50 protein-coding genes (1 of these 50 running past the window's edge) are annotated in these 57671 nt (G+C 57.5%); 40 read left to right on the forward strand and 10 right to left on the reverse strand.

Annotated elements, in window-relative coordinates; all coding sequences use genetic code 11:
- The first annotated feature begins 68 nt into the window (after positions 1-68).
- Genes gcvA through rlmM form a run of 3 tightly spaced genes read left to right on the forward strand, consistent with a single transcriptional unit; the run spans position 69 to position 2520 of the window.
- Positions 69-986 (forward strand): glycine cleavage system transcriptional regulator GcvA, encoded by a 918-nt coding sequence (gene gcvA / locus ET34_RS0113275; protein ID WP_031522823.1) that lies wholly within the window; start codon positions 69-71, stop codon positions 984-986.
- 45 nt (positions 987-1031) lie between these two features.
- Complete coding sequence (locus ET34_RS0113280) at positions 1032-1427, forward strand: DUF423 domain-containing protein (RefSeq protein WP_024550687.1); 396 nt, start codon at positions 1032-1034, stop codon at positions 1425-1427.
- Complete coding sequence (gene rlmM, locus ET34_RS0113285) at positions 1420-2520, forward strand: 23S rRNA (cytidine(2498)-2'-O)-methyltransferase RlmM (protein WP_031522825.1); 1101 nt, start codon at positions 1420-1422, stop codon at positions 2518-2520. The genes ET34_RS0113280 and rlmM overlap by 8 nt, the downstream gene beginning before the upstream one ends.
- A gap of 92 nt (positions 2521-2612) precedes the next feature.
- Here rlmM and xni read toward each other — a convergent pair whose 3' ends face one another.
- The 5 genes from xni to queF form a co-directional block, all read right to left on the reverse strand.
- Entirely contained in the window at positions 2613-3374 is a 762-nt protein-coding gene (gene xni / locus ET34_RS0113290; RefSeq protein ID WP_031522827.1) for a flap endonuclease Xni, read from the reverse strand.
- A gap of 132 nt (positions 3375-3506) precedes the next feature.
- Positions 3507-4874: an L-serine ammonia-lyase gene (locus ET34_RS0113295; RefSeq protein ID WP_031522829.1), complete on the reverse strand. Its 1368-nt coding sequence runs from the start codon at positions 4872-4874 to the stop codon at positions 3507-3509.
- 62 nt (positions 4875-4936) lie between these two features.
- Positions 4937-6226 carry an HAAAP family serine/threonine permease gene (locus ET34_RS0113300; RefSeq protein ID WP_031522831.1) on the reverse strand — a complete coding sequence of 430 codons (1290 nt, stop codon included), beginning with the start codon at positions 6224-6226 and terminating at the stop codon, positions 4937-4939.
- 462 nt (positions 6227-6688) lie between these two features.
- On the reverse strand, positions 6689-8053 hold the full coding sequence (ppnN, locus tag ET34_RS0113305; protein WP_031522833.1) for a nucleotide 5'-monophosphate nucleosidase PpnN: 1365 nt from the start codon (positions 8051-8053) through the stop codon (positions 6689-6691).
- 97 nt (positions 8054-8150) lie between these two features.
- Entirely contained in the window at positions 8151-8996 is an 846-nt protein-coding gene (queF, locus tag ET34_RS0113310; protein ID WP_031522835.1) for an NADPH-dependent 7-cyano-7-deazaguanine reductase QueF, read from the reverse strand.
- 27 nt (positions 8997-9023) lie between these two features.
- Between queF and syd the strand changes: the two genes are divergently transcribed.
- From syd to gudD, 7 genes are all read left to right on the forward strand, one after another.
- Positions 9024-9611, forward strand: coding sequence for a SecY-interacting protein (gene syd, locus ET34_RS0113315; RefSeq protein WP_169738122.1), 588 nt, complete (start codon positions 9024-9026; stop codon positions 9609-9611).
- Positions 9612-10258: 647 nt separating this feature from the next.
- Entirely contained in the window at positions 10259-10588 is a 330-nt protein-coding gene (locus ET34_RS0113325; RefSeq protein ID WP_031522841.1) for a YqcC family protein, read from the forward strand.
- Positions 10585-11373: a tRNA pseudouridine(65) synthase TruC gene (gene truC, locus ET34_RS0113330; protein ID WP_031522843.1), complete on the forward strand. Its 789-nt coding sequence runs from the start codon at positions 10585-10587 to the stop codon at positions 11371-11373. Before ET34_RS0113325 ends, truC begins: the two co-directional genes overlap by 4 nt.
- Before the next feature lie 13 nt (positions 11374-11386).
- Positions 11387-11836 carry a flavodoxin gene (locus ET34_RS0113335; protein WP_031522845.1) on the forward strand — a complete coding sequence of 150 codons (450 nt, stop codon included), beginning with the start codon at positions 11387-11389 and terminating at the stop codon, positions 11834-11836.
- Positions 11837-12210: 374 nt separating this feature from the next.
- Positions 12211-13575 (forward strand): MFS transporter, encoded by a 1365-nt coding sequence (locus tag ET34_RS0113340; RefSeq protein ID WP_031522847.1) that lies wholly within the window; start codon positions 12211-12213, stop codon positions 13573-13575.
- A complete protein-coding gene (locus tag ET34_RS0113345; RefSeq protein WP_031522849.1) occupies positions 13572-14909 on the forward strand; it encodes an enolase C-terminal domain-like protein in 1338 nt (445 codons plus the stop codon). Before ET34_RS0113340 ends, ET34_RS0113345 begins: the two co-directional genes overlap by 4 nt.
- A 25-nt stretch (positions 14910-14934) precedes the next feature.
- The gene (gudD, locus tag ET34_RS0113350) at positions 14935-16275 is read left to right on the forward strand and encodes a glucarate dehydratase (protein WP_031522851.1); all 1341 of its coding nucleotides are present in this window, start codon (positions 14935-14937) and stop codon (positions 16273-16275) included.
- 123 nt (positions 16276-16398) lie between these two features.
- Here gudD and barA read toward each other — a convergent pair whose 3' ends face one another.
- Positions 16399-19164, reverse strand: coding sequence for a two-component sensor histidine kinase BarA (gene barA / locus ET34_RS0113355; protein WP_031522853.1), 2766 nt, complete (start codon positions 19162-19164; stop codon positions 16399-16401).
- Positions 19165-19219: 55 nt separating this feature from the next.
- Here barA and rlmD point away from each other — a divergent pair, with 55 nt between their 5' ends.
- The 7 genes from rlmD (at position 19220) to queE (ending at position 29155) form a co-directional block, all read left to right on the forward strand.
- Positions 19220-20518 (forward strand): 23S rRNA (uracil(1939)-C(5))-methyltransferase RlmD, encoded by a 1299-nt coding sequence (rlmD, locus tag ET34_RS0113360; RefSeq protein ID WP_031522855.1) that lies wholly within the window; start codon positions 19220-19222, stop codon positions 20516-20518.
- 112 nt (positions 20519-20630) lie between these two features.
- A complete protein-coding gene (gene relA / locus ET34_RS0113365) occupies positions 20631-22862 on the forward strand; it encodes a GTP diphosphokinase (protein WP_031522857.1) in 2232 nt (743 codons plus the stop codon).
- 89 nt (positions 22863-22951) lie between these two features.
- Positions 22952-23743 carry a nucleoside triphosphate pyrophosphohydrolase gene (gene mazG / locus ET34_RS0113370; RefSeq protein WP_031522858.1) on the forward strand — a complete coding sequence of 264 codons (792 nt, stop codon included), beginning with the start codon at positions 22952-22954 and terminating at the stop codon, positions 23741-23743.
- Between the two features lie 340 nt (positions 23744-24083).
- Positions 24084-25721 (forward strand): glutamine hydrolyzing CTP synthase, encoded by a 1638-nt coding sequence (pyrG, locus tag ET34_RS0113375; protein ID WP_031522860.1) that lies wholly within the window; start codon positions 24084-24086, stop codon positions 25719-25721.
- Between the two features lie 170 nt (positions 25722-25891).
- Positions 25892-27187, forward strand: a complete 1296-nt coding sequence (gene eno, locus ET34_RS0113380; protein ID WP_031522861.1) for a phosphopyruvate hydratase — start codon at positions 25892-25894, stop codon at positions 27185-27187.
- A 162-nt stretch (positions 27188-27349) separates the two neighbouring features.
- Complete coding sequence (adhP, locus tag ET34_RS0113385; RefSeq protein WP_031522863.1) at positions 27350-28372, forward strand: alcohol dehydrogenase AdhP; 1023 nt, start codon at positions 27350-27352, stop codon at positions 28370-28372.
- A 111-nt stretch (positions 28373-28483) separates the two neighbouring features.
- A complete protein-coding gene (queE, locus tag ET34_RS0113390) occupies positions 28484-29155 on the forward strand; it encodes a 7-carboxy-7-deazaguanine synthase QueE (protein WP_031522865.1) in 672 nt (223 codons plus the stop codon).
- Positions 29156-29209: 54 nt separating this feature from the next.
- Here queE and queD read toward each other — a convergent pair whose 3' ends face one another.
- Positions 29210-29572, reverse strand: a complete 363-nt coding sequence (gene queD / locus ET34_RS0113395) for a 6-carboxytetrahydropterin synthase QueD (protein WP_031522866.1) — start codon at positions 29570-29572, stop codon at positions 29210-29212.
- Positions 29573-29899: 327 nt separating this feature from the next.
- Here queD and cysJ point away from each other — a divergent pair, with 327 nt between their 5' ends.
- The 3 genes from cysJ (at position 29900) to cysH (ending at position 34212) form a co-directional block, all read left to right on the forward strand.
- Positions 29900-31705 (forward strand): NADPH-dependent assimilatory sulfite reductase flavoprotein subunit, encoded by a 1806-nt coding sequence (gene cysJ, locus ET34_RS0113400; RefSeq protein ID WP_031522868.1) that lies wholly within the window; start codon positions 29900-29902, stop codon positions 31703-31705.
- Positions 31705-33417: an assimilatory sulfite reductase (NADPH) hemoprotein subunit gene (cysI, locus tag ET34_RS0113405; RefSeq protein ID WP_031522870.1), complete on the forward strand. Its 1713-nt coding sequence runs from the start codon at positions 31705-31707 to the stop codon at positions 33415-33417. The genes cysJ and cysI overlap by 1 nt, the downstream gene beginning before the upstream one ends.
- Positions 33418-33480: 63 nt before the next feature.
- Positions 33481-34212, forward strand: coding sequence for a phosphoadenosine phosphosulfate reductase (cysH, locus tag ET34_RS0113410; protein ID WP_031522872.1), 732 nt, complete (start codon positions 33481-33483; stop codon positions 34210-34212).
- 314 nt (positions 34213-34526) lie between these two features.
- Here cysH and ET34_RS0113415 read toward each other — a convergent pair whose 3' ends face one another.
- Positions 34527-35576, reverse strand: a complete 1050-nt coding sequence (locus tag ET34_RS0113415; RefSeq protein WP_031522874.1) for an aminopeptidase — start codon at positions 35574-35576, stop codon at positions 34527-34529.
- 245 nt (positions 35577-35821) lie between these two features.
- Here ET34_RS0113415 and cysG point away from each other — a divergent pair, with 245 nt between their 5' ends.
- The 13 genes from cysG (at position 35822) to rpoS (ending at position 47108) form a co-directional block, all read left to right on the forward strand.
- Positions 35822-37237: a siroheme synthase CysG gene (gene cysG, locus ET34_RS0113420; RefSeq protein WP_031522876.1), complete on the forward strand. Its 1416-nt coding sequence runs from the start codon at positions 35822-35824 to the stop codon at positions 37235-37237.
- Positions 37238-37298: 61 nt separating this feature from the next.
- Positions 37299-38207, forward strand: coding sequence for a sulfate adenylyltransferase subunit CysD (gene cysD, locus ET34_RS0113425; protein WP_031522878.1), 909 nt, complete (start codon positions 37299-37301; stop codon positions 38205-38207).
- Positions 38208-38216: 9 nt separating this feature from the next.
- Positions 38217-39653 (forward strand): sulfate adenylyltransferase subunit CysN, encoded by a 1437-nt coding sequence (cysN, locus tag ET34_RS0113430; protein WP_031522880.1) that lies wholly within the window; start codon positions 38217-38219, stop codon positions 39651-39653.
- Positions 39653-40258: an adenylyl-sulfate kinase gene (cysC, locus tag ET34_RS0113435; RefSeq protein WP_031522882.1), complete on the forward strand. Its 606-nt coding sequence runs from the start codon at positions 39653-39655 to the stop codon at positions 40256-40258. The genes cysN and cysC overlap by 1 nt, the downstream gene beginning before the upstream one ends.
- Positions 40259-40308: 50 nt before the next feature.
- Positions 40309-40638: a DUF3561 family protein gene (locus ET34_RS0113440; protein WP_031522884.1), complete on the forward strand. Its 330-nt coding sequence runs from the start codon at positions 40309-40311 to the stop codon at positions 40636-40638.
- A 190-nt stretch (positions 40639-40828) separates the two neighbouring features.
- Positions 40829-41140 (forward strand): cell division protein FtsB, encoded by a 312-nt coding sequence (gene ftsB / locus ET34_RS0113445; protein ID WP_024547983.1) that lies wholly within the window; start codon positions 40829-40831, stop codon positions 41138-41140.
- An 18-nt stretch (positions 41141-41158) separates the two neighbouring features.
- Entirely contained in the window at positions 41159-41866 is a 708-nt protein-coding gene (gene ispD / locus ET34_RS0113450; RefSeq protein ID WP_031522887.1) for a 2-C-methyl-D-erythritol 4-phosphate cytidylyltransferase, read from the forward strand.
- The gene (ispF, locus tag ET34_RS0113455; protein WP_031522889.1) at positions 41866-42345 is read left to right on the forward strand and encodes a 2-C-methyl-D-erythritol 2,4-cyclodiphosphate synthase; all 480 of its coding nucleotides are present in this window, start codon (positions 41866-41868) and stop codon (positions 42343-42345) included. Before ispD ends, ispF begins: the two co-directional genes overlap by 1 nt.
- Positions 42342-43391 (forward strand): tRNA pseudouridine(13) synthase TruD, encoded by a 1050-nt coding sequence (gene truD / locus ET34_RS0113460; protein WP_031522890.1) that lies wholly within the window; start codon positions 42342-42344, stop codon positions 43389-43391. Before ispF ends, truD begins: the two co-directional genes overlap by 4 nt.
- Entirely contained in the window at positions 43372-44133 is a 762-nt protein-coding gene (surE, locus tag ET34_RS0113465) for a 5'/3'-nucleotidase SurE (RefSeq protein ID WP_031522892.1), read from the forward strand. Before truD ends, surE begins: the two co-directional genes overlap by 20 nt.
- The gene (locus ET34_RS0113470; RefSeq protein ID WP_031522894.1) at positions 44127-44753 is read left to right on the forward strand and encodes a protein-L-isoaspartate(D-aspartate) O-methyltransferase; all 627 of its coding nucleotides are present in this window, start codon (positions 44127-44129) and stop codon (positions 44751-44753) included. The genes surE and ET34_RS0113470 overlap by 7 nt, the downstream gene beginning before the upstream one ends.
- A 122-nt stretch (positions 44754-44875) precedes the next feature.
- On the forward strand, positions 44876-46012 hold the full coding sequence (nlpD, locus tag ET34_RS0113475) for a murein hydrolase activator NlpD (protein WP_031522896.1): 1137 nt from the start codon (positions 44876-44878) through the stop codon (positions 46010-46012).
- 103 nt (positions 46013-46115) lie between these two features.
- Positions 46116-47108 (forward strand): RNA polymerase sigma factor RpoS, encoded by a 993-nt coding sequence (gene rpoS, locus ET34_RS0113480; protein ID WP_031522898.1) that lies wholly within the window; start codon positions 46116-46118, stop codon positions 47106-47108.
- Positions 47109-47199: 91 nt separating this feature from the next.
- On the opposite strand, the gene ET34_RS0113485 is transcribed toward rpoS, so the two are convergent.
- Together ET34_RS0113485 and mutS are read right to left on the reverse strand one after the other, a co-directional pair.
- The gene (locus ET34_RS0113485) at positions 47200-47628 is read right to left on the reverse strand and encodes an OsmC family protein (protein ID WP_031522900.1); all 429 of its coding nucleotides are present in this window, start codon (positions 47626-47628) and stop codon (positions 47200-47202) included.
- Positions 47629-47756: 128 nt separating this feature from the next.
- Positions 47757-50309 (reverse strand): DNA mismatch repair protein MutS, encoded by a 2553-nt coding sequence (gene mutS, locus ET34_RS0113490; RefSeq protein ID WP_031522901.1) that lies wholly within the window; start codon positions 50307-50309, stop codon positions 47757-47759.
- 465 nt (positions 50310-50774) lie between these two features.
- On the opposite strand from mutS, the gene ET34_RS21285 reads away from it, so the two are divergent.
- The 7 genes from ET34_RS21285 to ET34_RS0113535 form a co-directional block, all read left to right on the forward strand.
- A complete protein-coding gene (locus ET34_RS21285; protein ID WP_031522905.1) occupies positions 50775-52943 on the forward strand; it encodes a hypothetical protein in 2169 nt (722 codons plus the stop codon).
- Positions 52944-53096: 153 nt separating this feature from the next.
- Positions 53097-55490, forward strand: coding sequence for a hemagglutinin repeat-containing protein (locus ET34_RS0113510; RefSeq protein ID WP_236633868.1), 2394 nt, complete (start codon positions 53097-53099; stop codon positions 55488-55490).
- A gap of 12 nt (positions 55491-55502) precedes the next feature.
- Positions 55503-55814: a hypothetical protein gene (locus tag ET34_RS0113515; protein ID WP_031522910.1), complete on the forward strand. Its 312-nt coding sequence runs from the start codon at positions 55503-55505 to the stop codon at positions 55812-55814.
- A gap of 337 nt (positions 55815-56151) precedes the next feature.
- Entirely contained in the window at positions 56152-56304 is a 153-nt protein-coding gene (locus tag ET34_RS22985; RefSeq protein ID WP_236633862.1) for a hypothetical protein, read from the forward strand.
- The gene (locus ET34_RS0113525) at positions 56301-56798 is read left to right on the forward strand and encodes a hypothetical protein (protein WP_031522912.1); all 498 of its coding nucleotides are present in this window, start codon (positions 56301-56303) and stop codon (positions 56796-56798) included. The genes ET34_RS22985 and ET34_RS0113525 overlap by 4 nt, the downstream gene beginning before the upstream one ends.
- 32 nt (positions 56799-56830) lie before the next feature.
- The gene (locus tag ET34_RS0113530; protein ID WP_031522913.1) at positions 56831-57340 is read left to right on the forward strand and encodes a hypothetical protein; all 510 of its coding nucleotides are present in this window, start codon (positions 56831-56833) and stop codon (positions 57338-57340) included.
- Positions 57341-57350: 10 nt separating this feature from the next.
- Positions 57351-57671, forward strand: partial view of a hypothetical protein gene (locus tag ET34_RS0113535; protein WP_031522915.1) — the 5' portion only. 141 nt of this gene lie beyond the right edge of the window; only the first 321 of its 462 coding nucleotides appear in the window; its start codon is at positions 57351-57353; its stop codon lies off the right edge, out of view.

Raw genomic sequence — 57671 nt, forward strand, 5'->3', positions numbered from 1 at the left:
AAAAAAACTAATAGGTAACCTATTGTTTCCTGTTTGTTAATTGCTGTTAACAATTGAACTCTGACGCCATGTCCAAGCGATTACCACCACTGAATGCATTACGTGTTTTTGATGCCGCCGCCCGCCACCTCAGTTTCACCAAAGCGGCCGAAGAACTTTTCGTCACGCAGGCCGCAGTAAGCCACCAGATTAAGTCATTAGAGGACTTTTTAGGGATAAAGCTGTTCCGGCGCCGCAACCGTTCACTGCTGCTCACCGAAGAGGGGCAAAGCTATTTCCAGGACATCAAAGAGATTTTTTCCCAGCTAAATGAGGCAACGCGCAAGCTGCAGGCAAGGAGCGCGCGCGGTGCCTTGACGGTCAGTTTGTTACCAAGTTTTGCCATTCACTGGCTGGTGCCACGTCTCTCAAGCTTTAACTCAGCTTATCCGGGAATCGACGTTCGTATCCAGGCGGTAGACCGGGAAGAGGACAAGCTGGCCGACGATGTCGACGTGGCGATTTTTTACGGTCGCGGCAACTGGCCGGGGCTGCGCGTGGAGAAACTTTACGCAGAATATCTGCTGCCGGTGTGCTCGCCGCTGCTGCTTACCGGCGACAAACCGCTGAAAACGCCGCAGGACCTCGAAAAGCACACGTTATTGCATGACGCTTCGCGCCGCGACTGGCAAACTTATACCCGCCAGTTGGGTCTTACTCATATCAACGTCCAGCAGGGGCCGATCTTCAGCCATAGCGCGATGGTACTGCAGGCTGCCATCCACGGTCAGGGGATTGCGCTGGCGAATAACGTGATGGCGCAGACGGAAATAGAGGCCGGGCGTCTGGTCTGCCCGTTTAACGATGTGCTGGTGAGTAAAAATGCCTTTTATCTGGTTTGTCATGACAGCCAGGCAGAACTGGGTAAAATAGCGGCCTTCCGCCAATGGATCCTGGCGAAAGCGGCCAGTGAACAAGAAAAATTTCGCTTTCGCTACGAGCAATAACAGATTCGCGTGCGCTGCACGCCTTACTTTAGGGTTATAACCACCATGACCAGCCGTTTCATGCTGATTTTCGCCGCGGTGAGTGGCTTTATTTTTGTTGCCCTGGGCGCGTTTGGCGCGCACGTGCTGAGCAAGACGCTCGGCGTTGTCGAGATGGGATGGATTCAGACCGGGCTTGAGTACCAGGCATTCCACACGCTGGCAATTTTTGGTCTGGCGGTGGCTATGCAGCGCCGGATCAGTATCTGGTTTTACTGGAGCAGCGTATTTATGGCGCTGGGTACCGTGCTGTTCAGCGGCAGCCTTTACTGCCTCGCGCTGTCGCATCTGCGTCTGTGGGCCTTCGTGACGCCGGTTGGCGGCGTCAGCTTCCTTGCCGGTTGGGTGTTGATGTTAATCGGCGCGCTGCGTCTTAAGCGTAAAGGCTCTGTGAATGAATAAAGTTATTTTGTACTGCCGCCAGGGATTTGAAAAAGAGTGTGCGGCAGAGATCACTGATAAAGCCGCCCGGCTTGAGGTGTATGGTTTTGCCCGCGTGAAGGATAACTCCGGCTACGTGGTGTTTGAATGCTACCAGCCTGACGATGCGGAAAAACTGGGGCGCGATCTGCCGTTCAGCTCGCTGATCTTTGCTCGCCAGATGTTTATTGCCGGTGAACTGCTTACCGATCTGCCGCCGGAAGACCGTATTTCTCCCATCGTCGGCATGCTGCAGGGCGTGGTGGAGAAGGGCGGCGATCTGCGGGTTGAGGTTGCGGACACCAACGAAAGCAAAGAGCTGATGAAGTTCTGCCGCAAGTTCACCGTCCCGCTGCGTGCCGCACTGCGCGAGGCGAAGGTGCTGACTAACTATGAAACCCCGAAGCGTCCGGTGGTGCACGTGTTCTTTATCGCGCCGGGCTGCTGCTATACCGGCTACTCGCTGAGCACCAACAATTCGCCGTTTTATATGGGTATTCCGCGTCTGCGCTTCCCGTCCGATGCGCCAAGCCGTTCTACGCTTAAGCTGGAAGAGGCGTTTCACGTGTTTATTCCGGCCGACGAGTGGGATGAGCGTCTGGCCAACGGCATGCACGCCGTGGACCTGGGTGCCTGTCCGGGCGGCTGGACCTATCAGCTGGTGAAACGCAACATGTGGGTCGCATCAGTAGACAACGGCCCGATGGCCCAGAGCCTGATGGATACCGGGCAGGTGACCTGGCTGCGTGAAGATGGTTTCCGCTATCGTCCGACGCGCAGCAACATCTCCTGGATGGTGTGCGATATGGTGGAGAAGCCGGCCAAGGTTACGGCGCTGATGGCGCAGTGGCTGGTGAACGGCTGGTGCCGCGAAACCATTTTTAACCTCAAGCTGCCCATGAAAAAGCGCTACGAAGAGGTGTCGCAAAACCTTGCCTCGCTGCGGGAACAGCTTGAATCCCAGGGCATTGCAGCCCAGATTCAGGCGCGCCAGCTCTATCACGATCGCGAAGAAGTGACGGTGCACGTGCGCCGCATGTGGGCCGCCGTCGGCGGTCGTCGCGACGAGCGATAAGCTTTCTCCTCTCACGCGCACCCACTTTTACGGTCGGGTGCGCGTCGCACATCCTCTACCGCTAAACTCTGCCCGCGGGTATGGCTTTCCCTTCAGGCGTGCCGGGCTAACCGCAGCTGCTGCAGATTCCCGTCGAGCTGTAAATCCGTTCTCAGACGCGCCACTTCGCGGCAGGTGAAAGCGCTGTCGCGGTGCGCTTCCAGCTTTTTACGCCACTTCTCCGGAACGTCATCCAGCCGGGCATACAGGTTTTCCAGCGTGCCGAATTCCGTAATCAACTGCGTGGCGCTTTTCGGGCCGATACCCGCTACGCCGCCAATTTTGCTACTGCTGATCCCCGCCAGCCCCCAGAAATCAGGTAGCTGTTGAGGAGCGACGCCGAATTCTGCGGCGATAAAGGGCACATCGAGCCAGCGTTTCTGGAAATAGTCGCGGATGCGAATGGTCGGAGACAGCAGCTGACAGTAGCCTTTATCAGTGGAAACGATCGTCGCTTCGTGACCGGCCCCGGCGATTTTTACCGCCAGCGTCGCTGCCAGGTCGTCGGCTTCATTCCCCTCCGAATGCCAGCAGGCGACGCCGCGGGCGATGAACGCCTCGCGCAGGCGCGGCATCTCAGCCACCAGATCGTCCGGCATCGGCGTGCGACCGGCCTTGTAATCGGCAAGCAGCTGATGCCGCCAGCCGCTGCTGCGGGCGTCGTCGTCAAATACCGCCACCGCGTGGGTCGGATTACTTTGTACCAGCAGCTGTTCCAGCGCGCTCAGACAGCCGTCGCGGCACGGGGAACCCTGCACGGCATGGATACGGCGGATCAGGTTTAAGGCATCAACAATTAATAAATGTACGGACACAGCGGGCGCTTCCTGCATAACAGAGTGGCGTAAGTGTGGCATTTTACGGCCCGGTCAGGCCAGGGGGGAAGTGTAAAACGGGAAAGCGGCGCGCAAATTCCTCTGCCCGTGGCGGGCAGAGGAAGCCGGACATCAGTCGCAGGCGACGATTTTCAGCGCCAGGCCGCCGCGGGAGGTTTCGCGGTACTTGGCGTTCATGTCTTTGCCGGTTTCGTACATGGTTTCAATGACTTTATCGAGGCAGACGCGCGGATCGCTGGTGCGGCGCATCGCCATGCGGGCGGCGTTTACCGCTTTCACGGCGGCAATCGCGTTACGCTCGATGCACGGTACCTGAACCTGGCCGGCGACCGGGTCGCAGGTCAGCCCAAGGTTGTGCTCCATACCGATTTCCGCGGCGATAAACACCTGCGCCGGGCTGGCACCGAGCAGCTCGGCAAGCCCTGCGGCTGCCATAGAGCAGGCCACCCCCACTTCGCCCTGACAGCCTACTTCAGCGCCAGAGATCGAAGCGTTCATCTTATAGAGCGACCCAATGGCGCTGGCAACCAGCATGTAGCGTGCCAGAGAGTTAGCGTTCACTTCGCGGATAAACTTGTTGTAGTACGCCAGCACCGCCGGAACAATGCCGCAGGCACCGTTGGTTGGCGCGGTTACCACGCGTCCGCCCGCTGCGTTCTCTTCGTTAACCGCCAGCGCAAAGACGTTGATCCAGTCCACTACGCTCATCGGATCGACGTTGGTTTTATCCTGGCTCACCAGCATGCGGCGCAGCGCGGCCGCACGGCGCGGAACGCGCAGCTTGCCGGGCAACACGCCCTCAGTGGTGGTGCCGCGTTCAATCCCGCCGTGCATGACCGCCCAGACGCTGGCGAAGTGTGCATCCAGCTCCTGCTGGGTATGCAGTGCCAGCTCGTTTTTCATCATCAGGCCGGAGAGCGACAGGCCGGTATCGTTGCAGTGTTTCTGCAGGTCTGCCGCGTTTTTGTAGGGATAAGGCACCGCTACGTCGCTGTCGCTGCTCTGCCCGAAATGCGCTTCATCAACGATAAATCCGCCGCCGATGGAGTAATACGTCTGGCTGTAGATGACCTGCTCGCCAGCCAGGGCAGTAATGCGCATGCCGTTCTCGTGCAGCGAGAGGTTATCGGCATGGAACACCATGCACTGGTCTACCGGGAACTCCACTTCATGCTGCCCCTGGGCCAGCATCAGACGTGAGTGGGTGTTCACATCCTGGATAAAGCCCGGGATGGCGTCGATATCGACCGTATCCGGCAGGTTGCCGGCGAGGCCCATAATAATGGCGATATCGGTGTGGTGGCCCTTGCCGGTCAGCGACAGCGAGCCGTACACATCGACCACGACGCGGGTCGTGTTGAGCAGCAAACCCTGAGCAACCAGATCGTCCACGAACTGTTTACCCGCCTTCATCGGCCCGACGGTATGCGAGCTGGAAGGGCCAATGCCGATTTTGAAAATATCAAATACGCTAATCATGATGCGTCCATGACGAGAAAAGAAGGATGGAAGAAGCGCCGCCGGGCGGCGGCGCTAAAGACTTAGCTGAAGAGGGAGTAGAAGATCGCAGAGATTGCGATAAGGCCCATGATGACTACGAACAGGTTGCTGATGTGGCCGCTGTACTTGCGCATCGCCGGAACTTTAGCAATAGCATACATCGGCATCAGGAACAGGATCATCGCAATGATCGGGCCGCCCAGGGTTTCAATCATCCCCAGAATGCTCGGGTTCAGCGTCGCCACAATCCAGGTGGTGACCAGCATGAACGCAGCAGTAATGCGGTTCAGCTTGTTAACTTCAATGGTTTTACCTTTACCGCGCAGAGACTTAATCACCATGCCGTTGAAGCCTTCACGCGCACCCAGATAATGGCCGAGGAAGGATTTGGTAATGGCGATAATCGCGATAATCGGTGCCATCCAGGCAATGATCGGCGCGTTAAAGTGGTTTGCCAGGTAGGAGAGAATCGAGATGTTCTGCTCTTTGGCGGCAGCCAGATCGGCAGGCGTCAGGCTCAGCACGCAGCTGAACACGAAGAACATCACGGTCAGCACCATCATAATGTGGGCAAACGCCAGAATTTTAGAGCACTTCTTCTCAGCATCCACGCCGTACTCTTCACGCTTCGCGACGGCGAAAGAGGAGATGATCGGGGAGTGGTTGAAGGAGAACACCATCACCGGGATTGCCAGCCACAGGGTCATCCACAGGCCGTTACCGGTGGTGCTTGCGCTGCTGAATGAGAGGGTATCCAGCGCGGCACCGCTCCATTGCGGGATCAGGTAGCAGGCCAGTAGCATCAGGGCGGCAACAAACGGGAACACCAGCACGCTCATCGCTTTTACGATCATCTGCTCACCGAAACGCACGATGGTCATCATACCGATAATCAGGATCAGCGAGAGCAGGGCACGCGGCGGGGACACCAGGCCCAGCTGGTGGGTAATGAAGCTGTCCACGGTATTGGTGATCGCCACGCTGTAGACCAGCAGGATCGGGTAAATCGCAAAGAAATAGAGCAGGGTGATGATTTTACCTGCGCCAACACCGAAATGTTCTTCTACTACTTCGGTGATGTCTTCGCCCGGGTTTTTACCGGACAGCACAAAGCGGGTCAGGCCGCGGTGGGCGAAATAGGTCATCGGGAAGGCAAGAATTGCCATGATGATCAGCGGGATCATGCCGCCAACGCCGGCGTTGATAGGCAGGAACAGCACGCCTGCGCCGATGGCGGTCCCGTAGAGGCCCAACATCCACATCGTGTCGGTCTTGCGCCATCCGCTTTTCGACTCGACGGAAGCAACCGTGCTGGTTTGAGTGGTTTCCATTTTTTCTCCTGGAGGAAGTAAATTGCCGATTTAATAGCCAAATATGGTGAAATATGTTCAGTCTTTAATATGAAATAGTGTTTCGGGTCGTATTTTTATAATTTTCACCCGTAATTGTTGGCGGGCGGAAAGATACATATAAGTTATCAATCTATCAGTGATCCCGATCTCAATTGCAATAATCCGCTCTCTGCGCGTCCGTTTTTAGATCAATCGACCGCAGGTCGTGAATTCTTCAACATTATATTGGCGCGAAGGCTATCACCAATGGCGAAAGCAATAAACGCTGCGGCAGGCAGATTCAGATATTTATCTTTATTCATGGGATTAAGCAGCATATTCAGTCAGTATAAAATCAACTTACTGAATAATTATGGCGAGACTCAGCGCGGAAAAGGCGTCGAAAGATAAGTTTTGCGTATGGATAAAAAGCGGACGACAGGGCGTCGTCCGCGAGCGGGATCAGGTACAAATTTCGTAGCAGGGGATATAAGCCGTGCCGGGAAGTTTCATGCGGTGCTGCGCGACAAAACCCTGGAGCAGGTCATCCATGCGCAGCATCATCTGCCGATCGCCGTGGATTTTATACGGACCCCAGGTTTCAATCGCTTTGATACCCACCTCTTTCACGTTGCCGGCAACAATGCCTGAGAACGCGCGACGCAGGTCGGCCGCCAGCTGTTCCGCCGGGCGATCGGGGTAGAGATTGAGATTCGCCATATTTTCGTGGGTCGGCACAAACGGCACCTGCAGGTCCGGCGCGATGCGGATCGACCAGTTGAAGCCGTAAGCATCGCCGGTTTCGCGACGGTTCTCTTTTACCAGCGGCATCGCTTTTTTCATCTGACGCGCCACCTCAGCGGCATCATCAATAATGATGGTGTAGTAGCGACGCGCCTGCTCCCCGAGCGTGCTGACGATGAACTCATCCAGTACGCGGAAATAATCAGCGCTCTCGCGCGGGCCGGTGAGGATCAGCGGCAGCACCTGATTATCGTTGTGCGGGTTCATCAGAATACCGAGCAGGTAGAGCAGCTCTTCTGCGGTGCCAACGCCGCCGGGGAAAATAATAATGCCGTGGGCGATACGCACGAAGGCTTCCAGACGTTTTTCAATGTCCGGCATGATAATCAGCTCGTTGACCAGCGGGTTTGGCGGCTCGGCCGCGATAATCGACGGCTCGGTCATGCCGATGAAACGGCCCTCTTTATAGCGCTGCTGCGCGTGGCCCACGGCGGCACCTTTCATCGGCGCTTCCATCGCGCCAGGCCCGCAGCCGGTGCAGATGTTCAGCTCGCGCAGCCCAAGCTGGGTGCCGACGCGGCGCGCATAGAGGTACTCTTTCTCGTTAATCGAGTGTCCGCCCCAGCATACCACCATGCTCGGCGCTTCGCCGACGTGCAGCGCCCGGGCGTTGCGCAGGATCGAGAACACCAGGTTGGTGATGTGGGTGGAATCTTCAAGGTTGAGGTGCTGGAAGCGGCCCGCGCTGCTGATTTGTCCGTTGACGAACAAAATATCGCGCAGTACCGCGAACAGATTAGCTTGCAGCGAGCGAATCAGACGCCCGTCAACGAAGGCGTCTTCCGGTGGGTTAATCAGCTCAAGCTTGACGCCGCGTTCGCGACGCAGCACGTTGATATCGAAATTTTCGAAGCGCGACAGCAGCTCTTTGCTGTTGTCGGTCAGGCTACCAGAATTAAGTACGGCGAGGGAACAGTTACGAAAAAGCTGGTACAGATCGCTGCTGGCGGTGCGCTTCAGCATGTCCACTTCCAGCTGCGACAGCATATCCATTGAGCCAAGCGGGCTAATATGTGTAATCAAGCTATCTCCTTATGGGGCGATGAAGGCCGCGCCCTGGAGTTACAATAGCCCTGCTCACTTCACTTTAACAACTCGCCATACACAATATTTGCGGCGATTACTGACGCACCAGTCGTCCGATAGCCGGCGTGTAGGGTACGTTGCTGCGCCACGGATTGATATCCAGCCCGCCGCGACGGGTATAGCGCGCATAAACGCTTAATGCTTCCGGCTGGCAGAAGCGCTGAACGTCGTTAAAAATGCGCTCGACGCACTGCTCGTGGAACTCGTTGTGATGGCGGAACGACACCAGATAACGCAGCAGCTTCTCACGGTTGATTTTCGCGCCGCGATAGCGGATCTGCACCGAGCCCCAGTCCGGCTGATTGGTGATCAGACAGTTGGATTTCAGCAGATGGCTGACCAGCGTCTCCTCAACCACCTCGTCGCCCGCAGCGCCCTGCAGGTAATCCGCGTTGAACGCGTAGTTGTCGATAGCGATATCCTGATCATCAATGCACTCGCCCTCAAAGCGCGCCACCGGCTGCCCTTCGATATCGGACAAACGGAACAGCGCAACGTTTACATCACCCTGCGCACAGGCGCTGAGGTCGCGTTGCAGCGTGGCTTTTACGTCGTCCCACGAGGCGAAGCGCGTCTGGTTAAAGCTGTTGAGATAGAGCTTGAAGCTTTTCGATTCCACCAGATTAACGCTGTCGGCATTCAGCTCGACCTGGCCGACGGCAACCTGCGGCAGACCGCGCGCGTTAAGCCAGGAGAGCTCATACAGCGTCCAGATATCGCCGCCGTGAAACGGCAGGGCATCGTCAAGCAGGCCCAGCGGCAGACGATTCATACTGCGCGGCACCGGTTGCAGCAGCGTGGCATCGTAAACGTCGCGGTAGTCGGTTGTTTTGCCGAGCGTCAGGCCTTGCAGCGCCTGATGATTTTCATAAGAGGACATGTGTCACCGTAATAAAGCAGGTAGTATATGGCGTTCGCACTAGTGTACCAGACGATGAGGATGAACGGCGTGGAGAGTGAAGTACAACAGGCACTGCGGGAGTTTACCGGGCGTTATTCTGATGCCTTTCGGGAAAAACACGGCACCCTGCCTGCCAGTGAAGCCCTGTACGGCGTGCCGTCGCCCTGTATCGTCACCAACCTGCAGGAAAGCGTTTTATGGCAACCCGCGCCCTTTAACGGCGAACCGCGGTTAAACGGGGTTGAAAAAGCCCTCGATATTTTGCTACAACCCACAGTTCACGCGTTTTATACCACGCAGTTCGCCGGTGATATGCCCGCGCGGTTTGATGGTATGGCGCTGACGCTGCTGCAGGTCTGGAGCGAAGACGATCTGGTTCGCCTGCAGGAAAACCAGATCGGTCATCTGGTCACGCAGAAGCGCCGCAAGCTGAGTCCGACGCTGTTCATCGCCACGCTGGAGGAGGAAACGGAGGTTATTTCCGTCTGTAATCTTACCGGTGAAGTGCTGCACGAGAAGCTCGGCGCTAAGCAGCGCACCCGTCTTTCGCCCTCGCTGGCGCTGTTCCTTTCAAGTCTCACGCCTGATGTGTAGTCCAGTTTGCTCACGGGTTTGTGAGAGATCTCTTACAAGCCTTGTGAGAGATCGATGCTTTGTAAGAAAAGGATGAAGAAGCGATAAGGAATTTTATTCTTACATTTCAATAAATTAATGTAATTCCCCTCTCTTTCAAACGAAACGTGACCCCCGGATTTATCCTAAGGTGGCTTGTAAGCCTGGCCGTAATCAAGGATTCTATACCTCGCCAACAGGACGTTGAGCAAATGTAGCGAACATCAGGATGATGACGCTGCGTTAAGCAGGACACACCAGAAGGTGCAGCAGGGAAGAGCTTCGGGATTGAAGCAGAGGATAACGCAGGACGGCGTAAGGGACACCTCCAGGAAGGAGATTGGGAGCCGAGAGGAGTTTCGGCGGGTCAGGATGACCAGGGATGATGTGTCAGGGGGGTGACACACATTAAATGTCAGGATGATATGCGCAGGATGCGGTACAAGGATTGTCGGTCAGGAGACCACAGGAAAAGTTTTCATGGATGAGCAGGGAGCAACCATGTAGCCGGACTGCTGCAAAACGAAACCGGGAGCACTGCTAAAGCAGTGCTCCCTTTTTTATGTTTTTTTCCCGCCAGCACGCTCGTGCTATTCTTCGCGTCTGTTTTTTAGAACGTTCAGGTCATCATGGAACACCATAACCGTATACGCCGCCAGCTGATGCGGATTGAAGAGGTATTGCGCGCGCACCAGCAGTGGCAGCCCGTCGCGCCAGACGCCTCCGCTTTTGAAAGTACCCAGCCCTTCTTCATGGACACCCTGACGCCGCACCAGTGGCTGCAGTGGGTGTTGCTGCCGCGTATGCACGCGCTGCTTGATGGCGGCCATCCGTTACCGAACGCCTTCGCCGTCGCGCCGTACTATGAAATGGCGCTGGAAGCGGCGCATGCTGGCCGCGATGAACTGCTGGTGGTCCTGCTGGATCTCGACAAGCTGTTTGCCGGTGACGACGCGTGACCATTGAAATCCTCTACCAGGACGAGTGGCTAATTGCCGTCAACAAGCCCTCCGGCTGGCTGGTACACCGCAGCTGGCTGGATCGCGATGAAAAAGTAGTGGTGATGCAGACAGTGCGTGACCAGATTGGTCAGCACGTCTTTACCGTCCATCGTCTCGATCGGCCAACCTCCGGAGTACTGCTGATGGGGCTATCGAGCGACGTCGGTCGTCTGCTGTCGCAGCAGTTCGAGCAGCATCAGATTCAGAAGCGCTATCACGCTGTGGTGCGCGGCTGGCTTGAGGGCGACGCGGTGCTTGATTATCCGCTGGTGGAGGAGCTGGATAAGATCGCCGATAAGTTTTCCCGCGCCGATAAAGATCCTCAGCCGGCGGTGACTCACTACAAAGGGCTGGCAACCACAGAGATGCCCGTCGCCACCGGGCGCTATCCCACCACGCGCTACAGCCTGGTGGAGCTGGAGCCGCAAACCGGGCGCAAGCACCAGCTGCGTCGCCATATGTCCCACCTGCGCCATCCGATGATTGGCGACTCAAAGCACGGCGATCTGCGCCAGAACCGCGCCGCGGCAGAGCACTTCGGCTGTAACCGTCTGATGCTGCACGCCAGCCGCCTGACGCTCACCCACCCGGTGACCGGCGAGCCGCTGGTGATTAACGCCGGGCTGGACCGCATCTGGATGGACGCCCTGTCACACTTTGGCTGGATTGGGCATCTCCCTGAAATCGAAAGGGTTGAGTTTCCCGAAGCCAGCGGTCAGGATGACGGCACGCAGGTTGATTAATCAGGAGTCACTCATGGCAGAAGTAGGCATTTTTGTCGGCACCATGTACGGAAACGCGCTGCTGGTCGCTGAAGAAGCGCAGGCAATTTTAAGCGAGCAGGGCCACCAGGCGCGGGTATTCGAAGATCCGACGCTTGCCGACTGGGAAGGGTATCGCCAGAAAATCGCGCTGGTGGTCACCTCCACCACCGGTCAGGGCGAACTGCCTTCCAGCATCGTGCCGCTGTATGAAGATATTCATGCGCGCATTGGTCATCAGCCCGAACTGCGCTACGGCGTGATTGGTCTCGGCGACAGTTCCTATACCCACTTCAACGGCGGTGCGAAAAAGTTTGATACGCTGCTGCAGGAGCAGGGCGCGACCCGTCTCGGCGAGCCGCTGTTTATCGATGCAGCGGACCATCCCGAGCCGGAAACCGTGGCGAATCCGTGGGTTGAACGCTGGGCCGCGCTACTGAGCTAACGCCTTTTATGGCTTATGCCCGCTCCGCCCGGAGCGGGTAAACATCCGCGTCAAGCGACGCCCGTCACACGTTTTGCCCTTCATACTTCCATACCGCCATTTTTCCGCACCTGTTTCATTTTTCGTGAACTACTCCCCATCGCTTTGGGCTTATGCAAGAAATCCCCCCGGCATGGGCATGCAATGTTGTGTGGCTGCACGGTGAGAGGGTGAATCCCCCTTCATATACTTTTCGAGCCGGTTACAAAAAACGCAGGGTTTCAGAGCGTCCTCTGAGCAAACTGCAACAACACCCACACCTCATTCTGATTACCCTACAGGTTGTGCTGTTCAGAATGAATGTAGCGACAAAGCTATAATTCAGGAGTGCAACAATGAATACAGTAAGCCAGGCGGCGCAGATGGCGGAGAAACGCACTAACGCCCGCTATTGGATTGTGGTGATGCTGTTTATCGTCACCTCATTTAACTATGGCGACCGCGCCACGCTCTCCATTGCCGGGTCGGAAATGGCGCGCGAGATTGGCCTTGACCCCATCGGGATGGGCTACGTCTTTTCTGCGTTTTCATGGGCCTATGTTATCGGCCAGATCCCGGGCGGCTGGCTGCTTGACCGCTTTGGCTCAAAACGCGTCTACTTCTGGTCCATCTTCATCTGGTCACTCTTCACCCTGTTGCAGGGCTTCGTCGATGTCTTTAACGGCTTCGGCATTATCGTCGCACTCTTCACCCTGCGCTTCCTGGTAGGTCTGGCAGAAGCCCCTTCCTTCCCCGGTAACAGCCGTATTGTGGCGGCCTGGTTCCCGGCCCAGGAGAGGGGAACCGCGGTGGCCATCTTCAACTCGGCGCAGTACTTCGCCACGGTTATCTTTGCCCCGATCATGGGCTGGCTGACCCACGCGGTGGGCTGGCACTACGTGTTCTTCTTCATGGGCGGCCTCGGGATCATCATCAGCTTTATCTGGCTGAAAGTGATCCATGAACCGAACAACCATCCAGGCGTGAATAAAGCGGAGCTGGAGTACATGGAGCAGGGCGGGGCGCTGATCAATATGGATCAGAAGAACGACCACAAAGTGCAGGTGCCGATGCGCGAAAAATGGGGGCAGATCAAACAGCTGCTGGCCTCGCGCATGATGATCGGCGTCTATATCGGTCAGTACTGCATCAACGCCCTGACCTACTTCTTCATCACCTGGTTCCCGGTATATCTGGTGCAGGCGCGCGGCATGTCGATTCTGGAGGCGGGGCTTATCGCCTCGGTGCCGGCGGTGTGTGGCTTTATCGGCGGCGTGCTCGGCGGAGTGATCTCCGACTGGCTGATGCGGCGCACCGGCTCCCTCAATATCGCCCGTAAAACGCCAATTGTGCTGGGCATGCTGCTTTCCACCACAATGGTGATCTGTAACTACGTGGACACCGAATGGCTGGTGGTTGGCTTTATGGCGCTCGCCTTTTTCGGCAAAGGCATCGGTGCGCTGGGCTGGGCGGTGATGGCAGATACCGCACCGAAAGAGATCAGCGGCCTGAGCGGCGGCCTGTTTAACATGTTCGGTAACGTCTCGGGGATCGTCACCCCTATCGCTATCGGGTACATCGTCGGTGTTTCCGGCTCCTTTAACGGTGCGCTGATTTACGTCGGTATTCACGCCCTGGTGGCGGTCCTCAGCTACCTGGTGCTGGTGGGCGACATCAAGCGTATTGAGCTGAAACCAGTACAGAGTGGGGTGAAACAATGAGTACTCAGGCAAGCCCGCGCGTGACGGACATGAAAGTGATCCCCGTGGCCGGGCAGGACAGCATGCTGCTTAACATCAGCGGGGCGCATAATGCCTGGTTTACGCGCAATATCGTGGTGCTGACCGACAGCGCCGGTAATACCGGGGTCGGTGAAGCGCCGGGCGGGGAAGTGATCTACCAGACGCTGGTGGACGCCATTCCGCAGGTGGTTGGGCAGGAGATTGCCCGCCTGAACCGCGTGGTGCAGCAGGTGCACAAAGGCAACCAGTCGGCGGATTTCGACACCTTTGGTAAAGGTGCCTGGACCTTTGAGCTGAAGGTGAATGCGGTGGCGGCGCTGGAAGCCGCGCTGCTCGACCTGCTCGGCAAAGCGCTCAACGTGCCGGTGTGTGAGCTGCTCGGGCCGGGCAAACAGCGCGACGCGGTAACCGTGCTGGGCTACTTGTTCTACCTGGGAGATCGGCGCAAAACCGATCTGCCTTATCTGGAGCAGGGCAAGGGCGATCACCCCTGGTATCACCTGCGCCATCAGGAGGCGCTGAGCGCAGAGTCCGTGGTGCGTCTGGCGGAGGCGGCACAGGATCGCTACGGCTTTAAAGACTTCAAGCTCAAAGGTGGCGTATTGCCGGGCGAGCAGGAGATTGAAACCGCAAAAGCGCTGAAACAGCGCTTTCCGAATGCGCGCATCACCGTGGACCCCAACGGGGCCTGGCTGCTGGATGAAGCCATTGCGCTGTGCAAAGGGCTGGGTGATGTACTGACCTATGCCGAAGATCCCTGCGGCGCGGAGCAGGGCTACTCGGGGCGCGAGGTGATGGCGGAGTTCCGCCGTGCAACCGGGCTGCCGGTTGCCACCAACATGATCGCCACCAACTGGCGCGAAATGGGCCATGCGGTGATGCTCAATGCAGTGGATATTCCGCTGGCCGACCCGCACTTCTGGACGCTCTCCGGCGCGGTGCGCGTGGCCCAGCTGTGCGATGACTGGGGGCTGACCTGGGGCTGTCACTCCAATAACCACTTTGATATTTCGCTCGCCATGTTTACCCACGTCGGCGCGGCGGCACCGGGCAACCCCACCGCCATCGATACCCACTGGATCTGGCAGGAGGGCGAAGCACGCCTCACCCGCGAACCGCTGGAGATCAAGGGCGGCACCATTCGCGTGCCGGATGCCCCAGGCCTCGGCGTCGAGCTGGACTGGCAGCAAATTGAACGCGCCCACGCGGCGTATAAACAGCTTCCGGGCGGGGCGCGCAACGACGCCGGTCCGATGCAATATCTGGTACCTGGCTGGACATTCGATCGCAAACGTCCGGCCTTTGGTCGCTAACTTCGCTGTGAAAAAGGAAACTACCATGAGTACATATCAGGGCACGCCTGTGGTCACCAGCATGCAGGTTATTCCGGTCGCCGGTTACGACAGCATGCTGATGAACCTGAGCGGGGCGCACGCGCCGTTCTTCACCCGTAACATCGTGATTATTACCGATAACGCCGGCCATACCGGCGTGGGTGAAATCCCCGGCGGCGAAAAGATCCGTCAGACGCTGGAGGATGCTGCCGCGCTGGTGGTGGGGAAAACGCTGGGTGAATATAAAAACGTACTGACGGCAGTACGCGCGGCCTTCGCCGACCGTGACGCAGGCGGACGTGGATTACAGACCTTCGATCTGCGCACCACCATTCATGTGGTCACCGGCATTGAAGCCGCGATGCTCGATCTGCTCGGCCAGCACCTGGGCGTGAACGTCGCTTCCCTGCTGGGCGACGGGCAACAGCGCAGCGAAGTGGAGATGCTTGGCTACCTGTTCTTCATTGGCGATCGCACCCGCACGCCGCTGCCGTACCAGAGCCAGCCTGACGAGCGCTGCGACTGGTATCGGATTCGCCATGACGAGGCGATGACCCCGGATGCCGTGGTGCGCCTGGCGGAAGCGGCTTATGAGAAGTATGGCTTCAACGACTTTAAACTGAAGGGCGGCGTGCTGGCTGGCGCTGAAGAAGCGGAGGCGGTAACCGCACTGGCGAAGCGCTTCCCGCAGGCGCGTGTTACCCTCGATCCGAACGGAGCCTGGTCGCTTAACGAAGCGATTTCGCTTGGCAAGCAGCTGCGTGGCGTCCTCGCTTATGCAGAAGATCCGTGTGGGGCAGAACAGGGCTATTCGGGCCGCGAAGTGATGGCGGAGTTCCGCCGCGCGACCGGGCTGCCGACCGCCACTAACATGATCGCCACCGACTGGCGTCAGATGGGCCATACCCTGTCGCTGCAGTCCGTTGACATCCCGCTGGCAGACCCGCACTTCTGGACCATGCAGGGCTCGGTGCGCGTGGCGCAGATGTGCCATGACTTCGGCCTGACCTGGGGTTCACACTCTAACAACCACTTTGATATTTCGCTGGCGATGTTCACCCACGTTGCGGCAGCCGCGCCGGGGACGATCACCGCCATCGACACCCACTGGATCTGGCAGGAGGGCAACCAGCGTCTGACGAAGCAACCGTTTGAGATCAAAGGCGGGATGGTACAGGTGCCGACTACGCCGGGACTGGGGGTTGAGCTGGATATGGACCAGGTGATGAAAGCCCACGAGCTGTACCAGAAGCATGGTCTCGGCGCGCGCGACGACGCACTGTCTATGCAATACCTGATCCCCGACTGGACCTTCGATAACAAGCGCCCCTGCATGGTGCGCTAACGTCTGAGTAATATCGCAGGGCGGGCACGCGTCGCGCACCCGCCTTTTTATCCGACACTTATTTTAATTATCAGCACCCGTAGGGCGGGTAAGCGTAGCGCACCCGCCTTTTTTATCACCGCGTTATTCTGTATTCCGCAATATCGCCTGCGCCTCGCGGGTCACGTTATCCATCTCATCAAGCAGCTCCAGCAGCTCTGGCTCCAGATCCTCCGGTGCCACGCCGGTACGCAGCTGCTGCTCGATGAAATGGCAGATCTGCTTCAGGCGCGGCACCCCGCTGTAGCCGCAGCTGCCGTGCAGTTTGTGCACGATATCCACCAGCGGCTCGGTCGCGTTGCCATCCAGCTGCGTCTCAATGCGCTCGCGCACTTCCGGCAGGAAATCAACCAGCATCCCCAGCATGTCGCGCGCCAGGGTTGGCTTATTCGCGGACTGACGCAGCGCCAGCGCCCAGTCGAAGCTGCACGCTTTCTCCTGCGGCACAGGGGCAGGCGGCACCACGGCCGCCGGCGGGTTGATCAGATTACCCGGCTGATAGCGCAGCAGCAGGCTGCGCAACTTGTCTTCTTCAATCGGCTTCGCCAGATAGTCATTCATCCCGGCATTGAGCAGCTTCTCTTTCTGCCCGGCCATCGCGTGGGCGGTCACCGCAATCATCGGGGTGTGGGCATGATGCGGTAGCTTGCGAATCAGCTCGCAGGCGCGAATGCCGTCCATACCCGGCATCTGAATATCCATCAGGATCAGATCGAAAAGCCTGGTGCGCGCGTTATCCAGCGCCTGCGGGCCGCTTTCACACAGCACCACCTGCTCAACGTGATCCTCCAGCAGCGCGCCGATAAGTTTCAGGTTGGCGGGATTATCATCCACCGCCATGACGGTCATCGGCAGCTGCTGCTTATCCGCGCTCTCAAGGGGCGAGGCAATACGTTTGCGGCAGTGATCGATCAGCAGCGGCATCAGGCGCGTGGAGGTGATGGGTTTCAGCAGACAGCCGGCTGCACCGCCGTGCTTAAGATCCTCGGCGTTTACCTGCATGTGACAGGGCAGCGCCAGCAGCAGGCAGTCGGTCATGGCTGCCGCTTTTTTGAAGCGCTCTTTTTGCAGCCCCATCTCTTCGCGCTGCGTCACTGGCACGGCCATCAGCAGCATGTCGTAATGCTCATCCGCTAACCCGGAGAAGGTCGGGCTGAAAATCACCTTCAGCGGCGTCGCCGCGAGCATATCCAGCGTGCTTTGCGCCGCTGCAACGTTTGACTCAACGTAGGCGATACGCTTCCCCTCAAGGCAATCTTTAGCGTGCCCGTCGATAATCACGTTCGGATTGAGATCGAGGTTGATGTTGAACCAGAAGGTGGAGCCGCGATTCGGCTGGCTGTGGAAGGAGACGTCGCCGCCCATTTCGTTCACCAGCTTCTGGGTGATCACCAGCCCCAGCCCGGTACCGCCGTGACGGCGCGAAATACTGGCATCTGCCTGGCGAAACGCCTGGAACAGCCGGGACTGATCGCGCTCGGGAATGCCGATACCGGTGTCGCGGATCTGCACCTCCAGCTGCACTTTGTTATTGCTGATGGAGCGCTGCTCTACCAGCACATCAATGTTGCCGCTTTCGGTAAACTTAATGGCGTTCCCTACCAGGTTGGTGATGATCTGCTGCAGGCGCAACGGATCGCCAATCACGTTGTCCGGCACATCGTTTTTGATGTTCAGCGTCAGCTCAAGTCCCTTGTCGTGGGCCGAATGCGCCAGCAGCGTGACAACTTCATCCAGCGAGCCGCGCAGCGGGAACGGAATGCTTTCCAGGATCAGCTTGCCCGCTTCCAGCTTCGAGAAGTCCAGCACGTCATTGATGATGGCCAGCAGGTTATTCGCCGAGCGCTCGATGGTCAGCAGGTAATCGCGCTGGGTCGGATTGAGATCGGTTTTCAGCATCAGGCGGGTAAAGCCGATCACGCCGTTGAGCGGGGTGCGCAGCTCGTGCGACATATTGGCCAGGAATTCAGATTTAATGCGCGCCGCTTCCTGGGCTTTCTTCTTCGCCAGATCCAGCTCGACGTTCTGGATCTCCATCTGCTCCAGGGTTTCCCGCAAATCGGAGGTGGACTGGTCGATATTGTGCTGCATCTCCTCGTGATAGGCGGCAAGCGACATCGCCATTGAGTTGATGCCGTTTTTCAGCATGTCCAGCTCGCCGAGTACGAAGCCCTCCACCCGGCTGTCAAGCTGCCCGCGGCGGATACGGTCAACGGTATTCACCATATTACGAATAGGGCCAATGACGTCGCGCATCAGCCGCCAGGCGAAGCCGAGCGCCACTGCGATGCAGAACAGCATCATCATTGACGAGGTAAATATCTCTTTATACTGCTGCAGGCGTACCGACTTAAGATCGAGCTCCAGCGCCACGTAACCGAGGGTGTTGTTATTGATTTTGGCCGCGGTTATCGCCGATTCATCGGGGGAATAGCGTTCGGAGATGATAGGCGTGTGCAGGATCAGCCGATCGCCGGCGCGCGTTACCGTTAACTGTTGGGGGATATCCTGGCCCGGCGGCAGACGCAGCTCGGCGGGGTTCAGGTGAAAATTTGAGGTGACGAAAAGGTTATTCTGGCTGTCATAGACGGAGATTGCCCGCACGATATCGGAGTGCCGACGGTGCAGCACGCTAATCAACTGGCGGATCGATTCACGATTCTGCAGATTCATACCGTATTCGCTCGACACCGCCAGCGGCTCGATGATGCTGGCCCCTGCGTCCTCCAGCTGCTGCTGAAGGTCGTTATAGCGGTGCACCACAAAGAAAATACTCAGCATCAACCCGATCAGGACCGTGGGCGCCAGTATTAAAATCATCATGCGTGCCCGAAGGCTGTAGTTGGTCATGGGGTTCCGTTATGGGACAATCAGCAACATTCAGATTATTTAAGACATTAACGCAATGGCGCAATTTTATTCAGCAAAACGTCGCAATACTACGCGCGATATCATTACGGTCACCGCAGACGATCTCGACCCGTTTGGCCAGGGCGTGGCTCGTCATCAGGGTAAAGCGCTGTTTATTGCCGGGCTGCTGCCCGGGGAAACGGCTGAGGTGACCCTGACCGAGGAAAAGCGTCAGTTTGCTCATGCACGCGTCAAAAAGCGTCTTACCCACAGCCCCGAGCGCGTCACACCGGCATGCCCGCACTTCAACGTGTGCGGCGGCTGCCAGCAGCAGCACGTCAGCGAGACGCTTCAGCAGTCCAGTAAAGCGCGGGCGCTTGCCCGCATGATGCACCAGCCGGTTGATGAGATTATTTCAGGCCCGACATGGGGTTACCGACGCCGGGCGCGGCTCGGGTTGAATTTTGCGCCACGTAAGCAAAGTTTACAAATGGGTTTTCGCATGGCGGGATCGAACGATCTGGTGGATGTGCATCACTGCCCCATTCTGGCGCCCCGTCTTGAAGCACTGCTTCCGGCGCTGCGTGACTGCCTGAGCGATTTACACGCGGTACGGCGACTCGGCCATGTTGAACTTGTGCTGGCGGATAATGGTCCACTCATCGTGTTACGTCATCTGGCCCCGCTGAGCGAGGCCGATCGCGAAAAACTGGAACGCTTTTCGCATTCCGAACAGCTTTCCCTGTTTCTGGCCGCGGAAAGCGACAAAATAGCCCAGCTTAACGGCGATGCTCCCTGGTATGAATCAGACGGACTACGCTTATCCTTCAGCCCGCGCGATTTTATCCAGGTCAACGACGCGGTGAATCAGCAGATGGTGGCCCGGGCCATCGACTGGCTGGCGGTGAACGCGCAGGATCGCGTGCTGGATCTGTTCTGCGGCATGGGCAACTTTACCCTGCCGCTCGCCCGGCGCGCGCAGGAAGTGGTCGGCGTCGAAGGCGTGGCTGCGCTGGTGGAGAAAGGCCGTGAGAATGCAGCCCGGAATGGGCTGCAGAATGTGACCTTCTGGCACGAAAATCTGGAAGAGGACGTCACGCGCCAGCCGTGGGCGGCAGCAGGATTCAACAAAGTGTTGCTGGACCCGGCCCGTGCCGGCGCGCCTGGCGTTATGCAGCATATTTTACGTCTGGCTCCGGAAAAAGTGGTGTATGTCTCGTGTAACCCAACGACCCTCGCCCGGGACAGCGACGCGCTGCGGGCGGGGGGATACCAGATTACGCGGCTGGCGATGCTGGACATGTTCCCGCACACTGGGCATCTTGAGTCGATGGCGTTATTCGAAAAAGCGTAACGGCATGGTCGGTACGCCGGTGAGACAGCAGGAAAGGGGCGGATGCGTGATTCCGCCTTGTGGTTGAGGTTTGCCGATGCGGGTAAACCTGTAGTCCCGAAAGGAGAGGACAATGGTTGCGGTAAGAAGTGCACATCTGAGTCAGGCAGGCGAATTCGATCATGAAAAATGGATCGCAACGCTCGGTATTTCAAGCCCGCAGACGTGCGAATACTTAGCCGAAACCTGGGTCTATTGTGAACAGCAAACCCAGGGGCATCAGCACGCTGAATTGCTGCTCTGGCGCGGCGTAGAAATGGTTGAGATCCTGTCCATGCTCAGTATGGACTGCGACACGCTGCGTGCTGCTCTGCTCTTCCCGCTGGCCGATGCCGCTGTGGTAACCGAAGACGAGCTGGTGGAACGGGTCGGCAAGGAAGTGGTCAGCCTGATCCACGGCGTGCGCGACATGGACGCGATCCGCCAGCTTAAAGCCACCCACACCGATGCCGTTTCCTCGGATCAGGTGGATAACGTCCGCCGTATGCTGCTGGCGATGGTGGATGATTTCCGCTGCGTGGTCATTAAACTTGCCGAGCGAATTGCCCACCTGCGCGAAGTGAAAGACGCGCCGGAAGATGAGCGCGTGCTGGCGGCAAAAGAGTGCACCAACATCTATGCGCCGCTGGCGAACCGTCTTGGCATCGGCCAGCTCAAATGGGAGCTGGAGGACTACTGCTTCCGTTATCTTCACCCTGCTGAATACAAGCGCATTGCGAAGCTGCTGCACGAGCGGCGCATCGATCGCGAACACTATATTGATGAGTTTGTCGGCCAGCTGCGCCGCACCATCAAAGAAGAGGGCGTGAAGGCCGAAGTGTACGGCCGCCCGAAGCACATCTACAGCATTTGGCGCAAAATGCAGAAGAAGCATCTGGCCTTCGATGAGCTGTTTGACGTGCGCGCGGTGCGTATCGTTGCCGAGCGTCTGCAGGACTGTTACGCGGCGCTGGGCATCGTCCACACGCTGTTCCGCCACCTGCCAGACGAGTTCGACGATTACGTCGCGAACCCGAAGCCGAACGGCTATCAGTCCATTCATACCGTGGTGCTGGGGCCGGACGGCAAAACCGTTGAGATTCAGATCCGTACTAAACAGATGCACGAAGACGCCGAGCTGGGCGTCGCCGCACACTGGAAGTATAAAGAGGGCGCGCAGCGTAGCGGCAGCACCGGACATGAAGATCGCATCGCCTGGCTGCGTAAGCTGATCGCCTGGCAGGAAGAGATGTCCGACTCCGGCGAAATGCTCGATGAAGTGCGCAGCCAGGTGTTCGACGACCGGGTTTACGTGTTTACCCCGAAAGGGGATGTGGTGGATCTTCCCGCCGGCTCCACGCCGCTCGACTTTGCCTATCACATTCACAGCGATGTGGGGCACCGCTGCATTGGCGCTAAAATCGGCGGGCGCATCGTGCCCTTTACCTATCAGCTGCAGATGGGCGATCAGATCGAAATCATCACCCAGAAACAGCCTAACCCGAGCCGCGACTGGCTTAACCCGAACCTCGGTTATGTCACGACCAGCCGCGGGCGCTCAAAGATCCACGCCTGGTTCCGTAAGCAGGATCGCGATAAGAACATCATCGCCGGACGGCAGATCCTTGACGACGAGCTGGCGCACCTCGGCATCAGCCTGAAGGAAGCGGAAAAACATCTGCTGCCGCGTTACAACTTCAATGAAATTGATGAGCTGCTGGCGGCCATCGGCGGGGGCGATATTCGTCTCAACCAGATGGTGAATTTCCTGCAGTCGCAGTTCAACAAGCCGAGCGCTGCCGAGCAGGACGCCGCAGCGCTGCGTCAGCTGAAGCAAAAAACCTACGCGCCGCAGGGGCGCAGCAAGGATAACGGTCGCGTGGTGGTGGAGGGCGTCGGGAACCTGATGCACCACATTGCGCGCTGCTGCCAGCCGATACCTGGCGACGACATCGTCGGCTTTATCACCCAGGGGCGCGGTATCTCCATTCACCGCGCCGACTGCGACCAGCTGGTTGATCTGCAGTCCCACGCGCCGGAGCGTATCGTTGATGCCGTGTGGGGCGAAAGCTACTCCGCTGGCTATTCGCTGGTGGTGCGCGTGACCGCCAACGACCGCAGCGGCCTGCTGCGCGACATCACCACCATTCTGGCTAATGAAAAGGTTAACGTGCTCGGCGTCACCAGCCGCTCCGACACGCGCCAGCAGCTCGCGACTATCGATATGGACATTGAGATCTATAACCAGCAGGTGCTGGGCCGGGTCCTGGGTAAACTCAATCAGGTACCGGATGTGATCGACGCGCGCCGCCTGCACGGCGGATAATCTCTCTCGACCATCACTCTTCCGCCCTCTCCACTGAGGGGGCTGGAGCGCGATTGCGCGCTCCGTCAGCGAAACAGCAAGGACTTCACATGACGCAAATTGACCGCCTGCTCTCTATCATGATCCGCCTGCGCGACCCGCAAACCGGTTGCCCCTGGGACAAAGAGCAAACTTACGCCACTATCGCGCCTTATACCCTTGAAGAGACTTATGAGGTGCTGGATGCCATTGCGCGCGAAGACTTTGACGATCTGCGCGGCGAGCTGGGCGATCTGCTGTTCCAGGTGGTGTTTTATGCCCAGATGGCCCAGGAGGAAGGGCGTTTCAACTTTGATGATATTTGTGCCGCCATCAGCGACAAGCTGGAGCGCCGGCATCCCCACATATTTGGCGATGCTACTGCGCAAAACAGCACCGAAGTGCTGGCGCGCTGGGAGCAGATCAAAAGCGATGAGCGGGCGGAGAAAGCCCAGCACTCTGCGCTGGACGATATTCCCGAAAGCCTGCCAGCGCTGATGCGCGCCCACAAGATCCAGAAGCGCTGCTCGGCGGTAGGGTTTGACTGGAACTCCATCGGACCGGTGCTGGATAAAGTGCATGAAGAGATCGATGAAGTGATGCACGAAGCGCAGCAGGCAGTAATCGACGAAGCAAAACTGGAAGAGGAGATCGGCGATCTGCTGTTCGCCACGGTGAACCTTTCGCGCCACCTTGGAGCAAAAGCGGAAACGGCGCTGCAAAAAGCCAACCGCAAGTTTGAGCGCCGCTTCCGACAGGTTGAAAGCATCATTGCCGCGCAAGGGCTGGCAATGGATGAGGCAACGCTTGAACAGATGGAAGCCGCCTGGCAGCAGGTTAAACAGCAGGAATATGATATTTAAGGCGTTTTTGCGCTGAAACCGGTTTGCGGCTAAAACTTAAATGACAAGCGGTTGATTTACGTCAAAAACATTTTTATCCAGGCGGCTATTTTCATGAGCCTCAGGAGCGCAGCGGCAGTGATGTAAGCGTGCCAGGCGGGCCATTAGGGCGTTAACAGCGCGATAACGGCATGAATAATAATGGTCGGGGAGAGGCGGGCGGCGGAAAATACCGCGTAACGCCAGCATAGTCTGCCCGGTCGCGGACGAAGGAAAGTTTGTGGCGCCCAGGCTGTTCGGGTATACTACTTTCCCGTCCTGGTTATCCACCGTCTTTTAAACCTAACTTCTCAGGTTCAGCATGACAACGAACTATATTTTTGTGACCGGCGGGGTCGTATCCTCTCTGGGTAAAGGCATTGCCGCAGCCTCCCTCGCAGCCATTCTTGAAGCCCGTGGCCTCAACGTGACCATCATGAAACTCGATCCGTATATTAACGTCGATCCGGGTACCATGAGTCCTATTCAGCACGGGGAAGTGTTCGTTACTGAAGACGGCGCTGAAACCGATCTTGACCTCGGTCACTACGAGCGTTTCATCCGCACCAAAATGAGCCGCCGCAACAACTTCACCACCGGCCGTATCTACTCTGATGTACTGCGTAAAGAGCGCCGTGGCGACTACCTGGGCGCGACCGTTCAGGTTATTCCGCACATCACTAATGCCATCAAAGAGCGCATCATTGAAGGTGGCGAAGGCCACGACGTGGTGCTGGTGGAAATCGGCGGTACCGTTGGCGACATCGAATCTCTGCCATTCCTGGAAGCTATTCGTCAGATGGCGGTAGAAGTGGGTCGTGAGCGCACCCTCTACATGCACCTGACTCTGGTGCCGTACATGGCGGCAGCCGGTGAAGTTAAAACCAAACCGACCCAGCACTCTGTTAAAGAACTGCTCTCTATCGGTATCCAGCCTGATATTCTGATTTGCCGCTCCGATCGTGCCGTTCCGGCCAACGAACGCGCCAAGATTGCGTTGTTCTGTAACGTGCCTGAAAAAGCGGTTATTTCACTGAAAGACGTTGATTCTATTTATAAGATCCCAGGGATGTTGAAATCTCAGGGGCTGGACGATTATATTTGTAAACGATTCAGCCTGAACTGCGCCGAAGCAAATCTGGCAGAATGGGAACAGGTGATTTACGAAGAAGCCAATCCGTCAGGTGAAGTCACCATCGGGATGGTCGGTAAATACATCGAGCTGCCGGATGCGTACAAATCCGTTATCGAAGCGCTGAAGCACGGCGGGCTGAAAAACCGTCTGACCGTCAACATCAAGCTTATCGATTCCCAGGATGTGGAAACGCGCGGCGTAGAAGTACTGAAAGATTTAGACGCCATTCTTATCCCGGGCGGCTTCGGCTACCGTGGGGTTGAAGGTAAAGTGGCGACCGCACGCTATGCGCGCGAGAACAATATTCCCTACCTTGGCATCTGCCTGGGTATGCAGGTTGCGCTGATGGAGTTTGCACGTAACGTCGCGGGTATGGCTGACGCCAACTCAACGGAATTTGTGCCAGACTGTAAATACCCGGTCGTGGCGCTTATCACCGAATGGCGTGATGAGAACGGCAACGTTGAAGTACGTACCGAGAAGAGCGATCTCGGCGGCACCATGCGTCTTGGCGCGCAGCAGTGCCAGCTGTCCGATGAGAGCCGCGTACGTCAGCTGTACGGCACGCCGACTATTGTCGAGCGCCACCGTCACCGCTACGAAGTTAACAATATGCTACTGAAGCAAATTGAAGCAGCAGGTCTGCATGTTGCAGGCCGTTCCGGTGATGATCAGCTGGTTGAGATCATCGAGGTTCCGAACCATCCGTGGTTTGTTGCCTGTCAGTTCCACCCGGAATTTACTTCCACCCCGCGTGATGGGCATCCGCTGTTTGCCGGCTTTGTTAAAGCCGCAAGCGAGTACCAGAAGCGTCAGGCGAAGTAACAAGCAGTTATAACGGCAACGCGGCGTTTACGCCGATACCCATCACGCTGTAGCAGGCTTCATCGATCGCCAATATTCCCGGTCAGTGAACAAAAGCCGCTACAGCGTGTCAGTTAAGGAAGCGCGTTGTTTGTCTGGAGTTTTAGTTTAACTTGCTAGAGGAAAACCCAATGTCCAAGATCGTTAAAGTCATCGGTCGTGAAATCATCGACTCCCGTGGTAACCCGACTGTTGAAGCGGAAGTTCACCTGGAAGGCGGTTTTGTTGGTATGGCTGCTGCTCCGTCAGGTGCTTCTACTGGTTCCCGCGAAGCGCTGGAACTGCGTGATGGCGACAAATCCCGTTTTCTGGGTAAAGGCGTAACCAAAGCTGTTGGCGCGGTTAACGGCCCGATTGCTCAGGCTATCCTTGGCAAAGACGCCAAAGATCAGGCTGGCATCGATAAGATCATGATCGACCTCGACGGTACTGAGAACAAATCTAACTTCGGTGCAAACGCCATCCTGGCCGTTTCCCTGGCGAACGCCAAAGCAGCAGCTGCTTCTAAAGGCCAGCCGCTGTATGAGCACATCGCTGAGCTGAACGGCACGCCGGGCAAATTCTCCATGCCTCTGCCGATGATGAACATCATCAACGGCGGCGAGCACGCAGACAACAACGTTGATATCCAGGAATTCATGATTCAGCCGGTTGGCGCGAAAACCGTGAAAGAAGCCATCCGTATGGGTTCTGAAGTTTTCCATAACCTGGCAAAAGTTTTGAAGTCTAAAGGCATGAACACCGCTGTAGGTGACGAAGGCGGCTACGCGCCGAACCTGGGTTCCAACGCTGAAGCGCTGGCTGTTATCGCGGAAGCGGTAAAAGCAGCAGGCTACGAACTGGGCAAAGACATCACCCTGGCGATGGACTGCGCAGCGTCTGAATTCTACAAAGACGGCAAATACGTGCTGGCTGGCGAAGGCAACAAAGCCTTCACCTCTGAAGAGTTCACCCACTTCCTGGAAGACCTGACCAAACAGTACCCGATCGTCTCCATCGAAGATGGCCTGGACGAATCTGACTGGGACGGTTTTGCTTACCAGACCAAAGTACTGGGCGACAAAATCCAGCTGGTTGGTGACGACCTGTTCGTAACCAACACTAAGATCCTGAAAGAAGGTATCGACAAAGGCATCGCTAACTCCATCCTGATCAAATTCAACCAGATCGGTTCTCTGACCGAAACCCTGGCTGCAATCAAGATGGCGAAAGATGCGGGCTACACTGCCGTTATCTCTCACCGCTCTGGCGAAACTGAAGACGCTACCATTGCCGACCTGGCTGTGGGTACCGCTGCAGGCCAGATCAAAACCGGTTCCATGAGCCGTTCTGACCGCGTTGCGAAATACAACCAGCTGATTCGTATCGAAGAAGCGCTGGGCGACCGTGCACCGTTCAACGGCCTGCGCGAAGTGAAAGGTCAGTAATTTTACTGCCGCTTCACGTAGAAAAACCCGCTTCGGCGGGTTTTTTTATGGGCGAAACGTAGCCATCTTCTCAATCTTTAGTTACGCAAAGGTGGAAAGTTGCGCTTCACTGAAAGGAGGTTCAGTGTAGGTGGGTCATCAATAACAGGTAAGGAGACAGTGATGAAAGCAGCCGTAGTCAGCAAAGATCATTCCGTTGAAATTATTGATAAAACTGTGCGTCCGCTTGAGCACGGCGAGGCGTTACTCAGCATGGAGTGCTGCGGTGTATGCCACACCGATCTGCACGTTAAAAATGGTGATTTCGGTGATGTCACCGGCCGCACGCTGGGCCATGAAGGCATCGGTATCGTGAAATCTGTTGGGCCGGGCGTGACCTCTCTCAAGCCCGGCGATCGCGCCAGCGTCGCCTGGTTCTTCCGTGGTTGTGGCCACTGTGAATACTGTAACAGCGGTAACGAAACCCTGTGCCGCAGCGTGACCAACGCAGGCTACACCGCAGACGGCGGCATGGCCGAAGAGTGCATCGTGGTGGCCGATTACGCGGTAAAAGTGCCGGATGGCCTCGATTCCGCCGCCGCCAGCAGCATTACCTGTGCGGGCGTCACTACCTACAAAGCGGTCAAAGTATCCAACATCAAGCCGGGTCAGTGGATTGTGATTTACGGGCTTGGCGGCCTCGGTAACCTTGCGCTGCAGTACGCAAAAAACGTGTTTAACGCGAAGGTCATCGCGGTAGACGTTAACGATTTACAGCTCGATTTCGCCAAAGAGAGCGGCGCTGACCTGGTGATCAACTCGCGCACGGACGATGCTGCGAAAATCATTCAGGAGCAGACTGGCGGGGCGCATGCCGCCGTTGTCACCGCGGTAGCGAAAGCCGCGTTTAACTCCGCGGTTGATGCCGTGCGCGCCGGGGCGCGTATCGTGGCGGTAGGTTTGCCGTCAGAATCCATGAGCCTGAACATTCCTCGCCTGGTGCTTGACGGTATTGAAGTGGTGGGCTCCCTGGTCGGCACGCGTCAGGATCTGGCGGAGGCCTTCCAGTTCGCGGCTGAAGGCAAGGTGAAGCCGACGGTAACGCTGCGCCCGCTCGAAGACATCAATGCCATTTTCCACGAAATGGAGAGTGGGAAGATTAAAGGGCGCATGGTTATCGATTTTAAGCATAAATCAGTCCGTTAAGCGTTCTGCATAACGAGCCGGCACCGGTGCCTCAGGGCGTCGGTGCCACAACAGATGACCCCCGCGCTGAGTTCTGCGATAATCACGGTTTACCGCAACCAAGAGTGAATCATGCAGTACCCGATTAATGAAATGTTCCAGACTCTCCAGGGCGAGGGTTACTTCACCGGCGTTCCCGCCATTTTTATCCGTTTGCAGGGATGCCCGGTAGGCTGTGCCTGGTGCGATACCAAACACACCTGGGACAAGTTAAGCGATCGGGAAGTGTCGCTGTACAGCGTGCTCGCCAAAACCAAAGAGAGCGATAAGTGGGGCGCAGCAAGCAGTGAAGAGCTGCTGGCGATTATTGAGCGTCAGGGCTGGACCGCGCGCCACGTCGTGATCACCGGTGGAGAACCCTGCATTCACGATCTGATGCCGCTGACCATGGCGCTGGAAGCGCTCGGCTTCAGCTGCCAGATAGAAACCAGCGGTACGCACGATGTGCGTTGCACCACTGGCACCTGGGTAACGGTGTCGCCGAAGGTAAACATGAAAGGCGGATACGACGTGCTCGCCCAGGCGCTGGAGCGTGCGGATGAAGTGAAACATCCGGTAGGGCGTATGCGCGATATCGAAGCGCTGGATGAGTTACTGGCGACGCTTGATGACCATAAGCAGCGCGTGATTGCGCTTCAGCCGATCAGTCAGAAAGAAGACGCCACGCGCCTGTGCATTGAAACCTGTATCGCCCGCAACTGGCGGCTGTCGATGCAGACCCACAAGTATCTGAACATCGCCTGATCGTTTTTCCTCACCCTGCCTTCTCCCGCTGGAAGAGGGCAGGTGAGACCACGCTTATTCGCCGCGATACACGCAACCCGCGGTGCAGGTCTCTTTCACCATCACCGCGCTCAGCAGCGGCAGCACCGGTTTCATCTCATTCCAGATCCACGCCGCCAGCACTTCACTGGTCGGATTCTCAAGGCCCGGGATATCGTTGAGATAGTAATGATCGAGGCGGTTATACACCGGCTTAAATGCCGCTTTCAGCTCGGCAAAGTCCATTACCCAGCCGGTATGCGGATCCACGTCGCCGGTAATTTCCAGGCGCACCATGAACGAGTGCCCGTGCAGGCGACCGCATTTGTGGCCTTCCGGTACATGCGGGAGATGGTGGGCGGCTTCGAAGGTGAAATCTTTAAACAGCGTGGTTGGCATAACAGCGTCTCAGTATGGCTAAAAATAAGGCTTAAAACCGCTGCATACTACCGGAATTGCCTTTTTTTCGCATTAGCTAAAACCCGCATATACAGCGAAGCGCGTAGCAGACCGCACCACCTTACAAAAAATTTCTATTTATCAACGACTTAGTTAACCACTTTTAACGTTATTAACTACCCAAAAAAACGATTAGTTGATTTGGTTATTTATTATTTCCAACCCTTCTTTAGTTGTTATTATCCTCGCCGTTAACCTTACATTCTCTTCTGTTATTCCCGCACGGACAGGGTGCGAAACAGCTTTGCTACTGGAACTTAACGACGCATGACGACTCAGGCCCCACCTTCAGCATTGCTTCCGCTTAACCCGGAGCAACTGGCGCGCCTCCAGGCCGCTACCACCGATCTTACGCCCACTCAGCTGGCCTGGGTGTCCGGCTACTTCTGGGGCGTGCTCAATCAGCAGCCGGGTGCAGCCGCGCAGGCACAGCCGGTCGCGGTTGAAACGCCGGGCGTTACTATTATCTCCGCTTCCCAGACTGGCAATGCCCGCCGCGTAGCGGAAGCGCTGCGTGACGAGCTGCTGGCGGAGAATCTGAACGTTAACCTGGTGAATGCCGGGGATTACAAGTTCAAGCAGATCGCTCAGGAGAAGCTGCTGGTGGTGGTGACCTCGACCCAGGGTGAGGGCGAGCCGCCGGAAGAGGCCGTCGCGCTGCATAAGTTCCTGTTCTCTAAAAAAGCGCCGCAGCTTAACGGTACCGCCTTCGCGGTGTTCAGCCTCGGCGACAGCTCCTATGAGTTCTTCTGCCAGTCAGGTAAAGATTTCGACAGCAAACTTGCCGAGCTCGGCGGTGAACGCCTGCTGGACCGCGTCGATGCCGATGTGGAGTACCAGGAGCAGGCGAAAGCGTGGCGCGCCAGCGTGGTGTCGGTACTCAAAGCGCGCGCACCGGCCGCTTCTCCGGCTCAGGTTTCCAGTGCTGCCAGCGGTGCCGTCAACCTGGTCGATTCCACGCCGTATACCAAAGAGCAGCCGCTGAGCGCCAGCCTGGCGGTGAACCAGAAGATCACCGGTCGCGACTCGGATAAAGACGTGCGCCATCTGGAGATCGATCTTGGCGATTCCGGCCTGCGTTACCAGCCGGGGGATGCGCTTGGCGTGTGGTATCAAAACGATCCGGCGCTGGTTAACGAGCTGGTCGAGCTACTGTGGCTTAAAGGTGACGAGCTGGTGCAGATTGACGGCAAAGCGCTGGCCCTGAGCGAAGCGCTGCAGTGGCATTTTGAACTGACGGTGAATACCGCCGCTATCGTAGAGAACTACGCTGCGCTGTCACGCAACGAGACGCTGCTGGAGATGGTAGGGGATAAAAGCAAGCTTCAGCACTATGCCGCCCTTACCCCGATTGTCGATATGGTGCGTTTCGCCCCGGCGCAGCTGGAAGCCGAACAGCTTATCAGCCTGCTGCGTCCGCTGACGCCGCGCCTCTACTCTATCGCCTCATCTCAGGCTGAGGTTGAGAGCGAAGTGCATATCACGGTCGGCGTCGTGCGTTACGACGTTGAAGGCCGCCCGCGTGCGGGTGGCGCATCCAGCTTCCTCGCCGACCGCGTTGAAGAGGATGGCGAGGTGCGTGTATTCATCGAGCACAACGACAACTTCCGCCTGCCGGCCAACCCGGAAACCCCGGTGATTATGATTGGTCCTGGCACCGGCATTGCGCCGTTCCGCGCTTTTATGCAGCAGCGTGCCGCCGATGAAGCACCGGGTAAAAACTGGCTGTTCTTCGGCAACCCGCACTTTACTGAAGATTTCCTGTATCAGGTCGAGTGGCAGCGCTACGTCAAAGAGGGCGTACTGAGCCGCATCGATCTCGCCTGGTCCCGCGATCAGGAACATAAAATATACGTACAAGACAAACTGCGCGAACAGGGCGCAGAGGTGTGGCGCTGGCTGAATGACGGTGCCCACATTTACGTCTGCGGTGATGCCGGTCGCATGGCCAAAGACGTTGAGCAGGCTTTACTGGACGTGATCGTCGAATTCGGTGGCATGGACACCGAAGCGGCGGATGAATATTTAAGTGAGCTGCGCGTAGAGCGCCGTTATCAGCGAGATGTCTACTAATGAGCGATAAACATCCCGGCCCTCTGGTGGTCGAAGGTAAGCTGGCCGATGCCGAGCGCATGAAGGGCGAGAGCAACTATCTGCGCGGCACCATTGCGGAAGATCTGAATCATGGCCTCACCGGCGGCTTCAACGGTGATAACTTCCTGCTGATCCGTTTCCACGGTATGTATCAGCAGGATGACCGTGATATCCGCGCCGAGCGCGCTGAGCAGAAGCTGGAGCCGCGCCACGCCATGATGCTGCGCTGCCGTCTGCCTGGCGGCATTATCACTCCTGCACAGTGGCAGGCGATCGATAAGTTTGCCGGGGATAAAACCCTTTACGGCAGCATCCGTATCACCAACCGCCAGACCTTCCAGTTCCACGGCATTCTGAAAAAGAACGTCAAACCGGCGCATCAGATGCTGCATGAGGTGGGCCTTGACGCGCTGGCAACGGCGAATGACGTCAACCGTAACGTGCTCTGCACCTCAAACCCGGTTGAGTCGGAACTGCATGCCGAAGCCTATGAATGGGCGAAAAAGCTCTCTGAGCACCTGCTGCCGCAGACCCGCGCCTATGCAGAGATCTGGCACGATAAAGAGAAAGTGGCGACCACCGATGAGGAGCCGATCCTCGGTAAAACCTATCTGCCGCGTAAGTTCAAAACTACGGTGGTGATCCCGCCGCAGAACGACGTCGATCCGCATGCCAATGACATGAACTTCATCGCCATCGCTGAAAACGGCAAGCTGGTGGGCTTCAACCTGCTGGTGGGCGGCGGTCTCTCCATCGAACACGGCAATAAAAATACCTACGCCCGCACAGCGAGCGAGTTCGGCTACATCCCGCTGGAGCATACCCTGGCGGTGGCGGAGGCGGTGGTTACCACCCAGCGCGACTGGGGCAACCGTACCGACCGTAAAAATGCCAAAACCAAGTACACCCTGGAGCGCGTCGGCGTTGACGTGTTCAAAGCCGAAGTGGAACGCCGCGCCGGCATCACCTTCGCCCCGATCCGCCCTTACGAATTCACCGGCCGCGGCGACCGTATCGGCTGGGTGAAGGGCATCGACGACAAGTGGCACCTGACGCTGTTCATTGAGAACGGACGTATTCTCGACTATCCGGATCGTCCGCTCAAAACCGGGCTGCTGGAGATCGCGAAGATCCACAAAGGCGACTTCCGCCTCACCGCCAACCAGAACCTGATTGTCGCCGGCGTGCCGGAAAGCGAGAAAGCAAAAATTGAAGCGCTGGCGGTGGCTCATGGGCTGATGAATGCCGTGACGCCGCAGCGTGAAAACTCCATGGCCTGCGTCGCGTTCCCGACCTGTCCGCTGGCGATGGCGGAGGCCGAGCGCTTCCTGCCGGCGTTTGTCGATAAGGTGGAAGCCACCATGACCAAGCACGGCGTGGGCGATGACCATATCGTGATGCGCGTCACCGGCTGCCCGAACGGCTGCGGGCGTGCGATGCTGGCGGAGATCGGTCTGGTAGGCAAAGCGCCGGGGCGCTACAACCTGCATATCGGCGGCAACCGCATCGGCACGCGTATCCCGCGCATGTACAAGGAAAACATCACCGAGCCGGAGATCCTGGCCTCGATCGATGAGCTGGTAGGTCGCTGGGCGAAAGAGCGCGACGCGGGCGAAGGCTTTGGTGATTTCGCGGTGCGCAGCGGCATTATTCGTCCGGTGCTCGACCCGGCGCGTGATTTCTGGGAATAGCGTCTCTCTTTCACGCCGGAGAGGGAATAACCTCCTCTCCGGCGACATACCTGCGAGGTGAACATGTCTTTACTCGATCTCAACGCGCTGCATACGCTCTCTAAACCCGATCGCGCTCAGGCGCTGGCAGAAACCAATGCTCAACTGGAAGCCCTGAGCGCCGAAGCGCGCGTGTCCTGGGCGCTGGAAAATCTGCCGGGCGAATTTGTCCTCTCCTCAAGCTTTGGTATTCAGGCGGCGGTCTGTCTGCACCTGGTGACGCAGCAGTGCCCGGATATTCCGGTGATCCTCACCGATACCGGCTACTTGTTCCCGGAAACCTATCAGTTCATCGACGAGTTGACCGAAAAGCTGAACCTGAATTTGCAGGTTTACCGTGCGGCGCAAAGTCCGGCCTGGCAGGAGGCGCGCTACGGCAAGCTGTGGGAGCAGGGCGTAGACGGCATTGAGAAATACAACGACATCAACAAGGTCGAGCCAATGAACCGGGCGCTGCACGAGCTGAACGCGAAAACCTGGTTTGCTGGCCTGCGCCGCGAACAGTCCGGCAGCCGCGCCGAGCTGCCGGTGCTGGGCGTGCAGCGCGGGGTGTTTAAGGTGCTACCGATCATCGACTGGGATAACCGCACCGTGTACCAGTATCTGCAAAAGCATGGCCTGAAATATCACCCGCTGTGGGATCAGGGTTACCTCTCGGTGGGCGACACCCATACCACACGGAAATGGGAACCGGGCATGGCGGAAGAGGAGACGCGCTTCTTCGGCCTGAAGCGCGAGTGCGGGCTGCACGAGTAATCACACCAAGGGGAGCCGCGCTCCCCTTTTTTACTGCCGCTTGCTCTGCGCCAGCTCGGTAGGGCGGGTAAGCCTGCGCACCCGCCACTGCTGCGTATTAAAAGGTGGGTGCGCTCCGCTTACCCACCCTACGCACTTAGCCGACAAGCATCAGAAGCCGCGCTCCCCTTTTTTACTGCCGCTTGCTCTGCGCCAGCTCGGTAGGGCGGGTAAGCTTGCGCACCCGCCACTGCTGCGTATTAAAAGGTGGGTGCGCTCCACTTACCCACCCTACGCACTTAGCCGATAAGCATCAGGAGCCGCGCTCCCCTTTTTTACTGCCGCTTGCTCTGCGCCAGTTCGGTAATCAGCGGCAACAGCACGTTTACCACGTCGCGGCTGCGCTTCTCTACCCGCCCGGGCAGGGCGCTGTCGATATGGGTAATGTTATCCAGCTTCGGATTATGCCACGCGTTACCGTCCGGGAAGGCTTTGCTTCGCGCAACCTGCTGATAGCCATCGTGCTTGCCGAGCGACCAGTTAGTCGCTTCAACGGTCAGAACCGGCACGCCGTACTGGTCAAAGGACTCGGCATCGTTACAGCAGCCGGTGCCTTTCGGGTATTTCGCATTCAGCCCCGGACTGGTGGTCGCGCGAATGCCTTTGTGGGCGGCGATAGCCAGCGCGCGGTCGCGGGTCAGCTTCACCACCGCGGCAGGCGTCGATTTCCCGCTGTTGAAGTAGAGCTTGTCGCCGACAATCAGGTTATCGAGATTGATCACCAGCAGCGTGCTGACCCGGTCACGTGCACTCATCTTTTCCACGTAGTTAATCGAGCCGAAGCGGCCTTCCTCTTCGCCGCTGGAGGCGATAAAGCGCACCGTGTAGTCGGTGGGCACATCGCGCAGGCGCTCGGCCAGTTCCAGCATTACTCCCACGCCCGCCGCGTTGTCATCCAGCCCCTGATAGGTCAGCCCGCCGAGATTGTTCCGGGTGTCGCTGTCATTTTGTGGCGCAAAGGTATCAAGATGTGCCATCACAATGATCTGGTACGGCGATGCGGCTTTCTTACCAGCAATCACCATATGGCCTTTGACGTGCTGCCAGTCAACCTGGCGCGCGGCGTGGCGGTACGGGTAGTGGATATCCAGCTCGCGGATATCGCTCTGGTAACCCATACGGGAAAACTGCTGATTCACGTAATCAGCGGCCAGCATCTCTGCCGGGGAGCCGGTCATCCTGCCGGGAAAGACGGTAGCCAGGTAGCGGGCATGCTGTGACGCCACAGCGCCGGGTTTGGGCGTCGATGGCGCGGCCCAGGCCTGGGAAGAGAAGCACACGCCGAGGGCAGCGACCAACGCCGCACGGCGCAACGCGGAAAACATAATTCGTCCTTTGAAAGAGAGGGGGGAAGATGAAACTTCTTCAAATTGTAAGTAATTCGAAAACGCCTTGCCCGTGTTTATTGTGATATCGGCCCGCTTTTCACGCCGCGTTAGCACTTTTTGTCATGAGCTTTTGCCAGCGTTTATTCTTTTGTGGAACTACTCATTCCAATTCGTAATTTCATTCGCTGACACCCCACCCCTATAGTCACCTCTGGCCCTTACTGTTAATGAGTTGTGTCGCTGTGGACTATCTCCCCTTATTCGCCTCGCTAAAAGGCCGCCCGGTGCTGGTTGTCGGCGGCGGCGAGATTGCCGAACGCAAAATTACCCTGCTGCGACGCGCGGGGGCTGACGTGCAGGTCGTGGCTACCCGGCTCAGCGCGCCGCTGCAGCAGCTGGCCGACCAGCAGCAGATCCACTGGCTGGCGCAACAATTTACCCCTTCGCAGCTTGACGCGGTTTTCCTGGTCATTGCAGCCACCAATGACCGGGCGCTTAACCGCCAGGTGTTCGACGAGGCCAATGCCCGTCAGCGTCTGGTGAACGTGGTGGACGACCAGCCGCTGTGCTCCTTTATCTTCCCGTCGATTGTCGATCGCTCGCCGCTGGTGGTGGCGATCTCATCCGGGGGCAACGCACCGGTGCTGGCGCGCCTGCTGCGGGAAAAAATTGAAGCGCTGCTGCCCGTCAGCCTGGGCCGTATGGCTGAGGTCGCCGGGCAGTTCCGCGAGCAGTTGAAGCAGGCACTGCCGACCACTGATGCACGCCGTCGCTTCTGGGATCGCGCGTTTCGCGGCCGCTTCGCCAGCCTGATGGCGACCGGCAACGAGCAGGCGGCCCAGGAGGCGCTGGCAGCAGAGCTGGCGCAGCCGGATGCGCAGCAGGGCGAAATTATTCTGGTCGGCGCCGGGCCTGGCGATGCGGGGCTGCTGACCTTGCGCGGGCTGCAGGTGCTCCAGCAGGCGGACGTGGTGCTCTATGACCATCTGGTGAGCGATGCGGTGCGCGACCTGGTGCGCCGCGATGCGGAGTGCATCTGCGTCGGCAAACGCGCCGGCGAGCACGGCGTGCCGCAGCATGAAACCAACCAGATGCTGGTGGATCTGGCGCGGGAAGGCAAAACCGTGGTGCGCCTGAAAGGCGGCGATTCATTTATCTTCGGGCGCGGCGGTGAGGAGCTGGAAGCCGCCGCCCAGGCCGGCATCCCTTTCCAGGTGGTGCCCGGCGTCACGGCGGCAGCGGGAGCCACGGCCTATGCCGGTATTCCGCTGACCCACCGCGACTACGCCCAGAGCGTCACCTTTGTGACCGGGCACTACAAAGCCGACAGCGCACCGTTTGACTGGGCGCAGCTGGCGCGCAGCCATCAGACCCTCGCCATCTACATGGGCACCATGAAAGCGGCGGAAATCAGCCAGCAGCTGATCGCGCACGGCCGCGACGCGGCAACGCCAGTGGCGGTGATCAGCCGCGGTACCCGCGAGGATCAGCAGGTGCTCACCGGCACGCTTGAGGAGCTTGAAAGCCTGGCAAACCAGGCACCGATGCCAGCCCTGCTGGTGATTGGCGAAGTGGTCGCGCTGCACGCGCAGCTTGCCTGGTATCAACCCCATCGACAGGCGGAGGGGTATCGCCCCGCCGTGGTGGATCTGGCCTAGCGTCGGACCACCCTGATTGTAACGTTAATGCCTGGTGTGACCGGGCCGGAAAGGAAAGGATATGGACCAGAAACGACTCACCCATTTGCGACAACTGGAGGCGGAAAGCATCCATATCATCCGTGAAGTGGCGGCCGAATTCGCAAATCCGGTGATGATGTACTCCATCGGCAAAGATTCGTCGGTAATGCTGCACCTGGCGCGTAAAGCGTTCTATCCGGGAACCCTGCCGTTCCCGCTGCTGCACGTCGATACCGGCTGGAAATTCCGCGAAATGTATGAATTCCGCGACCGCACGGCCAAAGCCTACGGCTGCGAGCTGCTGGTGCATAAAAACCCGGAAGGGGTGGCGATGGGCATTAACCCGTTCGTGCACGGCAGCGCCAAGCACACCGACATCATGAAAACCGAAGGGCTGAAGCAAGCGCTGGACAAGTACGGTTTCGATGCCGCCTTCGGCGGTGCGCGCCGCGACGAAGAGAAGTCCCGCGCCAAAGAGCGTATCTACTCCTTCCGCGACCGTTTCCACCGCTGGGACCCGAAAAACCAGCGCCCGGAGCTGTGGCACAACTATAACGGCCAGATCAACAAAGGCGAAAGCATTCGCGTCTTCCCGCTCTCCAACTGGACCGAGCTGGATATCTGGCAGTACATCTATCTGGAAAATATCGAAATCGTTCCGCTCTACCTGGCGGCTGAACGCCCGGTGCTGGAGCGCGACGGCATGCTGATGATGATCGACGACGATCGCATTGACCTGCAGCCGGGCGAAGAGATTAAGCAGCGTATGGTGCGCTTCCGTACCCTCGGCTGCTGGCCGCTTACCGGTGCGGTGGAATCCACCGCGCAGACGCTGCCTGAGATCATCGAAGAGATGCTGGTCTCCACCACCAGCGAGCGTCAGGGCCGCGTCATTGACCGCGACCAGTCAGGCTCTATGGAGCTGAAGAAACGTCAGGGTTATTTCTAAGGAGCCGTCATGAACACCACTATCGCACAACAAATTGCTCAGGAAGGCGGCGTCGAAGCGTACCTGCACGCCCAGCAGCACAAAAGCCTGCTGCGCTTTCTGACCTGCGGCAGCGTGGATGACGGGAAAAGCACCCTGATTGGCCGCCTGCTGCATGACACCCGCCAGATCTATGAAGACCAGCTTTCGTCGCTGCACAACGACAGCAAGCGTCACGGCACCCAGGGCGAGAAGCTTGACCTCGCGCTGCTGGTGGATGGCCTGCAGGCGGAGCGCGAGCAGGGCATCACCATCGACGTGGCCTATCGCTACTTCTCCACCGAGAAGCGTAAATTTATCATCGCTGATACGCCGGGGCACGAGCAGTACACCCGCAATATGGCGACCGGGGCGTCAACCTGCGATCTCGCGATCCTGCTGATTGACGCCCGTAAAGGCGTGCTGGATCAGACCCGTCGTCACAGCTTTATTTCGACCCTGCTGGGTATTCGCCACCTGGTGGTAGCGGTAAACAAAATGGACCTGGTGGCATACAGCCAGCAGACCTTCGAGCAGATCAAACAGGATTACCTGACCTTCGCTGCCGAACTGCCGGGCGATCTGGATATTCGCTTCGTGCCGCTCTCAGCGCTGGAGGGCGACAACGTTGCCAGTAACAGTACGACGATGCCGTGGTACAGCGGCCCGACGCTGCTGGAAGTGCTGGAAACCGTCGAAATCGCCCGTCCGGTGGAAGCGCAGCCGCTGCGTTTCCCGGTGCAGTACGTTAACCGCCCGAACCTCGATTTTCGCGGTTACGCCGGTACGCTCGCTTCCGGCCATATCAAAGCCGGTCAGCGTGTGAAAGTGCTGCCGTCCGGAGTGGAATCCACCGTGGCGCGCATCGTGACCTTTGACGGCGATCTGCCGGAAGCCGCGGCGGGCGAGGCGATTACCCTGGTGCTGAATGACGAGATCGATATCAGCCGTGGCGATACCATTGTCGATGCCGCCGATGACGTCGCCGCGGTGCAAAGTGCGCTGGTGGACGTAGTGTGGATGGCGGAGCAGCCGCTGAGCGCAGGCCAGAGCTACGACGTTAAAATCGCTGGCAAGAAAACCCGCGCCCGGGTGGATGCGATTCACCACCAGGTGGACATCAACAATCTGACCCGCCACAGCGTTGAGCATCTGCCGCTGAACGGTATCGGCCAGGTTGAGTTGACGTTCGATGAGCCGCTGAACCTTGATAAGTACCAGCAAAACCCGGTGACCGGCGGGCTGATATTTATCGATCGCCTGAGCAATGTCACCGTGGGCGCCGGGATGGTCTCTGAACCCCTGAGCGGAGCACGCAGTGCGCAGTCGGATTTCAGCGCCTTCGAGCTGGAACTGAACGCCCTGATCCGCCGCCACTTCCCACACTGGGAGGCGCGCGACCTGCGCGATCTGGCGGGAGGCAAATAATGGCGCAGCATGACGAAAACGTTGTCTGGCATCCGCATCCCGTGACCGTTGAGCAGCGCGAGCAGCTTCACGGCCACAAGGGCGTGGTGCTGTGGTTTACCGGGCTGTCCGGCTCGGGGAAATCCACCGTTGCCGGAGCGCTGGAGGAAGCCCTGCACCAGCTCGGCATCAGCACCTATCTGCTTGACGGCGACAACGTGCGCCACGGGTTGTGCAGCGATTTGGGCTTTAGCGATGACGATCGCAAAGAGAACATCCGCCGCGTCGGTGAAGTGGCGAATCTGATGGCCGACGCCGGGCTGGTCGTGCTCTCTGCCTTTATTTCCCCCCATCGCGCCGAACGGCAGATGGTGCGCGAGCGGGTCGGGCAGGGGCGGTTTATTGAGGTATTTGTCGATACGCCGCTGGCGGTATGCGAGGCGCGCGATCCCAAGGGGCTGTATAAAAAAGCCCGTGCCGGCGAGCTGCGCAATTTCACCGGCATTGATGCGGTTTATGAAGCGCCTGAGCAGCCGGAAATTCACCTCGACGGCCAACAATTAGTAACAAAATTGATTGCGCAATTGTTAGACCTGCTGCGGCAGGGCTATATCATCAAATCCTGAGGCACTGCCGGGATGCCTTTTATCCCGGCAGGCCAGTTACAGGATTACCTATGCGCGACAGCACCCATATGATTTATTCACAGGCTGAATCACCGGATAAGCGTGACATCGAGGAGACAACCTGGTCAGTGCCTGGCGCTATCCTGGGTCTGCTCTCCTGGCTGCTGGCGCTCGGCATCCCGTTCCTTATCTACGGCTCTAATACGCTGTTCTTCCTGCTCTACACCTGGCCCTTCTTTCTGGCGCTGCTGCCGGTCTCGGTGGTGGTTGGGGTCGCGCTGCACTCTCTGCTCAACGGCCGACTGCTGCTCAGCATCGTCGCGACGATTATTACCGTTGCGATACTATTCGGTGCGTTATTCTTATGGCTGATGGGCTAGCCCGCCACATGCTTCAAACCGTAACAGACGTTATGCAGGTATGTAGCGCTTCGTAACCACGACAGCGCCCGGAATTGTGTGCTACATTCTGCCGCATTCAGGTGACCCCGGATTACAGGCCATGCGTGGCCGCGAGGGTAGAGTGTTGCGGCAAGTTATGGGATGATGTTGCCGTTTTTCAGGGGGCGGAATGGGCAAACTAACGCTGCTATTGCTGGCTTTACTGGTCTGGCTACAGTATTCGCTGTGGTTCGGCAAAAACGGCATACATGATTTCAGCCGCGTCAGTGAAGATGTGGCGGCACAGCAGGCGACTAACGCCAAACTCAAAGCGCGAAACGATCAACTCTTTGCTGAAATTGACGATCTCAATGGTGGCCAGGAGGCGATTGAGGAGCGCGCACGCAATGAATTGAGCATGACCAAGCCAGGGGAAACCTTCTACCGCCTGGTTCCGGAAGCGTCTAAGCGCAACTGGGGGTCAGGACAAAACAATCCCTAACCAGACTCAGGTTACTACATGGTCGTCTCACCGAATGTCGTTGCCGTTGTGCCGGCTGCTGGCATTGGCAGCAGGATGCAAGCGGAACACCCCAAGCAATATCTCACTATCGGCGATAAAACCCTTCTCGAACACGCGGTGGCAGGGCTGCTTCGCCATCCCCGCATCGTGAAAGCGATCGTTGCCATCAGCGCCGATGATATCTGGTTCCACCGCCTGCCGCTGGCGACCGACCCCCGCGTGGTGGTGGTGCAGGGTGGCGGCGAGCGCGCCGATTCCGTGCTGGCCGGGCTGCGTCAGGCAGGCGATGCGCCCTGGGTGCTGGTGCACGATGCGGCGCGCCCCTGTCTGCATCCCGACTGCCTTGAAAAGCTGCTGGCGCTGACCGCGCGCAGCACCATCGGCGGCATCCTTGCCGCACCGGTGCGCGACACCATGAAACGCGGCGAGCCGGGCCAACCGGCCATTGCCCACACAGTGGATCGCGTTGATCTCTGGCACGCGCTTACCCCACAGCTTTTCCCCCGCGAACTGCTCCACGACTGCCTCACCCGCGCCCTGAATGAGGGGGCAAACATCACCGACGAGGCGTCGGCGCTGGAGTATTGCGGCTATCACCCTGAACTTATCCACGGTCGCGCAGACAATATTAAAGTGACCCGTCCGGAAGACCTGGCGCTTGCGGAATTTTACCTTACCCGGTTAACCCTCCAGGAGAATGCATAATGCGTATTGGACATGGTTTCGACGTACACGCCTTTGGCGGCGAAGGCCCGATTATCATCGGCGGTGTCCGAATCCCTTATGAGCAGGGGTTGCTGGCCCACTCCGACGGTGATGTCGCGCTGCATGCCCTTACCGATGCGCTGCTCGGCGCGGCGGCGCTGGGCGATATTGGCAAGCTGTTCCCGGACACCGACCCGGCGTTCAAAGGCGCTGACAGCCGCGAGCTGCTGCGCGAGGCCTGGCGTCGTATTCAGGCGAAGGGTTATACCCTCGGCAACGTTGACGTGACCATCATCGCCCAGGCGCCGAAGATGCTGCCGCATATCCCGCAGATGCGCGTGTTTATCGCCGAAGATCTCGGCTGCCATATGGATGACGTCAACGTGAAAGCCACCACCACCGAAAAGCTCGGCTTTGTCGGGCGTGGCGAAGGCATCGCCTGTGAAGCGGTGGCGCTGCTGGTGAAGGCGCGCCAATGATCGATGTGCACAACCTGACGTACCTGCACGGCGCCCCGCAGGGCAGCGGCACGCTGAAAGCCAACCCGGAAGATTTCGTGGTGCAGGAAGATCTTGGCTTCGCGCCGGACGGCGAGGGCGAGCAGCTGCTGGTGCGCATTCGCAAAGAGGGCTGCAACACGCGGTTCGTTGCTGACGCGCTGGCGAAATTCCTGCGCGTACACGCTAAAGAGGTGAGCTTCGCCGGGCAGAAAGACAAACACGCGGTGACCGAACAGTGGTTCTGCGTACGCCTGCCGGGGAAAGAGATGCCGGATATGTCGGCCTTCACCCTTGAAGGGTGCCAGGTGCTGGAGTACGCCCGCCACAAGCGCAAGCTGCGGCTTGGGGCGCTGCGCGGTAACGCGTTCCGGCTGGTGCTGCGCGACGTCACCCGGCGCGATGAGATGCAGGCCCGGCTGGAGCGCATCGCCACCGAGGGCGTACCGAACTATTTCGGCATCCAGCGTTTTGGCATTGGCGGCAGCAACCTGCAGGGCGCGCTGCGCTGGGCGCAAAATCCTGGCCCGGTGCGCGATCGCAACAAGCGTAGCTTCTGGCTCTCTGCCGCACGCAGTGCGCTTTTTAACCAGCTGGTCAGCGAACGTCTGAAAAAAATGGACGTGAATCAAGTTGTTGACGGCGATGCGCTACAATTAGCCGGGCGCGGTAGCTGGTTCGTTGCCACGCCGGACGAGATGGCCGATGTGCAGGCGCGCGTCAACAGCCACGCGCTGATGATTACCGCCGCGCTGCCGGGCAGCGGCGAGTGGGGCACCCAGCGCGATGCGCTGGCGTTTGAACAGCAAGCCCTTGCTGAATGCGTGGATTTACAACATTTGCTGGAGCGTGAGAAAGTAGAGGCCGCGCGCCGCGCAATGCTGCTCTATCCTCATGAACTTTGCTGGGACTGGTGGGACGACGTTACCGTCGAGCTGCGCTTCTGGCTGCCCGCCGGCAGCTTCGCCACCAGTGTGGTACGGGAACTGATGAACACGTCAGGTGACTATGCGAATATTGCTGAGTAACGACGATGGTATCCATGCGCCAGGCATTCAGACCCTGGCGAACGCCCTGCGGGAATTTGCCGAGGTGCAGGTGGTTGCGCCCGATCGCAACCGCAGCGGCGCGTCCAACTCGCTGACGCTGGAATCCTCGCTTCGTACCTTCAACTTTCCCAACGGCGATATCGCGGTGCAGATGGGCACGCCGACCGACTGCGTGTTCCTCGGGGTTAACGCCCTGATGCGCCCGCGTCCGGATGTGGTGGTGTCCGGCATCAACGCCGGGCCAAACCTCGGCGATGACGTCATCTACTCCGGTACGGTGGCGGCCGCGATGGAAGGCCGTCATCTTGGTTTTCCGGCCCTCGCCGTGTCGCTCAATGGCCACCAGCACTACGATACCGCCGCAGCCGTCACCTGTATCATCCTGCGCGGTCTGGCGCGGGAACCGCTGCGCACCGGACGCATTCTCAACATCAACGTGCCCGATCTGCCGCTGAGCGAAATCAAAGGCATCCGCGTTACCCGCTGCGGCAGCCGCCATCCGGCCGATCAGGTGATTCCTCAGGAAGATCCGCGCGGGAATACGCTCTACTGGATAGGCCCGCCGGGCGAGAAGTGCGATGCCGGACCGGACACCGATTTTGCCGCCGTGGATGAAGGCTATGTGTCGGTGACGCCGCTGCATGTGGATCTGACGGCCTACAGTGCGCAGGAGGTGGTGTCAGGATGGCTGGAGCGCGCCGGAGTAAATGAACAATGGTAAGCGCGCGCATACAAACCCTGCTGGCACAGCTGCGTTCTCAGGGCATTAAAGACGAGCAGGTGCTTGAGGCCATTGCCTGCGTGCCGCGCGAAAAGTTTATCGACGAAGCGCTTGAGCACAAAGCCTGGGAAAACGTCGCGCTGCCTATCGGTTCCGGGCAAACCATTTCTCAGCCCTATATGGTCGCACGTATGACCGAGCTGCTGACGCTGGCGCCGGGATCCCGGGTGCTGGAGATCGGCACCGGTTCCGGTTACCAGACCGCAATCCTCGCGCATCTGGTGCACCATGTCTGTTCCGTTGAACGTATCAAAGGGCTGCAGTGGCAGGCGCGACGTCGTCTGAAGCAGCTCGATCTGCACAATATTTCAACCCGCCACGGCGATGGCTGGCAAGGCTGGCAAGCGCGCGCGCCGTTTGACGCTATTATTGTTACCGCCGCACCGGCAGAGATCCCGGCTGCGCTGCTGTCGCAGCTCGACGATGGCGGTGTGATGGTCCTGCCGGTAGGTGACGAGCAGCAGGTGCTGAAGCGCGTGCGTCGTCGCGGCGGCGATTATGTCATTGACACCGTGGAACCGGTGCGTTTTGTACCGCTGGTGAAGGGCGAGCTGGCCTGAACCAGGAGTTTTTCCTGTTGCCTGGCGGTAAGTTATGCGTAAAGTGAGCGCACTACGCCAGCGTCAACGCACCCGTCCGCGGGATTTTACGTCACGCTAGTTACTTTTTTATCGGGGGAATAATGAGCACGGGAAGCCCACTTCACACAGCACGCCGGGCAGTCACACTGTCGCTTATCGCGCTGGCAGTCGCAAGCTGCAGCAACAATAACACCTCGCAAGCTCCAATCAGTTCGGTGGGCGGCAATGCCGGCACGGAAAGTTCCGGCGGCATGCTGGTCACGCAACCGCCTAAAATGGGCACGGTATCGCCTGCACCCGCACCGCAAATTCAGTCCGCGCAACCGGTCATTTCTGCTCCCGTTTCGCAGCCCGCTCCGGTGCAAAACACGATCGCTGAACCTGTACAAACCCAAAATGGGCGTATAGTTTACAATCGTCAGTATGGGAATATTCCTAAAGGTAGTTATACCGGTGGAAATACTTATACGGTCAAACGCGGCGATACGCTGTTCTATATCGCCTGGATCACCGGGAACGATTTCCGTGACCTGGCGCAGCGAAATGGCGTTGCGGCCCCGTACAGCCTGACTGTCGGGCAAACTCTTGAAATTGAAAATGCTTCAGGACGACCAATCACTCCGGGGAATACCGTCTCGGCCGCTGACGCCAGCGCCCAGGGACTGGCGACTAAACCCGCGCAAAATTCAACCAGGGTGGTTGCGTCCCAACCGACAATTACGTATTCTGAAAATTCAGGTGAACAGAGTGCTAATAAGATGTTGCCGGGTAATAAGAGCGCTGGGACTGTTGTCACAGCACCTGTAACCGCACCGGTTGTTAGCACTACCGAACCCGTTGCCAGTAGTCAGACAGCCAGTGCCCCTGTCTCATCGTGGCGTTGGCCAACTGATGGCAAAGTCATCGAAAACTTCTCTTCCTCCGAGGGTGGGAACAGAGGTATCGATATCGCAGGCTCTAAGGGACAGAGCATCACGGCGACCGCAGATGGTCGGGTGGTTTACGCAGGAAATGCGCTGCGCGGTTACGGTAATCTTATCATCATAAAACATAACGATGATTACCTGAGTGCCTACGCCCATAACGACACAATGCTGGTCCGGGAACAACAAGAAGTTAAGGCGGGGCAGAAAATCGCTACCATGGGTAGCACCGGAACCAGTTCAACACGTTTACATTTTGAAATTCGTTACAAGGGGAAATCCGTAAACCCGCTGCAGTTTTTACCGCAGCGATGAGTCGATGTAGTACCGCGCGTGCGGACTCACTCATGTCAGCGAACATGACGCATGAGTCGCCGTCAGGTGCTGTATCCAGGGATCACGGGTAGGAGCCACCTTTATGAGTCAGAATACGCTGAAAGTTCATGATTTAAATGAAGACGCGGAATTTGATGAGAACGGAGTAGAGGTTTTCGACGAGAAAGCCTTAGTAGAAGAGGAACCCAGTGAGAACGAACTTGCCGAAGAAGAGCTGTTATCACAGGGCGCTACACAACGTGTACTTGATGCCACTCAGCTGTACCTTGGTGAGATCGGTTATTCCCCGCTCTTAACCGCTGAAGAAGAAGTTTACTTCGCACGCCGCGCGCTGCGTGGTGATGTGGCATCCCGCCGTCGCATGATTGAAAGTAACCTGCGTCTGGTGGTGAAAATTGCACGTCGTTACAGCAATCGTGGTCTGGCACTGCTGGATCTGATTGAAGAAGGTAACCTCGGCCTGATTCGTGCCGTTGAGAAGTTTGACCCGGAACGCGGGTTCCGTTTCTCAACCTACGCAACCTGGTGGATCCGTCAGACCATCGAACGCGCCATCATGAATCAGACCCGTACCATTCGCCTGCCGATTCATATCGTGAAAGAGCTGAATGTGTACCTTCGTACCGCACGCGAGCTCTCCCACAAGCTTGACCATGAGCCAAGCGCGGAAGAGATCGCAGAGCAGCTCGATAAACCGGTTGACGATGTTAGCCGTATGCTGCGTCTGAACGAGCGTATCACCTCGGTTGACACCCCTCTGGGCGGTGACTCTGAGAAAGCGCTGCTGGACATTCTGGCCGATGAGAAAGAAAACGGTCCGGAAGACACCACGCAGGACGATGACATGAAGCAAAGCATCGTCAAATGGCTGTTCGAGCTGAACGCCAAACAGCGTGAAGTGCTGGCACGTCGCTTTGGTCTGCTCGGTTATGAAGCCGCAACCCTGGAAGACGTAGGCCGTGAAATCGGTCTGACACGCGAACGCGTGCGTCAGATTCAGGTAGAAGGTCTGCGCCGTCTGCGCGAAATTCTGCAGACGCAGGGCCTGAACATCGAAGCGCTGTTCCGCGAATAATACGACGTTGTATAAAAAAGGCCGGTCAAATGACCGGCCTTTTTTTTGCTTGCTGATAAGGCCGGCTCACCGTAGCGTGCCGGCCTGCAGCTTAATTCAGCGTGTAGTCGAGCGTGATCTCGGCATTCAGTACCTGAGAAACCGGGCAACCCGCTTTGGCTTTCTGAATGATGGCGTCAAACGCGGCATCTTCGATATCCGGCACGCGCACCTTACTCTGCAGGGCGATTTTGGTGATCGCAAAGCCAGCGTCTTTCTTATCCAGCGACACATCCGCCGTGGTATCGATGCTCTGCGCGGTATACCCTTCATCACCCAGCATCAGGGAGAGCGCCATAGAGAAGCAGGCCGCATGCGCCGCACCGATCAGCTCTTCCGGGTTAGTTCCCGCTGCACCCTCAAAACGGGTGTTGAAGCCGTACGGCTGCTGGTTCAGGGCGCCACTCTCGGTAGACACGGTACCTTTTCCGCGTTTGATATCGCCTTCCCAGTGTGCTTGCCCTTTCTTATGAATGGTCATGCTTAGCTCCTTTTTTCTCTGAATGAAGTGCTAAGTATAGGAGCTGATAACGGGGTTGGGTGGGAACTCGGAGCCTTCCGGGTTTGAGGATGCTCCTCCTCTACAGCGGTAAGGAAGGAGCAGGCTAACTACACCAGGTTTTTCAGGCGGTAGATCCACTCCAGCGCCTGACGCGGAGAGAGGGAGTCGGGGTCGAGATTTTCCAGCGCTTCCAGCGCCGGGGAGGTCTCCTCCGCCGGAACCAGCAGCGACATCTGGGTGCCGTCGATTTGCGTGGCCGCCGCGTTGCCCGACAGGCTCTCCAGCTCGCGCAGTTTGGCTCTGGCGCGCTTGATCACCTCTTTCGGCACGCCCGCCAGCGCCGCTACCGCCAGGCCGTAACTTTTGCTCGCCGCGCCATCCTGCACGCTGTGCATAAAGGCGATGGTATCGCCATGTTCGATAGCGTCCAGGTGAACGTTCGCCACGCCTTCCATCTTCTCGGGCAGGGTGGTCAGCTCGAAGTAATGGGTCGCAAACAGCGTCAGCGCCTTAATGCGGTTCGCCAGACTCTCGGCGCAGGCCCAGGCCAGCGACAGGCCATCATAGGTCGAGGTGCCGCGCCCAATCTCATCCATCAGCACCAGGCTGTTTTCCGTGGCGTTATGCAGGATGTTGGCGGTCTCGGTCATCTCCACCATAAAGGTTGAGCGTCCCGACGCCAGATCGTCCGCCGCACCGACGCGGGTAAAGATGCGGTCCACCGGACCAATCTCCGCCTGCGTTGCCGGCACGAAGCTGCCGATGTGCGCCATCAGCACAATAAGCGCGGTCTGCCGCATATAGGTACTTTTACCGCCCATATTCGGGCCGGTGATAATCAGCATCCGGCGCTGGGGCGAGAGCGACAGCGGGTTTGCGATAAACGGCTCGTTCAGCACCTGCTCCACCACCGGGTGACGGCCTTCGGTAATGCGAATGCCTGGTTTATCGCTCAGCGTCGGGCAGTGATAGTTCAGCGCATCAGCACGCTCGGCAAGGTTAACCAGCACGTCCAGCTCCGCCAGCGCCGCCGCGCTCTGCTGAAGATCGCCGAGGTGCGGCAGCAGCAGATCGAACAGCTCCTCGTAGAGCTGCTTCTCCAGCGCCAGCGCTTTGCCTTTCGAAGTCAGTACCTTGTCTTCGTACTCTTTGAGTTCCGGAATGATGTAGCGCTCGGCATTCTTCAGCGTCTGGCGGCGCACGTAGTTGATGGGCACCAGATGGCTCTGTCCGCGGCTGACCTGAATGTAGTACCCGTGTACCGCATTAAACCCGACCTTCAGGGTATCCAGCCCAAGCTTCTCGCGCTCGCGGATCTCCAGCCGGTCGAGGTAATCGGTCGCCCCGTCGGCCAGCGCGCGCCACTCGTCCAGCTCGGCGTTATAGCCGGGCGCGATTACACCGCCATCGCGTACCAGTACCGGCGGTGCTTCGATGACCGCGCGTTCCAGCAGCTCGCGCAGGTCGGTGAACTCGCCCATGGTATCGCGCAGGGTCTGTACATAATCGGTGTCGACATCGGCCAGCATGTCGCGCAGCGCCGGTAGCTGCTGGAACGCGTGACGCATCCGCGCCAGGTCGCGCGGGCGGGCAGTACGCAGCGCCAGACGCGCCAGAATACGTTCCAGATCCCCCACCTGGCGCAGCACCGGCTGGAGCTCGGCGGTGCGCTCCATCAGCGCGCTCAGGGTCTGCTGGCGCTTGCGCAGCACGTCACGATCGCGCACCGGCATATGCAGCCAGCGCTTGAGCATCCGGCTGCCCATCGGCGTGACCGTGCAGTCGAGCACCGACGCCAGGGTATTTTCAATGCCGCCGCTGAGGTTCTGGGTGATCTCCAGATTGCGGCGCGTGGCGGCATCCATAATGATGCCATCCTGCTGGCGCTCCATGGTGATGGAACGAATATGGGGCAGGGCGGTGCGCTGGGTATCTTTTACGTACTGCAGCAGGCAGCCTGCAGCACACAGCCCACGCGGCGCGTTTTCGACGCCGAAGCCGATCAGATCCCGCGTGCCGAACTGCATGTTGAGCTGCTGGCGCGCGGTGTCGATTTCAAACTCCCACAGTGGGCGACGGCGCAGCCCGCGGCGGCCATCGATCAGCGCCATATCAGTAAAATCTTCGGCATAAAGCAGCTCGGCAGGGTTGGTGCGCTGCAGCTCGGCGGCCATGGTTTCTTTATCCTGCGGCTCGCTGAGGAGAAAACGGCCAGAGCTGATATCCAGCGTCGCGTAGCCAAAGCCTTTCGCATCCTGCCAGATGGCGGCCAGTAGATTGTCCTGACGCTCCTGCAGCAGCGCCTCGTCGCTGATGGTGCCAGGCGTGACGATACGCACCACTTTGCGCTCCACCGGCCCTTTTGAGGTTGCCGGATCGCCAATCTGTTCGCAGATGGCCACCGACTCACCGAGGTTCACCAGCTTCGCCAGGTAGTTTTCCACCGCGTGATGCGGCACACCGGCCATCGGGATCGGCTCGCCCGCCGACGCGCCGCGTTTTGTCAGGGAGATATCCAGCAGCTGCGACGCACGCTTCGCATCGTCATAAAACAGCTCGTAGAAGTCACCCATCCGGTAGAACAACAGGATCTCCGGATGCTCCGCTTTCAGCTTCAGGTACTGCTGCATCATGGGGGTGTGGGCGTCGAGATTAGCCATTGTGCTCCAGCGTTTGATGTCTATGTTATTGAATTTCAATGAGGGCGTGAGTTTAGTGTTCTCATCAGGTGCACGCCTTTTCAATACATCTCATGAAGGTCGGAAGAGTGACGCAGCCGCGCTGCATCGTCCGCATTGCGTTTCATAAGGATACAGGGCGCATGATAACGAAGTCTGGGAAGCAGGAAAACAACAGGGCAAGCGGGAGGAATGAAAAGCACGAAGCGCTTCGTAAAAATCAATCGCAGCGGCAGCCAGGCACCGATATATCCTGGATATGACATTTTTATGAACACAGTCACAAATGCATAAGTTTCTCTTCTGTTCGTGAAACCAGAGGCGCGTAGCGCTCACTCAACCTTATCGTTGCGCGATGGGAAGGGGCGGTACTCATTTCGCAAGGTCAAGGGTGGGTCGGCGCTTCGCGCTGGCTTAATCGCAGCAGATTTTAGCGGAGTGAGAAACATGGTTAACCACGTAGGCGGTCACCGACCACATATTGCCCACAGCAATACGAACAACATAGAGCTGTCGAACAGAGGGTCACAGGAAACCCAGTCTGCTGCACGCGCAGATCAAGCAGCAACGGCCCGGCATAAAAACATCAACGACATTGCCCATATCCTGACGGACTATTTCCCTGCTGATATTGCGAAAGAGAAAGCCACTGCGCTGCACGATGAGCTGGGCCAGAAGCCCAGCGATGTCGAGGCGGTGATAAAAAAAGGGTACGAGTTTGACAAGGTGACAAAAGCGTTTGAAGGTGCCGTCGGTGCGCTGGGCTATGCCCTGTCGGAGGTGCCGGGCGATCTTATTGGTAAGGGCATTTGTCATCAGTTGGGATTACAGCCCGGCACCCATGTGCACGATATGGTTTCCGGTATGGCAGGCGGCATGACGGCAGTAGGGTTTAAAGCCGTGCTGGAAAAAGTGTTTGCCAACAGCGTGAAAGATACAAAATGGATGCAGGCTGATATGGATGCGCTGGAACCCTATATGCAGGAAGTGGTGAAAAAACGCGACAACGGCGTGCATAAGGTGTCTCAGGCCGCTATGGGTGGGTCGGGCTTCGATGCGCGTAATATTTTCACCGGTTCCGTGGCGGTGGGGACACAGGCGCTGCCAGAAAATGACCCGCATGCGCCACCGCCCGGTATCCTTGAAAGCACCACAAAGCCTGGCTATATCGGCAATAAAGTCGTCAGCGGTGTCCTGACCGCAGCGGCAGGCTCATTAAGTGGTGTGGTCCAGAATAAATACGACAGACTTCACGGTCCCGAATTCCTGTTTGGCCGCACCGACTGGAAAGAGCGCTATATGGCGCTGTCGAAAACCACGATGTCCGATCAGATTTATAACGGAGGAAAAAATCGACTGGCGACCGCGGGAAGGGATGCTTTTACCACCGGCGATAACTGGCGTGCGGGTTTTGCGAACCTTGGTACACCGAATCAGTTCGCAGAAAAGGTCGCACTGGGTGTCGGGCTTGGGTTGACCAACATGGCAAAAACAAGTGCGCGTGAAGATGTCCTTGCGGATGCTATCAGCAACACAGGCCTTGATCGAACCTCTCTGTTGTCCAGTCCGGCATTCCGCTCAAGAGTGGAGGCCGCTGCGCAAGGGGCGAACCTCGGTGCGGCAGCGCTGGCTTATTTTGGTCAGGGGTTAGCAGGTGTCAGCACGACCGAGCTCATGGCGATGTATCATCGCTGGCGTGATTCCGGGGCTGAGACGACCGGCGACACCACTACACCATCACCGGCCACGGCGCAGGATATTCCGCTGCCAGACGGGGGCGACAGCGCGTTAGCCACCCCCGCCAGCTCTGTTCACTCTGCAGCAACCAGCGCCGAGGATGCCTCCCCGCCGTCGCGCCCGGCCAGCCCGGCAAGCACCGCTGAGACCACCGGGTCGAATGCGGAGCAGGACTTTGACAGCACCGCCGCTACGGCTGCCAGCAGCCCGCGTCCGGCCAGCCCGGCAAGTTCAGCAAGTCCCGCCAGCGTCACCGGTTCGGAAATGAACCGAATGTTCGCCAGCAATGCCACCACGCCCGCTGGCACAGCGCGTCCGGCCAGTCCGGCGAGTACCGCTGAGACAACCGGGTCAGATGCGGAGCAGGATTTCAACAGCACCGCCGCTACGGCTGCCAGCAGCCCGCGTCCGGCCAGCCCGGCCCGCCCGGCAAGCCCCGCCAGCATCACCGGTTCGGAGATGAACCGGATGTTCGCCAGCAACGCGACCACGCCCGCTGGGACGCCACGCCCGGCAAGCCCTTCGAGCGTCACCGGTTCAGAGATGAACCGGATGTTCGCCAGCAACGCCACCACGCCCGCCGGGACGCCACGCCCGGCAAGCCCTGCGAGCGTCACCGGTTCAGAGATGAACCGGATGTTCGCCAGCAACGCGACCACACCCGCCGGGACGCCACGCCCGGCAAGCCCGGCCTCATCAGTGGTTACCGGGCAGGATGTCCCGCTACCCGACAGCCGCGAGGGATCCATCATCAGCGACACCGCGTCGATCAGCAGCCGCGCCAGCGCACCGCCGGTCGCCTCGCGTCATCAGATGGAAGCCCAGCAGCTGGCAGAGCGTATCGGTAAGATGACCTCGCCCTCCAGTAAATCGCTATAAATTATACGGAAAGGCTGACAGCCGCAGGCATTGCCCTGCGGTTTTTTTATAGCGGGAGAATAGTAATTAACGAACCGTTATCGCAGCCTTGTTGCCCATGAAGAGAGCGACACGGTTACCGGCAGTCGTCTCACCGTTGGCGATAACCTCGCCATCACCGCCACCGGTAAAGGCAACGCGGCAAACAACGGGGATATCACCGTAGTTGGTAGCCAGCTTAAGGCCGGGAAAGATGTTACGCTGGATGCCGCTCGCGATATCAATCTGATTTCCGGGCAGAATACCAACCTGGTCACGGGCAGCAACAGCAGCCATGGCGGTAGCGTGGGCGTCGCGCTGGGATTCGGCGGCACCACCAACGGGCTGAGCGTGTCGGCCAACGCGAACGCCAGCAGCGGCAAACAAAAGGGGAATTCCCTCACCCACAGCAACACCACCGTGAATGCCGGTAATACGGTAACGCTGGTCAGCGACCGCGACACCGCTCTTGCCGGTGCGCAGGTTAAAGGCTCGCAGGTGACGGCTGACGTTGGCCGCAGCCTGACCATCGCCAGCCAGCAGGACATCGACAACTACACCAGCAAGCAGGGCAGCGTCAGCGGCGGGCTGAGTTATACCTTTGGTGGTGGTGGGCCGGGCGGCAGCTTTAGTTTCAGCCGTGACAAAATGGACAGCAAATACCGCAGCGTCAACGACCAGAGCGGGCTGTTCGCCGGGGCAGGCGGGTTCGACGTCACCGTGGGCGAGCACACCCAGCTCGACGGCGCGGTACTGGCAAGCACAGCAACCGCAGACAAAAACCGTCTCGACACCGGCACGCTGGGCTTCGGGGATATCTACAACGAAGCCGACTTCAGGGTACAGCACCAGGGCGGCGGGTTCAGCACCGGGGGCATCGGCGCGCTGATTGCCAGCAACATCGGCAATGTGATGCTGATGGGTGCCGGCAGCAACGGACATTCCGACGGTACCACGCAGGCCGCCATCAGCCAGGGCACCATCGTAGTGCGGGACCAGGACCGGCAGAAGCAGGATGTGGCCGACCTGAGCCGCGACGCGCAGAACGCCAACGACAGCATCAGCAAAATCTTCGACAAGGAAAAAGAGCAGCGCCGCATGGAGCAGGCGCAGCTTATCGGTGAGATTAGCTCGCAGGTCGGGAAGATTGTGTCGACGTACGGTGAGATTGCGGCGACCGAAAGCGCGAATGAAAAAATGAAAGGCGTGCAGCAGGAGGACAGGGAAAGTGCACGCAAAGCGTGGGAACAGCTCAATCCGAATAAAACGGCGACAGAACAGGACGTCTCACAGTATCTCTACGACGGGTTCTATAACAGTGCCCTGGAGAAGAGTGAGATGGGAACGGGCGGGTCGTACCAGCGCGCCATCCAGGCCACTACCGCTATCGTTCAGGGGCTGAGCGGCGGCAATATCAACGCAGCACTTGCCGGGGCTGCCGCACCTTACCTTGCCAATCAAATCGCACAGCATATTGCTAAAGAGGATAAGGAAGCACGCCTGATTGCGCATGCCGTTCTCGGTGCAGCCCTGGCCGCCGTCCAGAAACAGGATATCGCCGCAGGCGCAGCGGGCGCCAGCATCGGCGAGCTGGCCGGGATGATTGCACTTGACCTCAAAGGCGTCACGGCAGGCGAGCTTTCCGAGGCGGACAAGCAGACCGTGAGCGCGCTGGCGACGCTGGCGTCAACCCTGGCCGGCGGGCTGATTGGTGATAATGGCGCAACGGCAGTTAATGCGGGCCTGGCCGGGAAGAATGCGGTTGAGAATAATGCTCTGAGTTCAACTCAGGCGCTGACTTTTGATAAAGAACTGTCGGACTGCCGCAAATCCGGTGGGGACTGCCAGGCGATTATTGATAAATGGAAAGCCATCAGTGACAAACAGAGTGCAGAAACCGACCAGAAGCTGAAAGACAATCCGCTGGAAGCCCAGGTTATTGATAAGGAAGTTGCTCAGGGCGGCGTTGGTATGACAGAGCGTCCCGGCTGGATGGGCAATCTCGGCCTGGCGGTAATGACCAGTGAGGAAGCCAAAGCTTATGTCCAAAAATGGAATGGACAGGACTTGGCAAACATAGACGTTAATAGCCCTGGCTGGACAAAATTTGCTGCGTTTGCATCTGATCCGGAAAATCAGGCAGCATTGGCATCAATGGGGATGCTGGGTAAAAATATTGTTCAACTTGCTAAAAATTTCGCTAAAGGATATATACCATCGAAAGGTTTACCTGTACCTGCTGGGTTATCTAAAGACATCCACTCAGGTCAACAGGGGAAACACATTCCAGGGCATAATAACTATACACCAGGTCGTTCCCCACTACTTGACGGCATTGAACCACAGAAACTATTGAATGGGGTTCATTCTGGTGAATATAAGATAATTAGGATGACTCCCAGAAATCAACCTGTTGTTAACTTCGTAAAGCCCATTGGTAATTATGAAGGACAACCAACAAATTACGGGATAGTACATTATGGAAAAAATGGTGCGCATATCGTTCCAGCAAATCCTGTGCAACATTAAGGAATTAAGGTTATGAAAAAACTACCAGATTGGTTATTTATATGGATAGTCAAGGCTTTACTTGGAGAGATATATCCATCAATAAGAGCTATTGCGGTCGAATTCAATGCGGAGAGGACGTTGATATTAAGATATTATCTTGATCGAGAGGTAGAGGAATCCGATCATGAAAGTATAGATGAAGTGATTGCTAACATACTGGCAAACACATCATCTAATGATGAAATAAAAAATGTAGTGGATGAAGTCTTTTTTGACCTAAGATTTTTTAAGGATTTAGAGCCATTGGATGGATTTGTCTATCTAAGAAAAGAAATTAAATAAATGAATCCCGGCACTCAAACGCCGGGATTTTTTATCTGTTAGTTACTATTGAGCCCTTCAGTCGCCAGGCGTATGTGAGCACGGCGGCGAACAAGCGCGAGTGTGACCGGGTGTTGCTGTCGGGGTCGCGAAAGCGAATGGCCGCGGTAGTCAAGGAAGTGCAATTCCCGTACCTTACCCACAGAAAGCTAACAATGGGTTTAGCTATCAATCTAATCCTAAACATACACCGGGGACAAAAGATTTTGGTGGCTCCAGAGCAGGTATTGAACCTAAAAATTCATTTGAATTATTTGAACATTCTATTTCAATATCTGGCGCTAAAAAGAGATTTTCGATGGATAAAGATGGGAATGTTCATCAATTTATGTCGGATGGAACTAACACTTATCACTGGGCAGGAAGTACAGCTGATAAACGGAACCCTTTAACTTTAGATAATAAGGTTAAGAGTGAACTGAGAAAACAAGAAGGTTGGAAATTAAAATGATTATAAGCGAAGATATTTCTGTTATTGGTATTCAGGTTGAGTATCTAAAAGAAATAATTACTCCCCATGGTATTTTTAATATTATAATAGATCAGGACTTCATTCTTGGAGATAATGTTTTTGTGGATTTATATTCAGTTATTTCCTTTCTGAAGGAAAGTCTATCTGAGGGTCTGGTTCGGTTAGAACAAGGAAAAGTCCCGGAAATCGGATCTACACCATTAAGTAAAATAGACTTCTCTGGGGAAACACCTGGTTCTTTGATATACCTTGACTTTGGTGAGTTATCAAACAAGGGCTTTGTATTCCATTTAGGTTTTAATGGGAAGTATGAAAGGCTAATTTATTCACTGGATAACGAAGAAACGTATCGGGAAAAAATATATCAAAGAGGAACTATACGAAATCTGATCGAAGCCATTCCAGATTGTGACAAGTTGAAATCAATACGTCGTAATGAAATGATTTCTTTGACTGATCTTAAAGATATGTAACCTGATGCTGGCGACGCTGGTAAAAACAGGATGTGGCCGACCTGAGCCGCGACGCGCAGAACGCCAACGACAGCATCAGCAAAATCTTCGACAAGGAAAAAGAGCAGCGCTGCATGGAGCAGGCGCAGCTTATCGGCGAGATTAGCTCGCAGGTCGGGAAGATTGTGTCGACGTACGGTGAGATTGCAGCGACCGAAAGCGCGAATGAAAAAATGAAAGGCGTGCAGAAGGAGGACAGGGAAAGTGCACGCAAAGCGTGGGAACAGCTCAATCCGAATAAAACGGCGACAGAACAGGACGTCTCTCAGTATCTCTACGACGGGTTCTATAACAGTCCCCTGGAGAAGAGTGAGATGGGGACGGGCGGGTCGTACCAGCGCGCCATCCAGGCCACCACGGCTATCGTTCAGGGGCTGAGCGGCGGCAATATGAATGCGGCACTTGCCGGGGCGGCTGCGCCATATCTTGCTAATTACGAAGGGCAACTGAGGAAACATATCCATTCAAGAAACCCAGAAGGTATAACTGTCTCTGATAAATAAAAGGTTATAAATGAAGACAATCATTTACGGAAAGGAATTGTTAGCAGTTATTGAAAGCCTGGGAGAGCTTGAGTGGATGCGTTTTCGTAATCGCTATCCTGAAGTCCAAATCAAAGGCGAACTGAAAAGGCAAGAGGACAGATCATTTTATTTTCCCTATACAAGCTTTCGTTTTCAAAATGAATGTGCCGATATCGTTAATAATCTTCAACAGGCGCTTGCATGCTATTCAGGTGCAGTGGAATGGATTTTAATTAGTCAAAAAAGAGAATTTGGAAATGGAGTCAATCGTTGCGTTTTGCCGAAGCATGTACAGGACATGAAAATAAAA

This window comes from Siccibacter colletis, from assembly GCF_000696575.1.
GTDB classification, from domain to species: domain Bacteria; phylum Pseudomonadota; class Gammaproteobacteria; order Enterobacterales; family Enterobacteriaceae; genus Siccibacter; species Siccibacter colletis.

What these genes read in the sequence shown, in the direction of transcription:
- gcvA (WP_031522823.1), top strand. Translation starts at nt 69, where the DNA reads ATGTCCAAGCGATTACCACCACTGAATGCATTACGTGTTTTTGATGCC.
- ET34_RS0113280 (WP_024550687.1), top strand. Translation starts at nt 1,032, where the DNA reads ATGACCAGCCGTTTCATGCTGATTTTCGCCGCGGTGAGTGGCTTTATT.
- rlmM (WP_031522825.1), top strand. Translation starts at nt 1,420, where the DNA reads ATGAATAAAGTTATTTTGTACTGCCGCCAGGGATTTGAAAAAGAGTGT.
- ET34_RS0113295 (WP_031522829.1), bottom strand. Translation starts at nt 4,874, where the DNA reads ATGATTAGCGTATTTGATATTTTCAAAATCGGCATTGGCCCTTCCAGC.
- ET34_RS0113300 (WP_031522831.1), bottom strand. Translation starts at nt 6,226, where the DNA reads ATGGAAACCACTCAAACCAGCACGGTTGCTTCCGTCGAGTCGAAAAGC.
- queF (WP_031522835.1), bottom strand. Translation starts at nt 8,996, where the DNA reads ATGTCCTCTTATGAAAATCATCAGGCGCTGCAAGGCCTGACGCTCGGC.
- syd (WP_169738122.1), top strand. Translation starts at nt 9,024, where the DNA reads ATGGCGTTCGCACTAGTGTACCAGACGATGAGGATGAACGGCGTGGAG.
- ET34_RS0113325 (WP_031522841.1), top strand. Translation starts at nt 10,259, where the DNA reads ATGGAACACCATAACCGTATACGCCGCCAGCTGATGCGGATTGAAGAG.
- ET34_RS0113335 (WP_031522845.1), top strand. Translation starts at nt 11,387, where the DNA reads ATGGCAGAAGTAGGCATTTTTGTCGGCACCATGTACGGAAACGCGCTG.
- ET34_RS0113340 (WP_031522847.1), top strand. Translation starts at nt 12,211, where the DNA reads ATGAATACAGTAAGCCAGGCGGCGCAGATGGCGGAGAAACGCACTAAC.
- ET34_RS0113345 (WP_031522849.1), top strand. Translation starts at nt 13,572, where the DNA reads ATGAGTACTCAGGCAAGCCCGCGCGTGACGGACATGAAAGTGATCCCC.
- gudD (WP_031522851.1), top strand. Translation starts at nt 14,935, where the DNA reads ATGAGTACATATCAGGGCACGCCTGTGGTCACCAGCATGCAGGTTATT.
- barA (WP_031522853.1), bottom strand. Translation starts at nt 19,164, where the DNA reads ATGACCAACTACAGCCTTCGGGCACGCATGATGATTTTAATACTGGCG.
- rlmD (WP_031522855.1), top strand. Translation starts at nt 19,220, where the DNA reads ATGGCGCAATTTTATTCAGCAAAACGTCGCAATACTACGCGCGATATC.
- relA (WP_031522857.1), top strand. Translation starts at nt 20,631, where the DNA reads ATGGTTGCGGTAAGAAGTGCACATCTGAGTCAGGCAGGCGAATTCGAT.
- mazG (WP_031522858.1), top strand. Translation starts at nt 22,952, where the DNA reads ATGACGCAAATTGACCGCCTGCTCTCTATCATGATCCGCCTGCGCGAC.
- pyrG (WP_031522860.1), top strand. Translation starts at nt 24,084, where the DNA reads ATGACAACGAACTATATTTTTGTGACCGGCGGGGTCGTATCCTCTCTG.
- eno (WP_031522861.1), top strand. Translation starts at nt 25,892, where the DNA reads ATGTCCAAGATCGTTAAAGTCATCGGTCGTGAAATCATCGACTCCCGT.
- adhP (WP_031522863.1), top strand. Translation starts at nt 27,350, where the DNA reads ATGAAAGCAGCCGTAGTCAGCAAAGATCATTCCGTTGAAATTATTGAT.
- queE (WP_031522865.1), top strand. Translation starts at nt 28,484, where the DNA reads ATGCAGTACCCGATTAATGAAATGTTCCAGACTCTCCAGGGCGAGGGT.
- queD (WP_031522866.1), bottom strand. Translation starts at nt 29,572, where the DNA reads ATGCCAACCACGCTGTTTAAAGATTTCACCTTCGAAGCCGCCCACCAT.
- cysJ (WP_031522868.1), top strand. Translation starts at nt 29,900, where the DNA reads ATGACGACTCAGGCCCCACCTTCAGCATTGCTTCCGCTTAACCCGGAG.
- cysI (WP_031522870.1), top strand. Translation starts at nt 31,705, where the DNA reads ATGAGCGATAAACATCCCGGCCCTCTGGTGGTCGAAGGTAAGCTGGCC.
- cysH (WP_031522872.1), top strand. Translation starts at nt 33,481, where the DNA reads ATGTCTTTACTCGATCTCAACGCGCTGCATACGCTCTCTAAACCCGAT.
- ET34_RS0113415 (WP_031522874.1), bottom strand. Translation starts at nt 35,576, where the DNA reads ATGTTTTCCGCGTTGCGCCGTGCGGCGTTGGTCGCTGCCCTCGGCGTG.
- cysD (WP_031522878.1), top strand. Translation starts at nt 37,299, where the DNA reads ATGGACCAGAAACGACTCACCCATTTGCGACAACTGGAGGCGGAAAGC.
- cysN (WP_031522880.1), top strand. Translation starts at nt 38,217, where the DNA reads ATGAACACCACTATCGCACAACAAATTGCTCAGGAAGGCGGCGTCGAA.
- cysC (WP_031522882.1), top strand. Translation starts at nt 39,653, where the DNA reads ATGGCGCAGCATGACGAAAACGTTGTCTGGCATCCGCATCCCGTGACC.
- ET34_RS0113440 (WP_031522884.1), top strand. Translation starts at nt 40,309, where the DNA reads ATGCGCGACAGCACCCATATGATTTATTCACAGGCTGAATCACCGGAT.
- ftsB (WP_024547983.1), top strand. Translation starts at nt 40,829, where the DNA reads ATGGGCAAACTAACGCTGCTATTGCTGGCTTTACTGGTCTGGCTACAG.
- ispD (WP_031522887.1), top strand. Translation starts at nt 41,159, where the DNA reads ATGGTCGTCTCACCGAATGTCGTTGCCGTTGTGCCGGCTGCTGGCATT.
- ispF (WP_031522889.1), top strand. Translation starts at nt 41,866, where the DNA reads ATGCGTATTGGACATGGTTTCGACGTACACGCCTTTGGCGGCGAAGGC.
- truD (WP_031522890.1), top strand. Translation starts at nt 42,342, where the DNA reads ATGATCGATGTGCACAACCTGACGTACCTGCACGGCGCCCCGCAGGGC.
- surE (WP_031522892.1), top strand. Translation starts at nt 43,372, where the DNA reads ATGCGAATATTGCTGAGTAACGACGATGGTATCCATGCGCCAGGCATT.
- ET34_RS0113470 (WP_031522894.1), top strand. Translation starts at nt 44,127, where the DNA reads ATGGTAAGCGCGCGCATACAAACCCTGCTGGCACAGCTGCGTTCTCAG.
- nlpD (WP_031522896.1), top strand. Translation starts at nt 44,876, where the DNA reads ATGAGCACGGGAAGCCCACTTCACACAGCACGCCGGGCAGTCACACTG.
- rpoS (WP_031522898.1), top strand. Translation starts at nt 46,116, where the DNA reads ATGAGTCAGAATACGCTGAAAGTTCATGATTTAAATGAAGACGCGGAA.
- ET34_RS0113485 (WP_031522900.1), bottom strand. Translation starts at nt 47,628, where the DNA reads ATGACCATTCATAAGAAAGGGCAAGCACACTGGGAAGGCGATATCAAA.
- mutS (WP_031522901.1), bottom strand. Translation starts at nt 50,309, where the DNA reads ATGGCTAATCTCGACGCCCACACCCCCATGATGCAGCAGTACCTGAAG.
- ET34_RS21285 (WP_031522905.1), top strand. Translation starts at nt 50,775, where the DNA reads ATGGTTAACCACGTAGGCGGTCACCGACCACATATTGCCCACAGCAAT.
- ET34_RS0113515 (WP_031522910.1), top strand. Translation starts at nt 55,503, where the DNA reads ATGAAAAAACTACCAGATTGGTTATTTATATGGATAGTCAAGGCTTTA.
- ET34_RS22985 (WP_236633862.1), top strand. Translation starts at nt 56,152, where the DNA reads ATGGATAAAGATGGGAATGTTCATCAATTTATGTCGGATGGAACTAAC.
- ET34_RS0113525 (WP_031522912.1), top strand. Translation starts at nt 56,301, where the DNA reads ATGATTATAAGCGAAGATATTTCTGTTATTGGTATTCAGGTTGAGTAT.